Origin of the sequence: Enterobacter sp. Ap-1006 (assembly GCF_011752835.1) — a bacterium.
Taxonomy (GTDB): domain Bacteria; phylum Pseudomonadota; class Gammaproteobacteria; order Enterobacterales; family Enterobacteriaceae; genus Cedecea.
The window spans coordinates 1-57671 of the sequence record NZ_VWWU01000008.1 but is presented as its reverse complement, the minus strand read 5'-3'; the positions used below and the strand labels follow the sequence as shown (position 1 = coordinate 57671).

Annotated in this window: 53 protein-coding genes and 1 riboswitch (1 of these 54 running past the window's edge); of the genes, 29 read left to right on the top strand and 24 right to left on the bottom strand. The window is 54.3% G+C overall.

What is annotated here, in order from left to right; translation table 11 throughout:
• A protein-coding gene (gene envC, locus F3J28_RS20615) for a murein hydrolase activator EnvC (protein WP_166879322.1) crosses the window boundary here: on the bottom strand, window positions 1-296 show its 5' end (the start). Its footprint begins 967 nt before the window's first position; the window shows 296 of its 1263 coding nt (coding positions 1-296); its start codon is at window positions 294-296; the stop codon falls past the left edge of the window.
• A gap of 9 nt (window positions 297-305) precedes the next feature.
• On the bottom strand, window positions 306-1853 hold the full coding sequence (gene gpmM, locus F3J28_RS20610) for a 2,3-bisphosphoglycerate-independent phosphoglycerate mutase (protein WP_166879319.1): 1548 nt from the start codon (window positions 1851-1853) through the stop codon (window positions 306-308).
• Window positions 1854-2100: 247 nt separating this feature from the next.
• Between gpmM and F3J28_RS20605 the strand changes: the two genes are divergently transcribed.
• From F3J28_RS20605 to cysE, 5 genes are all read left to right on the top strand, one after another.
• On the top strand, window positions 2101-2532 hold the full coding sequence (locus F3J28_RS20605) for a rhodanese-like domain-containing protein (RefSeq protein WP_166879317.1): 432 nt from the start codon (window positions 2101-2103) through the stop codon (window positions 2530-2532).
• A gap of 21 nt (window positions 2533-2553) precedes the next feature.
• Window positions 2554-2805 (top strand): glutaredoxin 3, encoded by a 252-nt coding sequence (gene grxC / locus F3J28_RS20600; protein WP_166879314.1) that lies wholly within the window; start codon window positions 2554-2556, stop codon window positions 2803-2805.
• A 56-nt stretch (window positions 2806-2861) separates the two neighbouring features.
• Window positions 2862-3329, top strand: coding sequence for a protein-export chaperone SecB (secB, locus tag F3J28_RS20595; RefSeq protein ID WP_008457481.1), 468 nt, complete (start codon window positions 2862-2864; stop codon window positions 3327-3329).
• The gene (gene gpsA, locus F3J28_RS20590) at window positions 3329-4348 is read left to right on the top strand and encodes an NAD(P)H-dependent glycerol-3-phosphate dehydrogenase (protein ID WP_039289166.1); all 1020 of its coding nucleotides are present in this window, start codon (window positions 3329-3331) and stop codon (window positions 4346-4348) included. The genes secB and gpsA overlap by 1 nt, the downstream gene beginning before the upstream one ends.
• A gap of 78 nt (window positions 4349-4426) precedes the next feature.
• Window positions 4427-5242 carry a serine O-acetyltransferase gene (cysE, locus tag F3J28_RS20585; protein ID WP_008457483.1) on the top strand — a complete coding sequence of 272 codons (816 nt, stop codon included), beginning with the start codon at window positions 4427-4429 and terminating at the stop codon, window positions 5240-5242.
• On the opposite strand, the gene trmL is transcribed toward cysE, so the two are convergent.
• The 3 genes from trmL to cpxR form a co-directional block, all read right to left on the bottom strand.
• Complete coding sequence (gene trmL, locus F3J28_RS20580) at window positions 5239-5712, bottom strand: tRNA (uridine(34)/cytosine(34)/5-carboxymethylaminomethyluridine(34)-2'-O)-methyltransferase TrmL (RefSeq protein ID WP_008457484.1); 474 nt, start codon at window positions 5710-5712, stop codon at window positions 5239-5241. The genes cysE and trmL overlap by 4 nt on opposite strands.
• Window positions 5713-5814: 102 nt before the next feature.
• Window positions 5815-7185, bottom strand: coding sequence for an envelope stress sensor histidine kinase CpxA (gene cpxA, locus F3J28_RS20575; RefSeq protein WP_008457485.1), 1371 nt, complete (start codon window positions 7183-7185; stop codon window positions 5815-5817).
• On the bottom strand, window positions 7182-7880 hold the full coding sequence (gene cpxR / locus F3J28_RS20570; RefSeq protein WP_008457487.1) for an envelope stress response regulator transcription factor CpxR: 699 nt from the start codon (window positions 7878-7880) through the stop codon (window positions 7182-7184). The genes cpxA and cpxR overlap by 4 nt, the downstream gene beginning before the upstream one ends.
• Window positions 7881-8031: 151 nt before the next feature.
• Between cpxR and cpxP the strand changes: the two genes are divergently transcribed.
• The 9 genes from cpxP (at window position 8032) to F3J28_RS20525 (ending at window position 17666) form a co-directional block, all read left to right on the top strand.
• Complete coding sequence (gene cpxP / locus F3J28_RS20565; protein ID WP_166879311.1) at window positions 8032-8541, top strand: cell-envelope stress modulator CpxP; 510 nt, start codon at window positions 8032-8034, stop codon at window positions 8539-8541.
• A 123-nt stretch (window positions 8542-8664) separates the two neighbouring features.
• Window positions 8665-9567, top strand: a complete 903-nt coding sequence (gene fieF / locus F3J28_RS20560; RefSeq protein ID WP_166879307.1) for a CDF family cation-efflux transporter FieF — start codon at window positions 8665-8667, stop codon at window positions 9565-9567.
• A gap of 182 nt (window positions 9568-9749) precedes the next feature.
• On the top strand, window positions 9750-10712 hold the full coding sequence (gene pfkA, locus F3J28_RS20555) for a 6-phosphofructokinase (RefSeq protein ID WP_166879304.1): 963 nt from the start codon (window positions 9750-9752) through the stop codon (window positions 10710-10712).
• Between the two features lie 151 nt (window positions 10713-10863).
• Complete coding sequence (locus F3J28_RS20550) at window positions 10864-11853, top strand: sulfate ABC transporter substrate-binding protein (protein ID WP_166879301.1); 990 nt, start codon at window positions 10864-10866, stop codon at window positions 11851-11853.
• A gap of 364 nt (window positions 11854-12217) precedes the next feature.
• On the top strand, window positions 12218-13552 hold the full coding sequence (locus F3J28_RS20545; RefSeq protein WP_166879298.1) for an MFS transporter: 1335 nt from the start codon (window positions 12218-12220) through the stop codon (window positions 13550-13552).
• Window positions 13553-13562: 10 nt separating this feature from the next.
• Window positions 13563-14540 carry a PfkB family carbohydrate kinase gene (locus tag F3J28_RS20540; protein ID WP_166879293.1) on the top strand — a complete coding sequence of 326 codons (978 nt, stop codon included), beginning with the start codon at window positions 13563-13565 and terminating at the stop codon, window positions 14538-14540.
• Complete coding sequence (locus tag F3J28_RS20535; protein WP_166868956.1) at window positions 14530-15570, top strand: ADP-ribosylglycohydrolase family protein; 1041 nt, start codon at window positions 14530-14532, stop codon at window positions 15568-15570. Before F3J28_RS20540 ends, F3J28_RS20535 begins: the two co-directional genes overlap by 11 nt.
• A gap of 59 nt (window positions 15571-15629) precedes the next feature.
• Window positions 15630-16352 (top strand): GntR family transcriptional regulator, encoded by a 723-nt coding sequence (locus F3J28_RS20530; protein ID WP_166868958.1) that lies wholly within the window; start codon window positions 15630-15632, stop codon window positions 16350-16352.
• Between the two features lie 9 nt (window positions 16353-16361).
• Window positions 16362-17666, top strand: coding sequence for an SLC13 family permease (locus F3J28_RS20525; protein ID WP_166879291.1), 1305 nt, complete (start codon window positions 16362-16364; stop codon window positions 17664-17666).
• Between the two features lie 48 nt (window positions 17667-17714).
• Here F3J28_RS20525 and tpiA read toward each other — a convergent pair whose 3' ends face one another.
• The gene (tpiA, locus tag F3J28_RS20520; protein ID WP_008457509.1) at window positions 17715-18482 is read right to left on the bottom strand and encodes a triose-phosphate isomerase; all 768 of its coding nucleotides are present in this window, start codon (window positions 18480-18482) and stop codon (window positions 17715-17717) included.
• 108 nt (window positions 18483-18590) lie between these two features.
• Entirely contained in the window at window positions 18591-19190 is a 600-nt protein-coding gene (locus F3J28_RS20515) for a DUF1454 family protein (RefSeq protein ID WP_166879449.1), read from the bottom strand.
• A gap of 117 nt (window positions 19191-19307) precedes the next feature.
• On the opposite strand from F3J28_RS20515, the gene F3J28_RS20510 reads away from it, so the two are divergent.
• Window positions 19308-19727 (top strand): DUF805 domain-containing protein, encoded by a 420-nt coding sequence (locus tag F3J28_RS20510; RefSeq protein ID WP_008457512.1) that lies wholly within the window; start codon window positions 19308-19310, stop codon window positions 19725-19727.
• A 1-nt stretch (window position 19728) separates the two neighbouring features.
• On the opposite strand, the gene fpr is transcribed toward F3J28_RS20510, so the two are convergent.
• The 4 genes from fpr to F3J28_RS20490 form a co-directional block, all read right to left on the bottom strand.
• Window positions 19729-20475 (bottom strand): ferredoxin--NADP(+) reductase, encoded by a 747-nt coding sequence (gene fpr / locus F3J28_RS20505; RefSeq protein ID WP_166879288.1) that lies wholly within the window; start codon window positions 20473-20475, stop codon window positions 19729-19731.
• Window positions 20476-20574: 99 nt separating this feature from the next.
• Window positions 20575-21585 carry a class II fructose-bisphosphatase gene (gene glpX / locus F3J28_RS20500; protein ID WP_166879285.1) on the bottom strand — a complete coding sequence of 337 codons (1011 nt, stop codon included), beginning with the start codon at window positions 21583-21585 and terminating at the stop codon, window positions 20575-20577.
• Between the two features lie 106 nt (window positions 21586-21691).
• Window positions 21692-23206 (bottom strand): glycerol kinase GlpK, encoded by a 1515-nt coding sequence (glpK, locus tag F3J28_RS20495; protein WP_008457520.1) that lies wholly within the window; start codon window positions 23204-23206, stop codon window positions 21692-21694.
• Between the two features lie 21 nt (window positions 23207-23227).
• Window positions 23228-24082 (bottom strand): MIP/aquaporin family protein, encoded by an 855-nt coding sequence (locus tag F3J28_RS20490; RefSeq protein WP_008457530.1) that lies wholly within the window; start codon window positions 24080-24082, stop codon window positions 23228-23230.
• A 435-nt stretch (window positions 24083-24517) separates the two neighbouring features.
• Between F3J28_RS20490 and zapB the strand changes: the two genes are divergently transcribed.
• Window positions 24518-24757, top strand: coding sequence for a septal ring assembly protein ZapB (zapB, locus tag F3J28_RS20485; RefSeq protein ID WP_008457532.1), 240 nt, complete (start codon window positions 24518-24520; stop codon window positions 24755-24757).
• Between the two features lie 63 nt (window positions 24758-24820).
• Here zapB and rraA read toward each other — a convergent pair whose 3' ends face one another.
• The 7 genes from rraA to priA form a co-directional block, all read right to left on the bottom strand.
• Entirely contained in the window at window positions 24821-25306 is a 486-nt protein-coding gene (gene rraA / locus F3J28_RS20480) for a ribonuclease E activity regulator RraA (protein WP_008457535.1), read from the bottom strand.
• Between the two features lie 95 nt (window positions 25307-25401).
• Window positions 25402-26328, bottom strand: a complete 927-nt coding sequence (gene menA, locus F3J28_RS20475; protein WP_166879282.1) for a 1,4-dihydroxy-2-naphthoate polyprenyltransferase — start codon at window positions 26326-26328, stop codon at window positions 25402-25404.
• A gap of 77 nt (window positions 26329-26405) precedes the next feature.
• Window positions 26406-27740: an ATP-dependent protease ATPase subunit HslU gene (gene hslU, locus F3J28_RS20470; RefSeq protein WP_038477050.1), complete on the bottom strand. Its 1335-nt coding sequence runs from the start codon at window positions 27738-27740 to the stop codon at window positions 26406-26408.
• A gap of 9 nt (window positions 27741-27749) precedes the next feature.
• Window positions 27750-28280 carry an ATP-dependent protease subunit HslV gene (gene hslV / locus F3J28_RS20465; RefSeq protein ID WP_008457544.1) on the bottom strand — a complete coding sequence of 177 codons (531 nt, stop codon included), beginning with the start codon at window positions 28278-28280 and terminating at the stop codon, window positions 27750-27752.
• A gap of 89 nt (window positions 28281-28369) precedes the next feature.
• Window positions 28370-29413 carry a cell division protein FtsN gene (ftsN, locus tag F3J28_RS20460; RefSeq protein WP_166879279.1) on the bottom strand — a complete coding sequence of 348 codons (1044 nt, stop codon included), beginning with the start codon at window positions 29411-29413 and terminating at the stop codon, window positions 28370-28372.
• Between the two features lie 89 nt (window positions 29414-29502).
• Window positions 29503-30537 (bottom strand): DNA-binding transcriptional regulator CytR, encoded by a 1035-nt coding sequence (gene cytR, locus F3J28_RS20455; RefSeq protein ID WP_008457548.1) that lies wholly within the window; start codon window positions 30535-30537, stop codon window positions 29503-29505.
• 161 nt (window positions 30538-30698) lie between these two features.
• Window positions 30699-32897 carry a primosomal protein N' gene (gene priA / locus F3J28_RS20450; protein ID WP_166879276.1) on the bottom strand — a complete coding sequence of 733 codons (2199 nt, stop codon included), beginning with the start codon at window positions 32895-32897 and terminating at the stop codon, window positions 30699-30701.
• Window positions 32898-33103: 206 nt separating this feature from the next.
• On the opposite strand from priA, the gene rpmE reads away from it, so the two are divergent.
• On the top strand, window positions 33104-33319 hold the full coding sequence (rpmE, locus tag F3J28_RS20445) for a 50S ribosomal protein L31 (RefSeq protein ID WP_008457552.1): 216 nt from the start codon (window positions 33104-33106) through the stop codon (window positions 33317-33319).
• A 105-nt stretch (window positions 33320-33424) separates the two neighbouring features.
• On the opposite strand, the gene metJ is transcribed toward rpmE, so the two are convergent.
• Entirely contained in the window at window positions 33425-33742 is a 318-nt protein-coding gene (gene metJ / locus F3J28_RS20440; protein WP_008457553.1) for a met regulon transcriptional regulator MetJ, read from the bottom strand.
• A gap of 276 nt (window positions 33743-34018) precedes the next feature.
• Between metJ and metB the strand changes: the two genes are divergently transcribed.
• The 3 genes from metB (at window position 34019) to metF (ending at window position 38735) form a co-directional block, all read left to right on the top strand.
• The gene (gene metB, locus F3J28_RS20435; RefSeq protein WP_039289182.1) at window positions 34019-35179 is read left to right on the top strand and encodes a cystathionine gamma-synthase; all 1161 of its coding nucleotides are present in this window, start codon (window positions 34019-34021) and stop codon (window positions 35177-35179) included.
• Between the two features lie 2 nt (window positions 35180-35181).
• The gene (locus F3J28_RS20430) at window positions 35182-37614 is read left to right on the top strand and encodes a bifunctional aspartate kinase/homoserine dehydrogenase II (RefSeq protein ID WP_166879274.1); all 2433 of its coding nucleotides are present in this window, start codon (window positions 35182-35184) and stop codon (window positions 37612-37614) included.
• Between the two features lie 230 nt (window positions 37615-37844).
• The gene (metF, locus tag F3J28_RS20425) at window positions 37845-38735 is read left to right on the top strand and encodes a methylenetetrahydrofolate reductase (protein ID WP_008457556.1); all 891 of its coding nucleotides are present in this window, start codon (window positions 37845-37847) and stop codon (window positions 38733-38735) included.
• Between the two features lie 70 nt (window positions 38736-38805).
• On the opposite strand, the gene F3J28_RS20420 is transcribed toward metF, so the two are convergent.
• The 3 genes from F3J28_RS20420 to argE all read right to left on the bottom strand — a co-directional run bounded on the left by F3J28_RS20420 (window position 38806) and on the right by argE (window position 44918).
• Window positions 38806-40539 carry a phosphoethanolamine transferase CptA gene (locus F3J28_RS20420; protein WP_166879271.1) on the bottom strand — a complete coding sequence of 578 codons (1734 nt, stop codon included), beginning with the start codon at window positions 40537-40539 and terminating at the stop codon, window positions 38806-38808.
• Window positions 40540-40879: 340 nt separating this feature from the next.
• A complete protein-coding gene (gene ppc, locus F3J28_RS20415) occupies window positions 40880-43531 on the bottom strand; it encodes a phosphoenolpyruvate carboxylase (RefSeq protein ID WP_166879269.1) in 2652 nt (883 codons plus the stop codon).
• A gap of 235 nt (window positions 43532-43766) precedes the next feature.
• Complete coding sequence (gene argE, locus F3J28_RS20410) at window positions 43767-44918, bottom strand: acetylornithine deacetylase (RefSeq protein ID WP_034808745.1); 1152 nt, start codon at window positions 44916-44918, stop codon at window positions 43767-43769.
• A 186-nt stretch (window positions 44919-45104) separates the two neighbouring features.
• Here argE and argC point away from each other — a divergent pair, with 186 nt between their 5' ends.
• The 5 genes from argC (at window position 45105) to oxyR (ending at window position 50762) form a co-directional block, all read left to right on the top strand.
• The gene (argC, locus tag F3J28_RS20405) at window positions 45105-46109 is read left to right on the top strand and encodes an N-acetyl-gamma-glutamyl-phosphate reductase (protein ID WP_166879266.1); all 1005 of its coding nucleotides are present in this window, start codon (window positions 45105-45107) and stop codon (window positions 46107-46109) included.
• 16 nt (window positions 46110-46125) lie between these two features.
• Window positions 46126-46902 carry an acetylglutamate kinase gene (gene argB, locus F3J28_RS20400; RefSeq protein ID WP_156107012.1) on the top strand — a complete coding sequence of 259 codons (777 nt, stop codon included), beginning with the start codon at window positions 46126-46128 and terminating at the stop codon, window positions 46900-46902.
• A 30-nt stretch (window positions 46903-46932) separates the two neighbouring features.
• Window positions 46933-48150, top strand: coding sequence for an argininosuccinate synthase (locus tag F3J28_RS20395; RefSeq protein WP_008457567.1), 1218 nt, complete (start codon window positions 46933-46935; stop codon window positions 48148-48150).
• Window positions 48151-48228: 78 nt separating this feature from the next.
• A complete protein-coding gene (gene argH, locus F3J28_RS20390; protein WP_166879447.1) occupies window positions 48229-49602 on the top strand; it encodes an argininosuccinate lyase in 1374 nt (457 codons plus the stop codon).
• Between the two features lie 242 nt (window positions 49603-49844).
• On the top strand, window positions 49845-50762 hold the full coding sequence (gene oxyR, locus F3J28_RS20385; RefSeq protein ID WP_008457571.1) for a DNA-binding transcriptional regulator OxyR: 918 nt from the start codon (window positions 49845-49847) through the stop codon (window positions 50760-50762).
• Here the strand turns inward: oxyR and sthA are convergent.
• A complete protein-coding gene (gene sthA / locus F3J28_RS20380; protein WP_008457573.1) occupies window positions 50745-52145 on the bottom strand; it encodes a Si-specific NAD(P)(+) transhydrogenase in 1401 nt (466 codons plus the stop codon). The two genes, oxyR and sthA, sit on opposite strands and share 18 nt — an antisense overlap.
• 196 nt (window positions 52146-52341) lie before the next feature.
• On the opposite strand from sthA, the gene fabR reads away from it, so the two are divergent.
• Together fabR and F3J28_RS20370 are read left to right on the top strand one after the other, a co-directional pair.
• Window positions 52342-52983, top strand: a complete 642-nt coding sequence (gene fabR, locus F3J28_RS20375; RefSeq protein WP_039289193.1) for an HTH-type transcriptional repressor FabR — start codon at window positions 52342-52344, stop codon at window positions 52981-52983.
• 11 nt (window positions 52984-52994) lie between these two features.
• Complete coding sequence (locus tag F3J28_RS20370) at window positions 52995-53351, top strand: YijD family membrane protein (RefSeq protein ID WP_008457577.1); 357 nt, start codon at window positions 52995-52997, stop codon at window positions 53349-53351.
• A gap of 39 nt (window positions 53352-53390) precedes the next feature.
• Here F3J28_RS20370 and trmA read toward each other — a convergent pair whose 3' ends face one another.
• Window positions 53391-54491, bottom strand: coding sequence for a tRNA (uridine(54)-C5)-methyltransferase TrmA (trmA, locus tag F3J28_RS20365; RefSeq protein ID WP_166879263.1), 1101 nt, complete (start codon window positions 54489-54491; stop codon window positions 53391-53393).
• A gap of 124 nt (window positions 54492-54615) precedes the next feature.
• A riboswitch (cobalamin riboswitch) is annotated at window positions 54616-54803 on the top strand.
• A 69-nt stretch (window positions 54804-54872) separates the two neighbouring features.
• Here trmA and btuB point away from each other — a divergent pair.
• Complete coding sequence (gene btuB, locus F3J28_RS20360) at window positions 54873-56714, top strand: TonB-dependent vitamin B12 receptor BtuB (RefSeq protein ID WP_166879444.1); 1842 nt, start codon at window positions 54873-54875, stop codon at window positions 56712-56714.
• Window positions 56659-57510 (top strand): glutamate racemase, encoded by an 852-nt coding sequence (murI, locus tag F3J28_RS20355; protein ID WP_166879262.1) that lies wholly within the window; start codon window positions 56659-56661, stop codon window positions 57508-57510. Before btuB ends, murI begins: the two co-directional genes overlap by 56 nt.
• The last annotated feature ends 161 nt before the right edge of the window (window positions 57511-57671 follow it).

Here is a 57671-nt window from a genome sequence, read left to right as displayed (position 1 = left end):
GTCGCGATTTGATTGTTTAAATCGGCGAGGGTGTTCTGGGTTTCGCGCAGCTTACGGCTGGCCGCGGAAATCGCTTCTTCCTGAGCTTTGAGCTGAGCGAGTAAAACGGAGCGTTGCTGCTGCTGCTGACGCACCGCACGCTCTTTGGCAGCGATATCCTGTTGAATGGATTGCAGCTGCTGCTTGTCGTCAGCGTGGCTGGAAAAAGGCCATAACAAGACGCCAGCGCTAAACACGCTGGCGTAGATAACGGGCTTCACAGCCCATGTCTTTGAAAAAATCGCCTTTCCCCTCATGGGGAGGGATTATTCCACGATGAACAGCGGCTTGCCAGTCATCTCGTGCGGGATTTCCATTCCCATCAGGCTCAACATGGTTGGCGCGATGTCCGAAAGCTTGCCGCCAGCGACAGCTTTCAGGTTTTTTTCACCTACGTAGATCAGCGGGACCGGCAGGCTGGTGTGCGCGGTATGGGCCTGGCCGGTAGCCGGGTCGCGCATTTGCTCTGCGTTACCGTGGTCTGCAGTGATCAACAGCTGACCGCCAATGGCCTCAACGGCTTTAACCACCTGAGCGACACAGTTGTCGAGGGCTTCAACGGCGGAAATCGCAGCATCATAGACGCCGGTGTGGCCAACCATGTCACCGTTTGGGTAGTTGCAGATGATGGTATCGTACTTGCCGCTGTTGATGGCGCTCAGCAGCTTATCGGTCAGTTCAGCAGAGCTCATTTCAGGCTGCAAATCGTAGGTTGCCACTTTCGGAGAATTCACCAGGACGCGATCTTCACCCGCGAACGGCTCTTCAACGCCGCCGTTGTAGAAGAAGGTCACGTGAGCGTATTTCTCGGTTTCGGAGATGCGTAACTGAGTTTTATTGTGTTTCGCCATCCACTCACCGAAAGTATTGGTCAGTGACGCTGGTGGGTAAGCGCAGGGCGTTTTAATGTCTGCGGCATATTCGGTCAGCATCACGAAGTCGCCAAACTGCACCACTTTTTTGCGGCTGAAGCCGTCGAAATCGCCGTTAACAAAGGCGCGAGTGATCTGGCGGGCACGGTCAGCACGGAAGTTCATGAAGATTAATGCATCGCCGTCGTTCATAGCAGATTCGGCTTCACCCGCGGCGCGAATCACGGTTGGCTTAACGAATTCATCGTTTTCGTTGCGAGCGTAAGCGGCTTCCAGACCAGCAACCGCATTGTCTGCCTGGAATTCACCTTTGGCCTGAGTCATCAGGTCGTAAGCCAGCTCAACGCGATCCCAGCGGTTGTCGCGGTCCATAGCGTAGTAACGGCCAATCAGGGTGGCAACGCGGCCTTTGCCCAGCTCAGCGAACTTGTCGGCAAATTTCTTCAGGGAAGACTCTGCGCTGCGTGGCGGCGTGTCACGGCCATCAAGGAAAGCATGCAGATAAATAGCTTCAGCGCCTCGCTCGGCCGCCAGCTCGATCATCGCCAGAATATGGTCTTCATGGCTGTGAACGCCACCGGGAGAAACCAGACCCATGATATGTACCGCTTTACCGGCGGCAACGGCTTTGTCTACCGCACCGGTCAGAACCGGATTAGCAAAGAAAGCACGTTCTTTAATTTCAACGTCCAGGCGAGTCAGATCCTGGTAGACGATGCGGCCGGCACCGAGGTTGACGTGGCCCACTTCGGAGTTACCCATTTGCCCGTCTGGCAAGCCGACTTCCAGGCCTGATGCGTTGATCAGGGTATGCGGGCGCTGGGCCCATAGGCTATCCATCACCGGCGTTTTAGCATTAAGAATCGCGTTATCCTGCTGCTCTTCGCGGTGGCCATAGCCATCGAGAATGACCAGGACCATAGGTTTTTTAGTAACCGACATTGCAACAACCTCTGAGTCTAAGACAAAATTTGCGTAATTTTACTACAGCCGATCCAGGCGAATAGCCGCAGAAGATCAAAGAAAGAGGTTGGATGGCGATCGGATTTCATCAGTCTGGTTCTTTTTTTCCGTAACAGCCCGCAGAATCCACATAACATTATTCAGACTGGCTGTAATTGCCACAACGCGAAGGTATACTCCCCACCTGGTTTTCTCATCATTACTTAGTCGGGAGTTATTACCCCCCATGCAAGAAATTATGCAATTCGTTGGTCGCCACCCCATACTTAGTCTGGCGTGGGTTGGCCTGCTGGCCGCGGTACTTTTCATGACCTTTAAAGGCCTGGCTTCTAAAGTTAAAGTGATCACTCGTGGTGAAGCCACTCGCTTAATTAACAAAGAAGATGCGGTGGTGGTTGATGTGCGCCAGCGTGACGACTTCCGTAAAGGCCACATTGCAAATTCACTGAACGTGCTGCCAACTGAAATCAAAAGCGGCAACTTGGGTGAACTTGAAAAACATAAAGCGAAGCCCATTATTGTGGTATGCGCTAACGGTGTTTCTTCACAAGAATCAGCGGCTTTGTTGCACAAGGCTGGTTTTGAGCAGGTTGCGCTGCTAAAAGAAGGTATTGCCGGCTGGAGCGGGGAAAACCTGCCGCTGGTTCGCGGTAAATAATCTGGAAAACTGAGGTAAACCATGGCGACTATTGAGATCTATACCAAAGCGACTTGTCCTTTTTGCCACCGTGCAAAAGCCCTGCTGAACGAAAAAGGCGTGGCGTTTCAGGAATTACCTATTGATGGTGATGCCGCTAAGCGGGAAGAGATGATCAAACGCAGTGGTCGCACCACGGTACCGCAGATTTTTATTGACGCACAGCACATTGGCGGTTGCGATGACTTGTACGCACTGGATGCGCGTGGTGGACTCGATCCCCTGCTGAGCTAGTGCGGTTTGTCTGCCGTGTATCGCAGAGTAAGGACGTTTAAATTTAAGGGTTAACAATGTCAGAACAAAACAATACAGAAATGGGTTTCCAGATTCAGCGTGTTTACACCAAGGATGTCTCTTTCGAAGCACCTAACGCACCGCACGTTTTCCAGAAAGACTGGCAGCCGGAAGTAAAATTGGATCTGGATACTGCATCCAGCCAACTGGCTGAAAATGTTTATGAAGTTGTGCTGCGCGTAACCGTGACCGCTACGCTGGGTGAAGACACCGCTTTCCTGTGTGAAGTTCAGCAGGCGGGTATCTTCTCCGTTGACGGTATCGAAGGCACGCAGCTGGCGCATTGCCTGGGCGCGTACTGCCCGAACATTCTGTTCCCATATGCGCGTGAATGTATCACTAGCCTGGTTTCTCGCGGCACTTTCCCGCAGCTGAACCTTGCACCGGTTAACTTCGATGCGTTGTTCATGAACTATCTGCAGCAGCAAGCTGGCGAAGGTGCTGAAAACCATCAGGATGCCTGATGAACAGCCTTAATGCTTCAATGACTGTTATCGGTGCCGGTTCTTACGGCACCGCTCTCGCAATCACCCTTGCGAGAAATGGCCACCACGTTGTGTTGTGGGGTCATGATGCCAAACATATTGCCACGCTGCAGGCCGATCGCTGCAATGTGGCTTTCCTGCCCGATGTCCCTTTTCCCGATACTCTACATCTTGAGAGTGATTTAGCCGTAGCGTTGGCCGCCAGCCGTAATATTCTGGTGGTTGTACCGAGCCATGTGTTTGGGCAAGTGTTGCGCCAAATCAAGCCGCTGATGCGCCCGGATGCACGTATTGTGTGGGCGACAAAAGGGCTGGAAGCTGAAACGGGTCGTCTACTGCAGGATGTTGCCCGTGAGGCGCTGGGGGATGATGTTCCCCTGGCCGTCATTTCTGGCCCAACATTCGCGAAAGAGCTGGCAGCAGGTTTACCGACGGCGATTGCGCTTGCGGCAACTGATGACCAGTTTGCGGATGACCTCCAACATCTTCTGCATTGCGGTAAAAGCTTCCGTGTCTACAGCAATCCTGATTTCATCGGCGTTCAGCTTGGCGGTGCGGTTAAAAACGTTATCGCTATTGGCGCAGGGATGTCGGACGGCATCGGTTTTGGCGCCAATGCGCGTACCGCGCTTATCACCCGTGGTCTCGCGGAGATGACTCGCCTTGGCAGCGCGCTCGGTGCTTCGCCGGAAACCTTTATGGGCATGGCCGGCTTGGGCGATCTGGTGCTGACCTGTACCGACAACCAGTCCCGCAACCGTCGCTTTGGCATGATGCTCGGTCAGGGAATGGATGTAGACGGAGCACAGCAAAAAATTGGCCAGGTGGTTGAGGGCTATCGCAATACCAAAGAAGTTCGCGAGCTGGCGGCTCGGGTAGGCGTCGAAATGCCAATAACCGAGGAAATTTATCAGGTATTGTATTGCGGAAAAAATGCGCGCGAGGCAGCATTAACGTTGCTTGGTCGTACTCGTAAGGATGAACGAAGCGGCAAATGAAGGATCGCCTAATACACCGCAATAACTGAAACGTCCCGACCCTGGTGTCGGGCGTTGTTTTTCTGTCTGGAGAGAGCAATGTCGTCTGAAGAACTGGATTTGGTGTGGAGCAATATTAAAGCCGAAGCGCGAGCGCTTGCGGATTGTGAACCCATGTTGGCCAGTTTTTATCATGCGACACTCCTCAAGCACGATAATCTTGGAAACGCGCTCAGCTACATGTTGGCCAATAAGCTGGCTTCGCCGATTATGCCGGCCATTGCCATTCGCGAAGTGGTTGAAGAGGCCTACGCTGCCGATCCGCAGATGATTGCCTCTGCCGCTTGCGACATCCAGGCGGTACGTACGCGTGACCCTGCGGTAGACAAGTATTCAACGCCGCTGCTTTATCTTAAAGGCTTCCATGCGCTGCAGGCGTATCGCATTGGCCATTGGCTTTGGCTGCAGGGGCGACAGGCGCTGGCTATCTTCTTGCAGAACCAGGTCTCCGTCTCTTTCCAGGTTGATATTCACCCTGCGGCAAAAATTGGGTGCGGGATTATGCTTGACCATGCCACCGGGATTGTCATTGGTGAGACTGCGGTCGTCGAAAACGATGTGTCTATTCTGCAATCGGTCACGCTAGGCGGTACCGGTAAAACCAGTGGCGATCGCCATCCGAAAATCCGCGAAGGCGTAATGATTGGTGCGGGTGCCAAGATCCTCGGCAATATTGAGGTCGGAACCGGCGCAAAAATTGGCGCAGGTTCCGTCGTGCTACAGCCTGTTCCGCCGCATACAACGGCAGCTGGCGTGCCGGCGCGAATCGTAGGTACGCCGGGAAGTGACAAGCCAGCGATAGATATGGATCAGCACTTCAACGGCGCAGGCTTTGAATACGGCGACGGCATTTAGCTTCTGAGAACAGCGCCTTGATACCCTAGCTGGCGCCAGGCCTCATAGACCACCACGGACACCGAGTTAGAGAGGTTCATGCTGCGGCTGTCCGGCATCATGGGAATGCGAATCTTTTGTTCTGGCGGCATGGCGTTCAGTATCTCAGCGGGTAGCCCGCGAGTTTCCGGGCCAAACATCAAATAATCTCCAGCCTGATAGCTCACAGCACTGTGGGCGGGTGTTCCTTTGGTTGTTAATGCAAACAGGCGCTGAGGGTTTTCGGCTTCCAGAAAGGCGTTATAGTCGCGATGGCGCAGCACTGTCGTAAATTCGTGATAATCCAGCCCGGCGCGACGCAGGCGTTTATCATCCCAGGGAAAGCCCATTGGCTCGATGATGTGCAGGCGGAAACCAGTGTTGGCACACAGGCGGATAATGTTCCCGGTATTGGGCGGAATTTCAGGCTCAAACAAAACGATATTTAACATACAACCCCCATCAACTAGGGGCGAAGAATAGCAAAATAGCTACTGAGCAGAAACGAAAACAGGCTCCGTAGAGCCTGTTATAGCGAATATTTTTCCTGCTTGTCAGCGATGATAAAGCGGTAACCAGAGCGTCAGGCGAAGGCCTCCGAGCGGGCTGTCGTCAGCTTTCACCCAGCCACGATGCTGCTGCACGGCTGTTTCCACGATAGCCAGACCGAGACCTGTCCCCCCCGACTCGCGATCGCGCGCTTCATCCGTACGATAAAACGGACGGAAGATCTGCTCTCTGTCTTCCGGACTGACGCCCGGGCCGTCATCGTCAACGGTGACGGTAATGCCCTGATTATCGACGGAGAAATTCACAGCTATCTTGGTGTGCGAGTAACGCAGAGCATTGCGAACAATATTCTCCAGCGCACTTTCCAGGGCATTTGGGTTACCGTACATCAGCCACGGACCCGGCGGGTAGGTGACTTCCAACGACTTACCCATTTGCTCGGCTTCAAACGCAGCGTTATCCAGCATTTCTGCCCAGATTTGGTTCGCTTTCATTGTTTCGCTGACCAGCGCATTTTTTTGCTGATTGCGCGACATCACCAGCAGGTCATTAATCATGCCGTCCAGACGCTGGGCTTCTGTTTCTATGCGCCCCAACTCTTTGCTCTCGCCGCTGCGGCGACGCAGTAGCGCGGTTCCAAGCTGCAGGCGGGTCAGCGGCGTGCGGAGTTCATGGGAGATGTCCGACAGCAACCTCTGCTGCGCCGTCATCATTCGCTCCAACGCAGTCACCATTTGGTTGAAGCTCGCGCCCGCGGCCTGGAATTCCTGTGGCCCAGCCTCGAGTTCTGGATGCTGGCGTAGGTTGCCCTGGGCGACTTCATCTGCTGCATTCTTGAGCTTACGGGCAGGTTTCGCAAGGCTCCAGGCCAGCCAAAGTAACAGCGGAGAACTTACCAGCATGGTGACAATTAGCAGCAGTAAAGGGCGGTCGAACAGCAGGTTGATAAAGTCAGATTGAGAGCTGCTAGCCGGGCGAATCAGGTAAAGTTGGTAGTTATCTTCACCATCTCGCACCGAAAATGGGCCAACTAGCTCAACTCGACCATATTTCTTTTTCTGGGGGTGATCGGCGTTATCGGACTGGCCGATAAAGTTGCGGATGATCTGCATTTCGTTGCGTTGGGCGCCAATGACGCGCCCTTCGCTGGTGACCAGCAGTAAACGCTGGCCTGGAGGTGCCCATTTGTCGATGGCTCGGAACAGACGCCGCCACCACATCAAATCATTCGGTGGATCGGTTGCTAGCTCCGCTTCGACGTGTTGCTCAATCATGTAGCCCTGACGTTGCTCATTTTCCATCAGCTCGGTCATCTGGCGTGAATCCAGCTTCGGCAGCATCAAAACTAACATCAGTACCAGAGCCAGCGTCAGCCAGAAGATGGCAAAAATGCGCGCGGTAAGGCTACTTATCATGAAGCGGAAACCATTAGATAGCCGCGACCACGTAAGGTTTTAAACCACGGATGACCGTCTTTGCGATCCGGCAATTTACGACGCAAGTTGGAAATATGCATGTCTATGGCGCGGTCGAACGGCGTTAAGCGTTTACCCAATACTTCCTGGCTCAGGTGTTCACGAGAAACCACCTGGCCCAGATGCTGAGCGAGGAGATACAGCAGCGTAAACTCTGTGCCGGTTAAGTCCAGCGCTTGTCCGTCGAAACTCGCTTCCTGGCGGCCTGGATTGAGGCTCAGCCCATCGACTTCTACCGTCGGTGAACTGCTGTCGCTGTTTTGTTGCTGCTCGCTCCAGTGTGAACGACGCAGGATGGCGCGAATACGGGCGACCAGCTCACGATCGTTAAAGGGTTTTGGTAAGTAGTCATCGGCACCCAGCTCAAGGCCGAGTACACGGTCAAGTTCGCTACCGCGGGCGGTAAGCATAATGACTGGTGTCTGGTGTGTCTGGCGAAGTTCTTTCAACGTATCAATACCGTTTTTCTTGGGCATCATTACGTCAAGCAATAACAGGTCGATGCTGTCGTCCAGAAGCGTCAACGCTTGCTCACCATCGTGAGCAACAATCACGTCAAAACCTTCCATGTCGAGCAATTCCTTTAGCAGGGAAGTCAGCTCTCGGTCATCATCAACTAACAGGATTTTATTCATTGTGAAATTACCTCCGAGGCAGAAATTACGTCATCAAGGCGCGCTAATCCATGACTTTACGTTGTTTTACACCCCCTGACGCTAGTTTGCAGCGGGAATCGTAGACTGGCTCTCGTTGAATCGCAGCACACACAGATTTCGGGAGCAAGTGATGCGCAATGTTACCGCTGTTGTCATGGCCTCAACACTGGCGGTTATCTCTTTAGCCAGCTCGGCCGATGATTTGCCGACCGGCGTTAACTGGCCACAAAGCGATAATCTGGCAAAACGAAACAACGCTCAGAACCACATGTTTGACGGCATAAGTTTGACTGAGCAACAGCGCCAACAGATGCGAGATCTTATGCACCGGGCAAGGCATGATAGCCCACCCGTTAATGTTAGCGAAATGGAGATCATGCATCGTCTGATCACCGCCGATAAATTTGATGAAGTGGCAGTGAAAGCTCAGGCTGAAAAAATGGCACAAGAACAGGTTGCCCGCCAGGTCGAGATGGCAAAAGTACGCAACCAAATGTACCACTTACTCAGTCCGGAACAGCAAGCCGCTTTAAATGAGAAACACCAGCAGCGCATGGACAATCTCCGTGAACTGTCGGAACTGCAGCAGGGTGTTTCGCTGCAGGCCATGAGTAGTAGCAGTACCCGTAGTAACCAGTAACAAACCCTGTTTTCCTTGCCATAGACACCATCCCTGTCTTCCCCGCCTCACCAGGCGGGTTTTTTTTGCCTGACGCTGAGGCCTGATCCGCTATACTACCGGCATTCACCTGCGGGAGCCCCCATGAATCAACAATATGGGCAGCTGGTTAGCCGGGCTGCAATCGCGGCGACCGTCATGGCGTCGTTGCTACTGTTAATAAAAATTTTCGCCTGGTGGTATACCGGCTCGGTCAGTATTCTGGCGGCGCTGGTGGACTCACTGGTCGATATCGCAGCTTCATTGACGAACTTGCTTGTGGTGCGTTATTCACTCCAGCCCGCAGACGAAGAACATACATTCGGTCACGGCAAAGCGGAATCGCTGGCCGCTCTCGCACAAAGCATGTTCATCTCAGGCTCGGCCCTGTTCCTGTTTTTAACCGGTATTCAGCATCTGGCTGACCCTTCACCGATGAAAGATCCTGGCATTGGCGTGGCGGTGACGATTGTGGCACTGATAAGCACCTTAGTTTTGGTGACGTTCCAGCGCTGGGTGGTACGAAAAACACAAAGCCAGGCCGTCCGGGCCGATATGCTTCATTATCAGTCTGATGTTATGATGAATGGCGCAATTCTCATTGCGCTGGCCCTTTCCTGGTACGGCTGGCATCGTGCTGATTCGCTGTTTGCTTTGGGTATTGGCGTGTACATTTTGTATAGCGCGCTGCGAATGGGTTATGAAGCCGTGCAATCGCTGCTTGATCGGGCGTTACCAGACGAGGAACGTCAGGCTATTATTGATATCGTGAACGCGTGGCCTGGCGTCAGAGGAGCACACGATCTCCGAACGCGGCAGTCAGGGCCGACCCGCTTTATACAGCTTCATATTGAGATGGAAGATAATTTACCGCTGGTTCAGGCGCACGTTGTTGCTGAACAGGTGGAGCAGGCGATTCTGCATCGTTTTCCAGGATCGGATGTGATTATCCATCAGGATCCTTGCTCTGTTGTTCCAACGGGACGGCAAGGGCATTTCGAGCTTTAGTTTTACGTTGGAAAGTTGGCGCTGACTGGCAGTTTTTGCATAATGTACCGCCATTTGGCCTGACCTGAATCAATTCAGCTGGGAGCCGTTGTTATACTATTTGGGCAGCGTCGAAGCTTCGGATTGCCCGCAGCGTTTTCCGGCAACAGGATTAATTTTGCTTTCAAAGTTCAGAGGTAGTCATGATCAAAAAAATTGGTGTGTTGACGAGTGGCGGTGATGCGCCGGGCATGAACGCGGCTATCCGCGGTGTGGTGCGTGCAGCGCTGTCAGAAGGTTTGGAAGTCATGGGCGTCTATGATGGCTATCTGGGTCTGTACGAAGATCGCATGGTGCAGCTCGACCGCTATAGCGTGTCCGACATGATCAACCGTGGCGGTACATTCCTCGGCTCCGCTCGCTTCCCTGAGTTCCGTGATGAAAACATCCGCTCCGTGGCTATCGAAAACCTGAAAAAACGCGGCATTGATGCGCTGGTAGTTATCGGCGGCGATGGTTCTTACATGGGGGCAATGCGCCTGACCGAAATGGGCTTCCCTTGCATCGGCCTGCCGGGCACCATCGATAACGATATCAAAGGCACCGACTACACCATTGGTTACTTCACTGCGCTGGAAACCGTAGTTGAAGCGATTGACCGCCTGCGTGATACCTCCTCTTCACACCAACGTATCTCCATCGTTGAAGTGATGGGGCGTTACTGCGGTGACCTTACTCTGGCTGCGGCTATCGCCGGTGGCTGTGAGTTTGTGGTGCTGCCGGAAGTTGAATTCAGCCGTGAAGATCTGGTGGCAGAAATCAAAGCTGGTATTGCGAAAGGTAAGAAACACGCCATTGTGGCTATCACCGAGCACATTTGCGATGTTGATGAACTGGCTAAATACATCGAAACCGAAACCAAGCGCGAAACCCGCGCTACCGTTCTGGGCCACATCCAGCGCGGAGGTTCTCCGGTAGCGTATGACCGTATCCTTGCATCTCGTATGGGTGCTTATTCCATCGAACTGCTGCTGCAGGGCTTTGGCGGTCGCTGCGTAGGTATTCAGAACGAAAAACTGGTTCACCATGACATCATCGACGCGATTGAAAATATGAAGCGTCCGTTTAAAGGTGACTGGCTGGATTGCGCTAAAAAGCTGTACTAAGCCGAGGTGCTGTCAGCGAAAACCGGGCATGGCCCGGTTTTTTATTACCTGTTATATCGCCAAAAGTTATAGCCAATCTTTTTTTATTCTTTAATCATTGAAATGGTTTCTGGCAGGCTGACTGCATCAAACTTCATAAAGAGAGCGGGCGATGAACAAGTGGGGCGTGGGTTTAACATTACTTTTGGCTTCTGGTGGCGTACTGGCGAAGGATATTCAGTTACTCAACGTGTCTTACGATCCGACTCGTGAACTGTATGAAGAATACAACAAAGCGTTCAGTGCTCACTGGAAGCAGCAAACCGGTGATACGGTCACCGTGCGCCAGTCTCACGGCGGATCCGGGAAGCAGGCAACGTCGGTCATCAATGGCATTGAAGCCGACGTTGTGACCCTGGCGCTGGCCTATGACGTTGATGCCATTGCCGAGCGCGGGCGCATTGATAAGAACTGGATCAAGCGCCTGCCGGACAATTCTGCGCCATACACTTCCACCATTGTATTCCTGGTGCGTAAGGGCAACCCTAAACAAATTCATGACTGGAACGACTTGATCAAACCTGGCGTTTCCGTCATCACGCCAAACCCGAAAAGCTCCGGCGGCGCGCGCTGGAACTATTTAGCGGCGTGGGGTTATGCATTGCACCACAACAATAACGATCAGGCGAAAGCGCAGGACTTCGTTAAAGCCTTATTCAAAAACGTAGAGGTGCTGGACTCCGGTGCCCGTGGTTCGACCAACACCTTTGTTGAACGCGGCATTGGCGATGTGCTGATTGCGTGGGAAAACGAGGCGCTGCTGGCGACCAATGAATTAGGCAAAGACAAATTTGAGATTGTGACCCCGAGCGAATCTATTCTTGCGGAACCGACGGTGTCCGTAGTGGACAAGGTTGTTGAGAAGAAAGGGACTCAGGCCGTGGCGGAAGCCTATCTGAAGTATCTTTACTCGCCTGAAGGCCAGGAGATTGCGGCGAAGAATTACTATCGTCCGCGCGATCCGGAAGTCGCGAAGAAATACGAAAAAGCGTTCCCGAAACTGAAGCTCTACACCATTGATGAAGAGTTTGGTGGCTGGACGAAGGCGCAGCAGGATCACTTCTCTAACGGCGGCAGCTTCGACCAAATCAGCAAGCGTTAAACTCTACTGCACGGTCGGTTAATCACCTGCCGGAGAGTGGAAGAAAAGAACCCGGTAGCTAAGGCTGCCGGGTTTTTTTATTGTGTTCGCTCAGATCACGCGGCATCTTAAATTCATATTGGCTTTTTTTTGATCAAAATCACACTCTCATGTCTTGTCCGTGCATCTCATATTTAAATAATGTGAAATCGATCTAAAGATATAAAAGCATACCTTTATATCTTTTTAGGTTGGCGTACTCTCCTCCCTGACGCTATCCCCGCGCTGTTCGGCTACAGATACCGTTAAAAAATATTTATTTCACGCAGTTATCTCTTCTCCTGTTCGACATTCTTGCGCCTTACGGTGCCAAAGGAATACCGATATGAAACTGTCAATCGTGGAAAAAGTGGGATTTGGCGCCGGGGATATGGCGATTAACGTAGTGATCGTGGCCATGCAGCTTCTGTTGGCCTATTTCTATACCGATATCTACGGCCTTAAGGCCGCGGATGTCGGCGTATTACTGATAGTTGTGCGCATGATCGACGCTTTTATCGACCCGGCAATGGGGATGCTAACGGATAAAATATCGACACGCTGGGGGCGCTATCGCCCGTGGCTGATTTGGTTTGCTGCGCCGTTCGGCTTTGCCGTTTATCTGATGTTTATTACGCCCGACGTTGCCTATACGGCAAAACTGGCATGGGCCTACTTCACCTATATCCTGATGACCGTGGTCTATACCGCGATCACCATTCCCTATATTTCGCTGATCGGCGTGATCAGTAACGACCCGGTCGAACGGCTGAGCGCCAATGGCTACCGTTTTGTCATGACAAAGATAGCCGCGTTTCTGGTCACTATCGTTGTACCTATGCTGGCAGTGTGGCTGGGACAGGGCAGTAAAGCCCACGGCTACCAGCTTTCGATGGGGTTAATGGGCTTGATGGGAACCCTGCTCTTTGTTTTCTGTTTTTTGACCACCCGCGAGCGCAGCGAACCGGAGTTGCCGTCGCTGGGCATAAAGCAGCAGTTTGCTACTTTGCTGCGCAACGACCAGTGGCTGATTTTGGGCGTAGTCATCATGTTGCTGATGTGTGGCTATGTGATTCGTGGTTCCGTGGCGGCTTATTATGCGAAATATTATCTTGGCGGCGGCGATGCCCTGATATCTCCTTTCCTGACCACTGGCGTAGTCGCCTCTATTCTGGCCATGGTGGTTACCACCTGGGTGACGAAATTCTGGGACAAAATCAAAATGTTCCGTTACACCCAATTGATCACTTTTGCTCTGAGCTTCGCGATGTATTTCAGCGTCGGTCAGCAGAACCTGGTTCTCGCATTCATCTTCTACTTCCTGATCAACTTCTTCTGCGACATGCAAATGCCGGTGTTTTGGTCCTCGATTGCTGAGGCGGTGGATTACGGTGAGAAGAAAACCGGATTACGGGTCTCTGGTCTGGCCTTCGGCGGCATCCTGTTCTTCCAGAAATTCGGCATGGGTATCGCGGGCGGTGTACTTGGGTTCTTGCTTAGCCACTTTGGCTATCAGGCCGACGTTCAGCAGAGTGCAAGGTCGCTGGTCGGTATCGCACTGATGATGACGATGATCCCGTCGCTGTTCCACCTGGCCGTCGGGCTATTAATGAAAATGTATCTGATCAATAACCATTACTACCGTGATATTCAGGCCGATCTGGCTCACCGCCAGGCCTGAGGAGGGCTTTATGCATCAACGCAACAAGGTTTGGGTGATTGGCGATGCTTCGGTGGATCTGATGCCTGAGCAGGTTAATACCTACCTGAAATGCCCCGGTGGCGCATCGGCAAACGTGGCGGTTTGCGTTGCGCGTCTGGGGGGAAACTGCGGATTTATAGGTTGCCTTGGTGACGACGATGCCGGTCACTTTCTGCAGCATACTCTCCGCGATGATGGCGTTGATGTCACGGCATTGCGGCTTGATCCACGGCAAACCAGCGCGGTATTGATTGTGAACCTCACGCCTGAGGGAGAACGCAGCTTTACTTATCTGGTTCATCCAGGGGCTGATGCCTTTGTTTCTCCTCAGGATCTTCCCGAGTTTAGGGCCGACCAATGGTTCTATTTTAGCTCGATAGGGCTGACCGAGAGTCCCGCTCGGGAAGCCTGCCTGGAGGGCGCCCGGCGAATAAAAGAGGCCGGGGGACATGTCATGTTCGACGTTAACCTGCGCATCAACATGTGGCGAGACGCCGGTGAAATCAGGCCGCTAATGGCAAAAGCGATTGGTGAGGCGTCTATCTGCAAAGTGTCTGCGGACGAGCTTTGCTGGCTGGGTGAGGTGGAGCATTGGCAGGATGCCCGTCACCTGATTCGCCAAATGGGCTGCGAGACGACCATTATTTCCCTCGGCGAGCAGGGTGCTCTGCTGGTATCGCCGGAGGGCGAGTTTAGCTTCCCTGCGCCGCAAGTCACCGTGGTGGATACCACCGGAGCGGGAGATGCCTTTGTTGGCGGGCTACTTTACACCCTTTCTCAGTCTGCAGAATGGGATCGCAGGCTGCTTGCGGAGGCAATAGATAACGCCAACGTCTGTGGCGCTATGGCGGTGACGGCCAAAGGGGCAATGACGGCATTGCCTTATCCGGAACAGTTTGCCGCCTTTCGGGCCAGCCATCCGATAAAAAATAACCTCAATCCCTTAGGAGTTATTTATGAACGTTGAACACAACAAAATTCTCGGGTGCCTGATCGGCGCCGCCGCTGCTGATGCTATGGGGGCGGCCACAGAGGTACGAACTCAGCAACAGATTCGCGATTATTTTGGGGGCTGGGTGACCGGCTTCGAAAAGCCGCCTGCCGATACTTTTGGCCGTTGCAATGAAGCAGGGATGTGTACCGACGATTTTATCCAGGCGAAATACATCATTGATGCTTTGCTAAAGCACCAGCGTAAAGTGAGCGATGGCGTAATGCGCGAGGCGTTTCAGCGCTGGCTGGATTACCCGTTCTATGCCAATTTTACCGGCCCCACGACCCGCGCAGCCATGAAAGCTATCTTCAACGATAACCGGGCTTCTTTGCAGGGTGAACTGGAGGGCGAGAAGCAATCCGTCCAGATAGTTAATAAGGGCAATGCGGAAGCGACCAACGGCGCGGCGATGAAAATCTGGCCTGCGGCGGTGCTGCACCCGGGTGATATTGAGGCGGCGATCCAGTCCGCGCTGGACATTACGCGCTTTACCCATAATAACGTGCTGGCGATGTCCGGCGCAGCGGCAATGGCGGCGGCGACCAGCGAAGCGCTGCAAAACGTCACCAGCGCCGAAAGTATTATTGCGGCCGGTATTTATGGTGCAGACCGTGGCTATGCGCTGGCGCAGGAACAAGGGGCGATGATCGTTGCAGGGCCTTCTGTGGCAAGACGCATAGAGCTGGCAGTGTCCATTGGTAAGCGTCACCTGAGCTGGGAAACGGCGATTGTTGAGCTGGCGGATATTATTGGTTCCGGGCTGCATGTCAGCGAAGCCGTGCCCGCCGCATTTGGCCTGTTCGCTTGTTGTCCGGATTCTGCCGTTGATGCTATTATTTCCGGCGTTAACATCGGCAATGATACCGATACCGTCGCCACCATGGTTGGGGCACTTTCCGGCGCTTTCCATGGTGCTGATGCTTTTCCTGCCGATTACTTAACAACCATTAATCGCATGAACCATTTCGATTTGGCAGAACTCGCCAGGCAGATTACAGGCTAACGTTGTGCTCTGTGGGGCGGCTATGCCGTCCCCGTCTGGCAGACTTTGAGGTAAGCAGCTTGCAGGTTGATAAGACGAGTTTTACTCCGCTATACAAACAGTTGTTTTACATCATCTGCCAGCAGATCCAAAGCGGGGCGCTGCCGCTGGGGAGCCAGCTCCCAACGCAAAAGGCGTTAGCCCAGGCCTATAATGTTTCGCTGATTGTGGTCAAACAGGCATGGAGTGAACTGATTGGTGCCGGCATTATCACTTCTCAGCGCGGCAGCGGTTCGGTGGTTAGCGCCGTGCCGGAAGGCGTGAGCTACGGGCACACCTTTCGCGGCATTACCTCCGATCTGCGCGATGCCAGCGTGGCGGTTGAAAACCGTATTCTTGAGATAGCCCCGCGACGCGCCCGCGATGCTCAGGAAGATGGGCTCAGCTTGCCCGCCCATCATCATTATCTCTATATTTCTCGTATCCGCTGCCTGAACAACCGCCCGTTTAACCATGAGAAAATCTATCTCGATCTCTCTTTCTTCCCCGGCTTAACACTGACGGCAGAAGCCCTCGAAAATGTTTCGCTCTACAGCCTGTTGAAGGTGAAAAGCGATTCAGCGATTGAAAAAGTTGACGCGATTTTGCCGGGGGCCGATCTCTGCGAGAAGCTGCAAATTGAACAGAATAAGCCGCTGCTTTCCGTGTCCCGCCAGACGTTTATGGCCGGAGAAACACGACCGTTTGAGTATTGCCGCTATTACGTTCTCTCTGACTATTTTGGTGAGATTCACTACCACTAGGAGACAGGTATGTCGCTCTGGTTGTCAGACCCTCTGATCCTGCCCGGCATTATTATCCTTATCACCATTGTCCTTTGGGCCACTTCTGCCCTCCCGGAATACCTGACTGCCCTGTTATTTTTTGCCGCGGCGATGGTGGCAAAGATAGCTCCGGCCGAGGTGATTTTCAGTGGTTTTGCCTCGTCGGCCTTCTGGCTGGTATTTAGCGGTTTTGTGCTGGGGATTGCGATTCGTAAAACGGGTCTGGCCGATCGAGTTGCGCGGGCGCTGTCCGCCCGGCTGACGGACTCCTGGCTACATATGGTTGGCAGCGTCGTGCTGCTAAGCTATGCGCTGGCATTTGTTATGCCGTCAAATATGGGACGCATTGCCCTGTTGATGCCGATTGTTGCGGCGATGGCGAAAAGAGCGTCCATCGGCGAAGGTACCCGCGCCTGGTACGGCCTGGCGCTGGCCGTGGGGTTTGGCACTTTCCAGCTCTCGGCGACGATCTTACCCGCGAATGTGCCAAATCTGGTGATGAGCGGGGCGGCTGAAGGGTCTTATGGCCTGCATCTTAACTATCTGCCTTATTTGCTGTTGCACACTCCGGTGCTTGGCATCCTGAAAGGATTAGTGCTGATATGCCTGATTGCCTGGCTATTTCCCGGCAAACCGCTGCCGCCAAAGCAAATTGAGAATCCAGGGCCGATGAGCCCCGAGGAAAGACGGCTGGCGTGGCTGCTGGTCGTTGTGCTCGGGCTGTGGGTGACGGAAAGCTGGCACGGTATTGGTCCTGCATGGATAGGGCTGATTGCCGCCTGCGTGACGCTGTTGCCGCGCGTGGGGTTTATCTCCGGTGAGGAATTTGCCAGCGGTGTAAATGTGCGCACCTGTTTCTATGTCGCGGGCATTTTGGCGCTGGCCACGACCGTAACGCATATCGGCCTTGGGGCCCTTGTGGGCGAGAAGCTAATGGCGATTATGCCCCTGGATGCCAGCAGGCCGTTCACCAGCTTTGCTGCGCTAACCGGTATCACCAGCCTGCTTAACTTTATCGTCACTGCGAACGGCGTTCCCGCGCTCTATACCACTTTTGCCGAGAGTTTTTCGCAGGCGACCGGTTTCCCGCTTTTGTCGGTGATTATGATTCAGGTGCTGGGTTACTCAACGCCGCTTCTGCCGTATATGGCGTCGCCGATTGTGGTGGCGATGGGGCTGGGAAAAGTCCCGGCAAGGGAAGGGATGAAGCTTTGCCTGGTGCTGGCCGTGGTGACGTTTTCGATTTTGCTGCCGCTGGACTACGGCTGGTTCCAACTGCTGCACAAACTCTAAAAAAAACGGCTCCGCAAGCGGAGCCGTTCATCAATATTATTCGCGTAATTACGCTTTTTTCGCTTCAGCTGCTGCTTTAACGATAACCGCGAAAGCGTCAGCTTTCAGGGATGCACCGCCAACCAGCGCGCCGTCAATGTCTGGCTGAGCAAACAGCTCTGCTGCGTTTTTATCGTTAACGGAGCCGCCGTACTGGATGATCACTTGCTCAGCCACTTTCGCGTCAGCTTTAGCAATGTGGTCACGGATAAATTTGTGTACCGCCTGAGCCTGAGCTGGGGTTGCAGATTTACCGGTACCGATAGCCCAGATTGGTTCGTAAGCGATTACCGCACCTTCGAAGGCCGCTGCGCCCTGAGTTTTCAGCACGGCGTCGATCTGGCGTGCACAAACTTCTTCGGTTTTACCCGCTTCGTTTTCAGCTTCGCTTTCACCGATGCACAGAACTGGCACCAGGCCTGCGGCTTTCAGCACGGCGAATTTCTTCGCGATGAACTCATCAGACTCAGCGTGATAGGTACGGCGCTCAGAGTGACCGATGATGATGTATTTAGCACCGATATCTTTCAGCATCTCTGCAGAAACTTCACCGGTAAACGCGCCGGACAGGTTAACGTCTACGTTCTGCGCGCCAAGAATGATGTGGCTACCGGAAGCAGCGTGTTTCGCCAGGTCCAGGTACATGGTCGGTGGGGCGATAGCCACGCCGCAGCCTTCCACGCCAGACAGCTCTTTACGCAGGTTAGCAACAAGCTCGTTAACCATGTGTTTGCTGCCGTTCAGTTTCCAGTTACCCATCACCAAAGGATGTCGCATTTTAATTCTCCACGCGGTAAGCAATAAAAAGAATCACTGCCCGTCGGGCAGCTTGGTCTGTGAAACAGTATAGAGAGTCGGCGGGCGAAAGGCTTTGCTTTTTGTCATTTATTCGCCGCTGTTTAGCGTCTCAGATAGCGTTAGCTTAATCGGTTCAACGGCGAAAGTTAGCCCCTTTTCGCCGTTATCTGCCACGACATAGCGAATAGCACCGTCGTTCTGCGCGAAATAGCGTTTATTTTTGCCGTCGCTGAGTAGTTTGGTCAGTTTCTGCTGGCTTTGCGCTTTGGAAAGCGTTGGCGTGAAGCTGCGGATGATCGCAGCCATGTATTCCAGCGCTTTGCCACGGGCGGCTTTTTGCTCCGGCCCCTGAATGGGGAGCCAGGTTATCTGCATCGACTTAATTTTTAGGGTGCCGAGTTCCAGTGCCACAGAAGCATAAAGGTTTTCGTTGATCTTGGTAGCGGCGCGGGTCAGATTGGCTTTGTCGCGGCTCTTCTCCACGGCGCGAAATTCGTTCAGCGGCAGCGACGGATTATCAATATCAAATTTGCCACGAAACTGGGTAATGGTCAGATCGAAAGTGGGTGCGCCGGGCAGCAGATAAGGCGCTGCCGGAAGTTGAGAAACTGCGTCTGACGCAGGATCTGCCCGGCTCACCGCCAAAGGCAGCGCCAGCAGCACGAGGGCAGGCAGCAGGTATTTCATCGACACACTTCTCCTGATGGGTTCATCATCCCGATTAAATCGGCAATCCGTTGGCTTGTCAAAACGGGCGGTGACCAGGGTACACTACGCCGCGATAAAATAATAAGGACCTTACCCATGACCATACAGCAATGGTTGTTCTCTTTTAAAGGGCGTATTGGACGCCGCGATTTTTGGATTTGGATCGGCGCGTGGATAGTCGGGCTGATTATTCTGTTTACTCTGGCCGGGGCCGAAATCATGCCGTATTCCACGGCGGGCTTCTTCCTCACCGGCTCGCTGATTCCAACTGCGGCGGTGATTGTGAAGCGCCTGCACGACAGGGATAAAAAAGGCTGGTGGGCGTTGCTCTTTATTCCTGCCTGGCTGCTGGTGGCGGGAAACTGGGAAACCTTTGGCACCTTGTGGCAGTGGGGATTGGGCCGTTTTATCCCGACGCTGATTTTCGTCATGGTGCTGATGGACCTGGGCGCTTTTGTTGGCACCCAGGGTGAAAACCGTTTCGGGAAAGAGACCAGCGAAGTTAAATTCCGCTGATTTACCAGTAATGCTCGGCGGTCATGTGGCCAGGCCTGCGGCGCAGATGTTTGGCCATCTGCCGGGTATCTTTCAAGAGCTGTTGCGTGTCACGCACCATTTGCGGGTTACCGCATAGCATCACATGGCTGGTTTCAATATCCATCGGTAAACCAACGGCGGCCTCCAGCTCACCGCTTTCTATCAGCGCCGGAACACGCCCGGTGAGCGAACCTGCGACCGTTTCGCGGCTGACCACGGTTTGAATACGCAGTTTGCCCTGGTAGCGTTCCTGTAGTTCAAGCATCAGCGGCAGATAGCTTAAATCATTGGCATAGCGGACCGCATGGAGCAGCACGATATTCTCAAAACGCTCAAGGTCTTTGCCTTCCTGCAGGATTGAGAGATAAGGCCCCAGCGCGGTGCCGGTCGCCAGCATCCAGAGTGTTTTGCAGTCAGGAATTTCTTCCAGCACAAAGAACCCGGCGGCTTCGCTTACCAGCTGCACTTCATCGCCAGGCTTGAGCGCATGCAGACGAGGGCTGAGTTTTCCTTCGGGAACGGTGACCAGATAGAACTCGAGATCGGGATTACTGGGGGCATTCACGTAGGAGTAGGCGCGCTGTACGCGTTCGCCGTCAATTTCCAGCCCAAGCTTGGTAAATTGCCCGGCGGTAAACGCGTGCACCGGCGCATGAACCGTCAGGCTGAAGAGAGAATCCGTCCAGTTTTGAACTCTGGTAACTTTACCTGTAACCCACTCCGCCATGTTGTACTCCCGTCGTTGCTTTTTACCTATCTTCACCAGAATGTGGCAGCATTTCCAGCCCAAACGAGCCGGAAAGCTCGAACCAACAAACGAGAAACGTTACAGAATATGCTTCTGTACCTCGGTATCTTTACGATCGAGATAATGAATAGACTGAATGCGGCGGATCGTACGGGATTTACCGCGAATCAGCAGCGTCTCCGTGGTGGCCATATTGCCTTTACGGGTGATCCCTTCCAGCAGGTCGCCTTTAGTGATGCCGGTAGCAGAGAAAATAACGTTGTCGTTACGCGCCATTTCATCGAGCTTTAGCACGCGTTCAGCTTCGATGCCCATTGCTTTGCAGCGCGCCAGTTCCTGTTCGCCGATGCGACGATTCTCTTCGCTGTCGCCTTTTACGTGGTGGCGAGTCAGCAGGCGGCCCTGCATGTCACCGTCCAGCGCACGGATCACTGCCGCTGAAACCACACCTTCCGGCGCACCGCCGATGCCGTAGAGGACATCCACTTCGCTGTCCGGCATGCAGGTCAAAATAGAAGCAGCTACGTCGCCATCGGGAATAGCGAACACGCGCACGCCAAGCTTTTGCATCTCTTTGATCGTTTCGTCGTGACGTGGCTTGGCCAGAATGGTTACGGTCAATTCGCTAAGCGGTTTTTCCAGCGCAGCGGCGATGCGGCGAAGATTGTTCTCGAGGCTGAGATTAAGGTCGATGACGCCTTTGGCCCCCGGCCCAACAATCAGTTTTTCCATATACATATCGGGCGCATTGAGGAACGTGCCTTTATCTCCCACCGCGAGCACGGCCAGAGCGTTGGCCTGGCCCATCGCCGTCATGCGCGTACCTTCGATGGGGTCAACGGCAATATCTACCGCGTCGCCTTTCCCGGTCCCGACTTTTTCACCAATGTAGAGCATCGGCGCTTCGTCAATTTCACCTTCGCCAATGACGATCTCACCGTCGATATTGATTTGGTTAAGGACGATACGCATGGCGTTTACTGCTGCGCCGTCGGCGACATTTTTATCGCCGCGGCCAAGCCATTTGTAGCCAGCAAGGGCGGCGGCTTCGGTCACGCGGGAAAATTCGATGGCAAGTTCTCGTTTCATAGCAGACTCATTTAGCAAACAGAATTGCCGGGGAGTTTAGCACAGGCGAGGAAAGGGGCGGGAAAGGCAGAGACTGTAAGGCCCCTTTCCAGGGGCCTTGTAGGGATTACTTCTCTTCGTGATCTTCCCAGGCAAGGGCGCGTTTAACCGCCTTCTGCCAGCCGGCGTAGCGGTAATTACGCTCGGTGGTTTCGATACCAGGGCGGAACTCTTTCTCGATGACGGATTTCTCCTGCAGCTCATCGAGGTTCTGCCAGAAGCCCACGGCCAGACCGGCCAGGTAAGCAGCACCCAACGCAGTGACTTCGCGAACTTCAGGACGCTCAACACGGGTACCCAGAATGTCGGACTGGAACTGCATCAGGAAGTTGTTGGCTACCGCCCCGCCGTCCACGCGCAGCGCGTGCAGACGAATACCGGAGTCTGCCTGCATTGCTTCCAGCACGTCACGGGTCTGGTAGGCGATTGATTCCAGAGTGGCGCGAATGATGTGGTTAGAGTTCACGCCGCGGGTCAGGCCGAAAATAGCCCCACGTGCATACGGGTCCCAGTAAGGTGCGCCGAGGCCGGTGAACGCAGGCACAACGTAGACGCCGTTGGTATCCTTCACCTTGTTGGCGAAGTACTCGGAGTCGAACGCATCGCCAATCAGCTTCATTTCGTCACGTAGCCACTGAATGGATGCCCCCGCCATGAATACGGCGCCTTCCAGCGCGTAGTTCACTTCACCTTTCGGGCCGCAGGCGATAGTCGTCAGCAGACCATTGGTGGAGGCTACGGCTTTCTCACCGGTGTTCATCAGCATAAAGCAGCCGGTTCCGTAGGTGTTCTTCGCCATCCCTTCTTTCACGCACAGCTGGCCAAACAGCGCGGCCTGCTGGTCACCCGCGATCCCGGCAATAGGAATACGCGTGCCGCCCTTACCGCCGATGTTGGTCTGGCCATAGACTTCGGAAGACTTGCGCACTTCCGGCAGCATAGCGCGAGGAATGTCCAGCGCTTCCAGCATGCGGTCATCCCAGTCCAGCTCGTGGATGTTAAACAGCATGGTACGAGAAGCGTTGGTGTAGTCGGTGACGTGTACACGCCCCTGAGTCATCTTCCAGATGAGCCAGGTATCCACGGTACCGAACAGCAGTTCACCACGTCGAGCACGCTCGCGCGAGCCTTCGACGTGGTCGAGGATCCATTTAACTTTAGTGCCGGAGAAGTACGGGTCCACCACGAGGCCGGTGTTGTGACGCACGTATTCTTCCATGCCGTTGCGCTTCAACTCTTCACAGATATCAGCGGTACGGCGGCACTGCCAGACGATAGCGTTGTAAATTGGCTTACCGGTTTCGCGCTCCCAAACTACTGTGGTTTCACGCTGGTTGGTGATGCCGATGGCCGCGATTTCGTCGGAGTTGATGTCGGCTTTCGCCAGCACTTCTACCAGCGTGGAGCTTTGGGTGGCCCAGATTTCCATCGGGTCATGCTCTACCCAGCCTGGCTTAGGATAGATTTGCTCAAACTCACGCTGTGCAACGCTAATGATGTTGGCGTCATGATCCAGGACGACGGCACGCGAGCTGGTTGTTCCCTGGTCGAGAGCGACGATGTACTTTTTTTCTGTAGTCATAATCAAGTCCTGAAGTCAGTATTACAGTGCTTTTTGCTGAGAGGTCACCTTGCTGTCCGGCTTGTCTTCTTCGACAACGCAGACGTCGCATGGCAGGTGGCGACCAATCAATTTACGGTAGCCGAATGCGCCAAGGGAAGCGCCGAGAATAGGCGCAAACAGCGGCACCAGGAAGTAAGGAATATCTTTCCCACCGGTGAAGGCGACGTCGCCCCAGCCAGCCAGCCACGCAAAGGTCTTCGGCCCAAGGTCACGCGCTGGGTTCATCGCAAACCCGGTCAGTGGTCCCATGGACGCGCCGATCACCGCAATCAGCAGGCCAATCAGCAGCGGAGCCAGTGGGCCACGCGGCACGCCGTTGCCATCGTCGGTCAGCGCCAGAATGACGCCCATCAGAATGGCAGTGATCACCATTTCTACGGCGAATGCCTGGACGAAGTTAATGTGTGGGTTCGGATAGGTGGAGAAAATGCCCGCCAAATCCAGACTTTCTACGCTGCCGCGCACCATATGGTGCGTTTGTTCGTAGTCGAGGAACAGATTGTAATATAAGCCATAAACCAACGCGGCGGCGCAGAATGCGCCAAGGAACTGTGAAATAATAAACGGCACGACTTTGCGTCCGTCAAAACAAGCGAACAGCCAGAGTGCGATCGTTACTGCCGGGTTAAGATGTGCGCCGGAAACTCCTGCGGTCATATAGATGGCCATTGCCACCCCTAAGCCCCAGATGATGCTGATTTCCCACTGCCCGAAGGTGGCACCGGCCACTTTCAATGCAGCAACACATCCCACACCGAAGAAGATCAACAACGCGGTACCCATGAATTCGGCGATGCACTGGCCTTTTAAGGTTGTTGTAGCGGTCTGACTCATAGTGGGGTCCTGAAGGCAAATTGATGATTATTGTTGTCGAGCATCCTTGTCACCTTTATGCCATGTAGGCATGGTGTTAATTTATCGTTAACGAGCACAAACGAGAAATATCGAACTTAAAATGTGCGTGGTGCGTCAAGAAAATGAGCGTTTTCGCGCTAAAAAATGAGCGGTGCCTCATGGGAAAGAAGGGGAAATTACGCGTTTTGTTAACGTGTTTTTTAACAATTCGAATCGACCGTGAACCCTGGCTTTCAGCATAGGCTGAAAAACGTCATGTTACGCAAAGAGCGCGGTAAGCCGCTGGACACGGGCATCCGGGCTACTTACAATCGAGTTACGCTACGTGTTGTGCATACGTTCATAAAGGCGTCGCCGTAGAATCGGGACGAGGATAGCCATCCATCAACGCCTTGCCATTCAGGAGAGTTCGAAATGTCATTTGAAGTGTTTGAGAAACTGGAAGCAAAAGTTCAGCAGGCGGTTGACACGATTACGTTGTTACAGATGGAAATCGAAGAGCTGAAAGAGAAAAATAACGGTCTGGCTCAGGAAGTTCAGCAGGCGCAAAGCAACCATGAAGAGCTGGTGCGTGAAAACAGCAGCCTGAAAGAACAACAGCACGTCTGGCAGGAGCGTTTACACGCGCTGCTGGGCAAAATGGAAGAAGTGTAATTCCTGCTTCCGACAAAAAAGAACGGGCGCCTCAGGCGCCCGTTTTGCTATTCATCGACCGGATTACTCAATATCCAGCGGATCTTCGGAGAGAATGATGCCGGTGTTATCGGCATACAGATGGTCGCCTGAGAAGAAGGTCACGCCACCAAAATTGACGCGCACATCGCTTTCGCCGATGCCTTCTCCCGCGGAGCCAGCCGGGATGGCGGCAATCGCCTGGATGCCAATGTCCAGCTCTTCCAGGTCATCCACCTGGCGCACCGCGCCGTAAACCACAATGCCTTCCCACTCGTTTTGCAGCGCAAGACGAGCCAGTTCCGCATCAATCAGCGCGCGGCGTACTGAACCACCGCCGTCTACCAGCAGGACTCGCCCACGGCCATTCTCTTCGAGCAGATCGTACAGCAACCCGTTGTCCTCGAAACATTTCACCGTGATGATTTGCCCACCAAATGACGAGCGGCCACCAAAGTTGGAGAACAACGGCTCAACGACGTTGACCTCTTCCTGGTAGATGTCACAAAGCTCAGAAGTATCGTATTTCATAGGATTAAGGTTCATTTGCTGCAGGAGTTGTCAGTATATCGCGTTCTGTTAACTGTTGGCAAAATCATCAATTGTTAATTGATATTTGTCAGTCATCACACAACGGTACTGAGGACGACGCCCAGAGCAAACAGCAGATTCGTCAGCAACGCGGCTTTGACGGTGCGTTCCAGCATCGGGCGCATCGCCACGGGATCTTGCTCCCGCATGACGTAGGCAACCTGCTTGAGCAGCAGCGGCGCGGCCAGAACAAATAACCATCCCCACAGGCTCTTGAGCCAGATAAGGTTAAACAGGGCGAGACAGACCAAAGCCCCGATGAGCAGAGCGGCATGATAGCGGCGTGCAACAATTGGCCCAAGACGTACAGCAAGGGTATTTTTACCGTTCTCACGATCGCTATCGATATCACGCAGGTTATTGATATTCAGCACTGCGGTGGCGAGTAACCCACAGGCCGTGGCCGGAAGAATAACCAGCGCCGCCAGCGAATTAGCCTGCAGATACCAGGTACCCGCCACGCTAATCCAGCCGAAGAAGACCAGCACTGAGATATCTCCCAGCCCCATGTAGCCATAAGGACGGGTGCCGACGGTGTAGGTAATGGCGGCGACGATAGACAGCAGCCCAAGTAGCAAGAAGCCCATGAAATCGGAGAAGGTATGGCAGGCAAGGGCGACCAGCGACAGGCCCGACAAACAAATGAGGATGACGGTGATGACCAGCGCACGTTTCATCTGCGCCTGAGTAATCATTCCTTTTTGCATCCCGCGTAGTGGCCCGAGACGGTCTTCTTTGTCGCTGCCTTTGACCGCGTCGCCATAGTCATTGGCGAGGTTAGACAGGATCTGCAAAAGTCCGGCGGTCAGCAGCGCCAGCAGCGCCACGGCCGGATCAAAGACACCCTGCCAGTAGGTCAGGGCCGAACCGCAGACGATTGAAGCAAACGCCAGAGGTAGCGTGCGTGGGCGAAGGCTTTCCAGCCAGGCCTGGGTGACACTTGTAGGTTGCGAATCGCTCATTATTTGGTTGCCAGTTTAGATAAAAAAATGGAGGGCATAAGCCCTCCATTTCAAATGAAGAAAATGCGTTAGCCGGATTATAGGATAAAACGGCTCAGGTCTTCATCTGCAACCAGCTCATCCAGATGTTTACCGACGTATTCGGCATCGATCAGGATGGACTGACCATCTAACTCGCTGGCGTCATAGGAGATATCTTCCATCAGACGTTCAAGCACGGTGTGAAGGCGACGCGCCCCGATGTTTTCGGTAGATTCGTTTACCTGCCAGGCAGCCTGAGCAATACGACGAATACCGTCCTCGGTAAAGTCGATGTTCACGCCTTCGGTTGCCATCAGCGCTTTGTACTGTACGGTCACGGAGGCGTTAGGTTCGGTCAGGATACGCTCGAAATCGTCCACGGTCAGCGCCTGCAGCTCAACGCGGATAGGCAAACGCCCCTGCAGCTCAGGAATCAGGTCTGACGGGCTCGCAACCTGGAACGCGCCGGAAGCGATAAACAGGATGTGGTCAGTTTTTACCATGCCGTGCTTGGTGGATACGGTGCAGCCTTCTACCAGCGGCAGCAGGTCACGCTGTACGCCTTCGCGGGACACATCCGGGCCGGAGCTGTTGCCGCCGCGTTTACAAATTTTGTCGATTTCGTCGATAAACACGATCCCGTGCTGCTCAACTGCGTCGATGGCGTCCTGCTTCAGCTCTTCCGGGTTCACCAGCTTCGCCGCTTCTTCTTCCACCAGCAGCTTCATCGCATCTTTGATTTTCAGCTTGCGTGGTTTTTGCTTCTGGCCGCCCAGGTTCTGGAACATGGACTGTAGCTGGCTGGTCATCTCTTCCATGCCTGGAGGCGCCATAATTTCTACGCCCATCGGCGCAGCGGCGAGATCGATTTCAATCTCTTTATCATCCAGTTGGCCTTCGCGCAGTTTCTTGCGGAACGACTGGCGAGCAGCAGAAGGTTCCTGCTGGGCTTCCGACTGGCCCCAGTTGTTCTTCGCCGGCGGGATCAGCACGTCGAGAATACGCTCTTCGGCCATCTCTTCAGCGCGGTAGCGGTTCTTCTCGATAGACTGCATGCGTACCATTTTGACTGCGGCATCGGTCAGATCGCGGATAATGGAGTCCACTTCTTTGCCCACATAGCCGACTTCGGTGAATTTGGTCGCTTCAACTTTGATGAACGGCGCATTGGCCAGTTTTGCCAGGCGACGGGCAATTTCGGTTTTACCCACGCCGGTTGGGCCGATCATCAAAATGTTTTTAGGGGTAACTTCATGGCGCAGCTCTTCATCAAGCTGCATACGGCGCCAGCGGTTACGTAAGGCGATAGCGACGGAGCGCTTAGCGTTGTCCTGGCCGATAATGTGTTTATTCAGCTCGCTAACAATTTCGCGTGGGGTCATTTCAGACATGGGAGATCCTTACGCTTTAGACGGTAATTCTTCGATGGTATGGAAGTGGTTGGTATAAACGCAGATATCACCTGCAATATCCAACGCTTTCACAGCGATATCGCGCGCGCCCATTTCGGTATTTTCCAGAAGGGCACGGGCTGCGGCCTGGGCGTACGGGCCGCCGGAGCCGATGGCAATCAGATCGTTTTCAGGCTGGATGACATCGCCGTTACCGGTGATGATCAGCGATGCGCTTTCGTCGGCCACGGCCAGCAGCGCTTCAAGCTTGCGCAGCATGCGGTCGGTACGCCAGTCTTTCGCCAGCTCAACGGCGGCTTTCACCAGGTGACCCTGATGCATTTCCAGCTTGCGCTCAAACAGTTCGAACAGCGTGAAGGCATCCGCAGTACCGCCGGCAAAACCCGCGATCACTTTATCGTTGTACAGGCGACGTACTTTTTTGACGTTACCTTTCATGACGGTATTACCCAGCGTGGCCTGGCCATCGCCGGCAATAACCACATGGCCGTTACGACGTACACTTACTATTGTTGTCACGATCGGACCCCTTTTGCATCAGCTAAACAGGAGCCCTGCGCGGTGCGCAGGGCCTAATGCCATTATAAATGGGGGGCAATTTTGGGGTTTCAACCCCCGGCGGCAAGACGAATACAGCTGGTATGTCCAGCCATCTTCAGCCGATTGATGGTGCCATCGGCGTTGTCTTTACCTTTGATTGGCCCAATGACGACGCGGTTCCAGCCGTTATTGGTGGTAATGCGGGAGTCAAAGCCTTCAAACGCCAGCTGAGCACGAACGGTTTCCGCCTGTTCGCTGCCTTTAAATGAACCACACTGCACCATCCAGCGTTTTTCATCTTTTTTCTCCTGAGCAGCAGGAGCCTGCTTAGCCACTTCTGGCTCACGCGTAATTGGTGCAGGCTGGGCTTCACGCTGAACCGGTTTGGTTTGCTGTGGCGCTTTTTGCTGGCTGTGCGGTGGCGTTTGCAGCAGATCCTGATACGGCTGCTGATTATTTGCCGTAGAGGTTTTCGGCTGTTGCTGCGGTACAGTTTTTGGCTGCTGATAAGGCTGCGTGGTTTGTTGCGTGTTACGCGGCTGCTGGTATGGCTGTTCCGCTACACGCTGCTGAACGCGAGGCTGCTGCGTCTGCGTGTTCCACTGCTGCTGTTGCACAGGCTGAGTTTGCTGCACAATCTGTTTCTGGCGCTGCAGCGTTTGCTGGCGCTGGGCAGGGGTTTGCTCATTCCACGGGACTTCATTCAGCTGCGTAGGCTGCTGGCGCATATCCGCCTGCATTTGCTCCAGCAACTGGCGCTGTTCGTTGGTTAGCTGGCTTTGGTTCATGACTTCGCCGCCGGCTGTCGGTTCGGTAGGCGCACGTACGCCAGGCTGGCGGTTTTCCAGCTCTTTAATGTAACGCCAGCGCTCTTCCGGTTTTGGCGGCAAGCCATTGCCGGTCACTTTGTGGCCAGGAAGCGCGTCAATCTCTTCTTTCTTATGGTGAGTAATAAAGTAAAGAGCACCGACAAAGGCCACCACGACTGCGGCCGCAATGGCAACCATCGTTGGAGAGACGGAGGGCAGACTACGTTGCTTTTTGCGGGGTGTACTTTTTTTGCGCCGCGTCCCTGCCGATTGCCCGCGGCTTACATAATCTCGTTGTGCCACTATCGTTTCGCTGTCTTTATTCGTTTATCAGTCCGCCATGTTACTTAAGGGGCGGGGCTTTGACCAGTTTATGCAGTCTTAAAAACGGCTCAATTTCTGCTGCCGGGCGCGGCAGTGCTGCCTCGCTCAATAAGATCGCAGTCCAGCAGGCGTGAGCCGCTGTTAACGTTTTGGCCGTTCATGTTGTCCAGCAATAGCAGCATAGCTTCCTTACCAATATCGAAACGGGGTTGTGCGACGGTGGTGAGGGGCGGGTCACAGAACTGCGACAGGGCAATATCGTCGAAGCCCATAATCGATAAATCTTCCGGGACTTTAAGCCCGCTGCGCTTTGCCTGAGACAGCGCCCCTAGCGCCATCACATCGCTATGGCAGAAAATGGCGGTTGGGGGTTCGGGCAGGGCAATAAGCTGTGCCAGCGCTGCGGCGCCTGCTTCATAGGTAAAATCACCGCGCGCAATATAGTGAGGATCGACGACGATGCCGTTGCGGCGAAGCGCCTGAACGTATCCCTGTAAGCGATAATGGCAAAGCGGCATTTCTTCAGGCCCGGCAATACAGGCAATGCGCTGATGCCCGAGCTCTTGCAGATAGTAAACGGCGTTAAAGGCGGCGGTCAGATTGTCGATATGCACCGTGGGCAGTTCCAGCTCAGGGGCAAACTCATTGGCCATGACCATCGGCGGCAGATTGCGTTGCTCTTCTTTACTGGCGTCAAACGGCAGGCGTGAGCCCAGCAGCAGCATGCCATCAATTTGTTTGGTGATGATCAGGTCGATGAAGGTTTTTTCCTGCTGATTTTGGTGGGCGCAATCGCCAATCAGCACGAGATAGCCGTGTGAAGCTGCGGTAACTTCAATACCGCGAATGATTTCGCTGAAAAACGGATCGCAGATATCCGGCACGATGACCAGAATAGTGCGTGATTCGCTGCGTTTGATGTTACGCCCCAGGGAATGAGGCAAATACCCCACTTCAATCGCCGCCTGTTCCACGCGATTACGGGTACTTTGTGAAACTTTGTCCGGGTTCATTAAGGCGCGGGATACCGTTGCAGTAGACACTTTTGCCTGCACGGCGACATCTTTCATGGTGGCATTCACCACCGGTTTCTTCGGCTTCACTTCTTCTCCTCACATGCACGCCGCTATCGTCAACACTCCTGTGTGTCTGACAGTCATCACATTCTTAGCAGAAGTTGGCTGTAAGCGGTTACAAATTTTTCACAAGAAATGTGATGAGTATTAGATTTTTCGATCGGCTTCGCATAACCAGCCCGATTGTGCTACCCGTCGATAGGGTCAACATCCAGCATCCATTTCACTTTCCGGGCTTCGGGGAGCGTGTTGATCAGCGTGAGTGAATGGCTGACCAGTTTTTGCAGGCGCCCGCGCGATGGATGCTGCAACAAGATTTGCCAGCGAAAACGCCCGCCGCGTTTGGGCTGCAGCGAGGGAACTGGCCCCATGATCCAGAGCTGCTCATCGCGCAGCGGGCTGGCCTCCAGCAGATTACGCAACTGCTGCAAAAATAGCGGGGCCTGGTGGTTGTTCTGATCTTCGGCCCGAATCAATACATGGCTGGTGTACGGCGGCAAAAATACCGTTTGGCGTTCGCTCAATGCCTGGCTGGAAAACGCATCGTAGCCTTTGGTCAGCAGAGTTTGCAGCAAAGGGTGTTCAGGATGGTGCGTTTGCAGCAGGACTTCACCTTGCTTACCGGCTCGTCCCGCTCGACCAGAAACCTGGACGTAGAGCTGGGCAAAGCGTTCGGCGGCACGAAAATCTGCGGAGAAAAGCGCGCCGTCTACGTCGAGTAAGGCGACCAGTGTGACATCAGGGAAGTGGTGCCCTTTAGCCAGCATTTGTGTGCCGATAAGAATTCGCGCGCCGCCCCGGTGCACTTCGGCCAGCTGTTGTTCCAGGGCGCCTTTGCGGCTGGTGGTATCGCGGTCGATGCGGGAAATCGGTACGTTCGGGAACAGCGGCTCAAGGCTGTGTTCAAGCTGTTCGGTCCCCATTCCCACCGGAACCAGATGCGTGGAGCCGCACTGCGGGCACTGCTGCGGGATCGCGCGCTGGCTGTCGCAATGGTGGCAACGCAGATGGCGCTGGCCCTGGTGCAGCGTGTAGTAATGATCGCACCGTGCGCATTCCGCAATCCAGCCGCATTCGTGGCAGAGCAGGGCAGGTGCGAAGCCGCGGCGGTTGAGGAAAAGGATCACCTGATTATCTGCGGCAAGATGCTCGCCTATCTTTTTGAGCAGTGCAGGGGCTAAGCCGGCTTTGAGCTGCTGCCCTTTCAGGTCGACAACCTGCTGGTGAGCCGGGCGTGCGTTTCCGGCACGTTTAGTCAGGCGTAGCTGGCGATATTTTCCCACCTGAACATTGTGCAGAGTTTCTAACGCTGGCGTTGCCGAGCCGAGAATGATCGGAATGTTTTCAGCATGCGCCCGGTAAACGGCTAAATCGCGAGCGTGATAGCGCCAGCCTTCTTGCTGTTTATAGGAGCTGTCATGTTCCTCATCGATGACGATGACGCCGAGACGACAGAACGGCGTGAACAGAGAAGAACGGGTACCAATGACGATGGCCGCCTCACCGCTGCGTGCTTTTAGCCACACGCTGAGCCTTTCACTGTCATTCAGCCCGGAGTGCAGGACTTCAACCGGCGCGTTAAAACGCTCCCGGAAGCGGGCGATAGTTTGCGGAGTCAGGCCAATTTCGGGCACCAGCACTAAAGCCTGCTTGCCCTGTGCCAGCACATTTTCAAGCACACTGAGGTAAACCTCAGTTTTGCCGGAGCCGGTGATGCCGGCGAGCAGCCAGGCGGAGAAATGGTCAGATTCGCTGTGGATAGCTCCCACGGCGGTGGCCTGTTCCGTATTCAGTCTCAGCCGCTCACCGGCAACGGCATAGCTTGCCCGCCAGTCTTCTTCCGCAGGCGCCGCGCTTTTTAAATCACACAGCCCTTTTGTTCTCAGCGCCTGTAACCCCGGCTCACTGATTTCCAGCTCGCCGATTTGATGCCGCCAGACGATATTGTGCCGCAGCGCCGCCAGTGCCTGCTGCTGTTTAGGCGCGCGTTTGAGACTGTTCAGATCAACGGCTTTTCCTTCTTCCGTAGCAAACCAGTACCAGAGCGGAGCATGGTGCGCAGGTTTCCCCTGGCGAAGAAGAATTGGCAGAGCGTGAAAGAGCACTTCGCCTATCGGGTGATGATAATACTCCGCAGCCCACAGCAGCACGCGCCAGAGTGACGGCGTGAACAGCGAGCGCCCATCGAGAACTTCGCCAACGGGCTTGAGTTTTTCCAGCGGCAGATCGCTCGCCTGGCTGACCGACATGACGATACCGACAGCTTCGCGTTGCTTGCCAAACGGCACCTGTACGCGGCAGCCTGCGCTAACCTGCACGCCTTCTGGCAGCAGATAGTCGAAGGTACGGGCCAGCGGAACCGGCAGTGCAACGTGGGCTACGGGCATGAAAGCATCCAGGCTGAAAAAAATGACGTATTAGTGTACACTGTGCGCTTGCAAAATTGCGGATCAGTTTGCACCGGGTGAGCAATTTCTGTATGATTCGCCGCCTTTGATGCGCAGTTTTGGTATCAAAAAACCTAATTTATTAACATCGCGTGGTGTCTGGCGTTAGGGCTGGAAGAGCGACGCGGCCTTTACCGAGGTTTACCATGAAAAAAGATATCCATCCTAAATACGAAGAAATTACTGCAAACTGCTCTTGCGGTAATGTTATCAAGATCCGCTCCACCGTAGGTCACGATCTGAACCTGGACGTATGTGGTCAGTGCCACCCGTTCTACACTGGTAAACAGCGTGATGTTGCTACCGGCGGCCGTGTTGATCGCTTCAACAAGCGCTTCAGCGTACCAGGCGCGAAAAAATAAGTTTCGCACTCTGGAAAGAGAAAGGCGCCTGAAGGCGCCTTTTTTGTGTCTGTTATCCGGTAACGCAATAAGAAAAGGCGCCCGCAGACGCCTTAACACCAGATCTTAATATTCCCACGTATCCGGATCGATCCCCAGTTCACGCATAATGACCTTCGCATCTTCCGGGATTTCATCGCTGCGCTCTTTACGCAGGTCAGCATCGTTCGGCAGCGGCTGGCCGGTGAAGGCGTGCAAAAAAGCTTCACACAGCAATTCACTGTTGGTCGCATGACGCAGGTTATTCACCTGGCGACGCGTGCGTTCGTCGGTGAGGATCTTCAACACTTTCAGAGGAATGGAAACCGTAATTTTCTTTACTTGTTCACTCTTCTTACCGTGCTCAGCGTAGGGGCTGATATATTCGCCGCTCCATTCAGCCATGAGATACCTTAATCCTCTTAATCTATGAAAACGTGCCAAAGCCGGGTAAATCCGCGGCGCTGACGATTATCTCTTTTAGTGTACAACACAGGATAACCCTTTCCTGAGCGCGAAACTCAGACATATACACTCTAAAACGCATAATTTTAACGGCTATTTGCCTTTTGCTCAATCTATACGCAAAGAGGTTTAGATGTCCAGATGTATTGACGTCTATACTGCGGTTGTTTACTCTGAGGCCTGACTTTTATTCGACCAGCAAGGATCGGGCACACCATGACGCGTAAACAGGCAACCATCGCAGTTCGTAGCGGTTTGAATGATGACGAGCAATACGGCTGCGTCGTTCCACCTATTCACCTGTCCAGCACCTATAACTTTACCGGCTTTAATGAACCGCGTGCCCATGATTATTCACGCCGGGGAAACCCAACGCGCGACGTAGTACAGCGGGCGCTAGCGGAGCTGGAAGGCGGGGCTGGGGCAGTAATGACCAATACCGGCATGTCGGCCATTCATCTGGTCACCACCGTATTCCTGAAACCTGGCGACCTGCTGGTGGCGCCTCACGACTGCTATGGGGGCAGCTACCGCCTGTTCGATAGTCTGGCAAAACGTGGGGCTTACCGCGTTTTATTCGTCGATCAGAATGATGAAGAGGCTTTAAACTCTGCGCTGGCGGAAAAACCAAAGCTGGTACTGGTAGAAAGTCCAAGTAATCCATTGTTGCGCGTCGTGGATATTGCGAAAATCTGTGCCGCAGCGCGTGAAGCGGGTGCGATTAGCGTGGTGGATAACACCTTCCTGAGCCCGGCACTGCAAAACCCGCTGGCGTTGGGGGCCGATCTGGTTCTGCACTCTTGCACCAAGTACCTCAACGGCCATTCGGATGTGGTTGCGGGCGTTGTTATTGCAAAAGATCCGGCCACGGTCACCGAACTGGCATGGTGGGCGAATAACATTGGCGTCACCGGCAGCGCATTTGACAGCTACCTGCTGTTGCGTGGCCTGCGCACTCTGTCGCCACGTATGGAAGTGGCTCAACGTAATGCTCAGGCCATTGTTGAGTTTCTCAAGCAGCAACCGTTGGTGAAAAAGCTGTATCATCCTTCACTGCCGGAAAACCAGGGCCACGAGATTGCGGCCCGTCAGCAAAAAGGGTTTGGCGCGATGCTGAGCTTTGAGCTCGACGGTGACGAGCAAACGCTGCGTCGTTTCCTGGGGGCGCTGTCGCTGTTTACCCTGGCGGAATCGCTGGGGGGCGTGGAAAGCTTGATTTCTCACGCCGCAACCATGACCCATGCGGGCATGGCGCCGGAGGCACGAGCTGCCGCCGGCATTTCTGAGACGCTGCTACGCGTTTCAACAGGTATAGAAGATAGTGAAGATTTAATTGCCGATCTGGAAAATGCCTTCCGGGTCGCTGCCGAGGGGTAAGCATGAGTGTTTCAGCACCAGCAGGGACGCCGGTTCGTCAACTGCACAAGTTTGGGGGCAGCAGTCTTGCCGATGTGAAATGTTACCTGCGCGTGGCGGGTATCATGACCGAATATTCCAGACCGGGTGACATGATGGTGGTTTCGGCCGCCGGCAGTACCACTAACCAGTTGATTAACTGGCTCAAGCTGAGCCAGAGCGACAGGCTTTCCGCACATCAGGTGCAGCAAACGCTGCGCCGCTATCAGAGCGACCTTATTAGTGGTTTACTGCCGCCGGAAGTGGCGGATGGCCTGATTGCCGGGTTTATCCAGGACCTTGAGCGCCTTGCTGTTCTGCTGGACGGTAAAATGACCGATGCCGTTTATGCAGAGGTTGTTGGTCACGGGGAAGTCTGGTCGGCGCGTTTGATGGCTGCGGTGCTGAATCAGCAGGGCGTTGAAGCCGCCTGGCTGGACGCCCGCGATTTTATGCGTGCTGAACGTGCGGCCCAGCCACAGGTTGACGAAGGCCGTTCCTGGCCGCTGCTGCAAAACCTGCTTGCCCAACACCCGAATAAACGCCTGGTTGTGACCGGTTTTATCTGCAGCAATGAAGCGGGTGAAACTGTTCTGCTGGGGCGTAACGGTTCTGACTATTCAGCGACGCAGATTGGCGCGCTGGCTGGCGTTTCTCGCGTAACTATCTGGAGCGACGTGGCCGGGGTTTACAGCGCGGATCCGCGTAAAGTAAAAGATGCCTGCCTGTTGCCTCTGCTGCGTCTGGATGAAGCCAGCGAGCTGGCTCGTCTTGCCGCGCCGGTGCTGCACGCTCGTACATTACAGCCCGTATCCGGCAGCGATATCGACCTGCAACTGCGCTGCAGCTATTCGCCAGAGCAAGGTTCGACCCGTATTGAGCGCGTTCTGGCGTCCGGCACGGGTGCCCGGATTGTCACCAGTCACGACGATGTTTGCCTGATCGAATATCAGGTGCCGTCGCATCAGGATTTCAAGCTGGCGCAAAAAGAGCTGGATCTGATCCTCAAGCGCGGTCAGGTGCGTCCGCTGTCGATTGGTGTGCACCCCGACCGCAATTTGCTGCAGCTTTGCTACACCTCGGAAGTCGCCAACAGCGTGCTGCAGCTTCTCCAGAATGCCAGCCTGCAGGGCGAGCTTCGTCTGCGTGAAGGCCTGGCGCTGGTAGCAATGGTCGGGGCCGGCGTTTGCCGCAACCCGCTGCATAGTCACCGTTTCTGGCAGCAGTTGAAAGATCATCCCGTGGAGTTTATCTGGCAGTCGGAAGACGGCATTAGCCTGGTGGCCGTGCTGCGCGTAGGCCCAACGGAAAGCCTGATTCAGGGGCTACACAAGTCGCTGTTTCGTGCTGAGAAGCGTATCGGTCTGATGCTGTTCGGCAAAGGCAACATCGGTTCCCGCTGGCTTGAGCTGTTTGCCCGCGAACAGGAAATTCTCTCCGCCCGTACCGGGTTTGAATTTGTGCTGGCTGGCGTGGTGGACAGCAGCCGTAGCTTGCTGAATTACGACGGTCTGGATGCCAGTCGCGCGTTGGCCTTCTTCAATGATGAGGCAGTTCAGCAGGACGAAGAGTCGCTGTTCCTGTGGATGCGGGCTCATCCGTATGATGATTTAGTTGTACTGGACGTGACCGCCAGCGAGCAGCTCGCCGATCAATACCTGGACTTCGCCAGCCATGGCTTCCATGTGATCAGCGCTAACAAGCTTGCCGGTGCGGGGAACGGCCAGAAGTATCGCCAGATTCGTGATGCGTTTGAGAAAACGGGCCGGCACTGGCTGTATAACGCCACGGTGGGCGCAGGGCTGCCGGTTAACCATACGGTTCGCGACCTGCGCGACAGCGGCGATGCTATTCTGGCTATCAGCGGTATTTTCTCGGGGACCCTTTCATGGCTGTTCCTGCAGTTTGACGGCACAGTGCCGTTTACAGAACTGGTTGATCAGGCCTGGCAGCAGGGGCTAACCGAGCCAGATCCGCGCGTGGACCTGTCCGGTAAAGACGTCATGCGTAAGCTGGTGATCCTGGCCCGTGAGGCGGGTTATGACATCGAGCCGGATCAGGTTCGTGTGGAATCTCTGGTGCCCGCAGGTTGTGAAGGCGGCTCCATTGACCATTTCTTTGAAAACGGTGATGAGCTGAACGAGCAAATGCTGCAGCGGCTCGAGGCTGCCCAGGAGATGGGGCTGGTGCTGCGTTATGTGGCCCGGTTTGATGCGAACGGCAAGGCTCGCGTGGGGGTTGAAGCCGTGCGGGCAGAGCATCCGCTTGCCGCTCTGCTGCCGTGTGACAACGTCTTCGCGATTGAAAGCCGCTGGTACCGTGACAACCCGCTGGTGATCCGCGGGCCTGGCGCCGGGCGCGATGTTACCGCCGGGGCCATTCAGTCCGATCTGAACCGCCTGGCACAACTGCTGTAGTTTCTTTCCCGCACTCTCTTTCTTTGGAAGAGAGTGCGTTTTCCTGCATGTCCCTTTCTCCGTTTCTCCTGAAAAAAATTCATCTTATGTGAGAATTCCTCCACATTTTGTGGTGACATTTTCATTGACGACTTTCGCCTTTTCGGTCATCTTTCTATCTGGACGTCTAAACGTCTGGATAGCAATAAAACGCCACCACACGATAACGATGCGATTGACGAGGTAAGGGTATGAGCTTTTTTCACGCGAATCAGCGGGAAGCGCTGAACCAGAGTCTGGCCGAAGTGGCCGGGCATATTCATGTTTCCTTTGAGTTTTTCCCGCCGCGCAGCAGTGAAATGGAACAAACCCTGTGGAAGTCTATCGACAGGCTAAGCATCCTGAAGCCAACGTTTGTTTCCGTGACCTACGGGGCGAACTCCGGCGAGCGTGACCGTACCCACAGCATCATCAAAGGCATCAAAGAGCGTACCGGCCTTGAAGCAGCCCCGCATCTGACCTGTGTCGATGCAACGCGAGATGAACTGCAGGCGATTGCGCAGGACTACTGGAACAACGGCATCCGCCATATCGTTGCATTGCGTGGTGATCTACCGCCTGGCAGCGGTAAGCCGGATATGTATGCTTCTGACCTGGTGGGGCTGCTCAAGGAAGTCGGCGACTTTGATATTTCCGTTGCGGCCTATCCGGAAGTCCATCCCGAAGCCAAAAGCGCCCAGGCGGATTTACTCAGCCTGCGCCGTAAAATTGAAGCCGGTGCTAACCGCGCGATTACTCAATTCTTCTTTGATGTTGAAAGCTATCTTCGCTTCCGCGATCGCTGTGCGGCCACAGGCATTGATGTCGAGATAATCCCGGGTATTCTGCCTGTCTCAAACTTCCGGCAGGCGAAGAAATTTGCCGATATGACTAACGTGCGTATTCCGTCGTGGATGGCGCAAATGTTTGAAGGCCTGGATAACGATGCCGAAACCCGTCAGTTGGTGGGCGCGAACATTGCCATGGATATGGTGAAAATCCTGAGCCGGGAGGGCGTGAAGGATTTCCACTTCTACACGCTTAACCGGGCGGAAATGAGCTATGCGATCTGCCACACTTTAGGCGTTCGACCCAAGCTGTAGACATTGATTTCACATAAAAAAAGCCCCGTTCAACTGTGAGCGGGGCTTTTTACTTTACGGGTTAAAAGCGTTACTGATTACTGCCGCTATCGCCGTAAGGCAGCGCATCGTAATCCCGCAGCGCATTTTTATCATACGGGTTACCAATCCAGCGGGTCGCTTCGACAAACTGCGGGCTGGTGATGGCCCGTGTTGCGTCGTAGCCGTCATAGCTTAAACCGGCTAAATCAGACCAGGTATGAATCAGTTCTGAGCTGCTGTATTTGCGGTTTATATCTCCCGAGAAGTCACGCGGGTGGGCCTGCTGCCAGGTCGGTGACGTCCAGACGATGAACGGGATGGTGTACATATGACGCGTAGGTTTGTTTTCGTTACGCCCCTGGGTCTGATGCGGCGGTGTGTCGTAAACTTCTTCCCCGTGGTCAGAGAAATAGAGCAGGAAGCCGTTAGGATCGCTGGCCTTGTAGTCTTTGATCAGCGTGGAAACCACGTGGTCGTTAAACAGGTTGGCGTTATCGTAACTGTTGTAGGATTCTTGCTGATCTTTGGTTAATCCAGCCGGTAAATCGTCCGTTTTACCATCAAACTTGTTCCAGTTTTCCGGGTAGCGGAAGTCATACCGAATATGCGTGCCGAGCAGGTGCACAATAATGAATTTTTTCGGTGCAGGGTCGGCCAGCACCTCTTTAAACGGCGCGAGGACGTTCGTGTCGTATTCGCGCGCGCTCTGGGTACGCTGCTGGTTCATATAATATTGTTTGTCGGTCTGCTTCGAGAATACGGCCAGCATGGTGTTGCGTTCGGTCATTGTCTGCTGGTTAGTGATCCAGAAGGTTTTGTACCCGGCCTGCTTCATCAGGTTCATCAGCGAAGGCTTAGTCAGGTAGAGGTCCGGATCTTTCTCGTCTGCAAACGTCAGCGCCTGCTGCAGAATTTCAATGGTGTAAGGACGTGAAGTGACGACGTCATTAAACACCGTCATTTGCGGGTCAGTTTTATGCAGCTCATCCAGCTCTGGCGTTGTCTGGCGGTGGTAGCCGTACAGGCTCATGCGGCCACGCTGCGTTGATTCACCAATAACCAGTACCAAAGTGCGCGGCGCATTACCGGAGGCGTCTTTCAGGTTAGCCAACGGCGGCAGCGCATTGTTGGACGTTAGCAGGTTATTCAGGCTGTCCAACTGCTGGCGATATTCGGTATAGGCGACGATAAACTGCCAGGGGGCCGCAGGCTCAAGGCGATAAGAAATACTGGAGAAGGATTCGCCAAGGCTGCGTTTGTTGATAAGCCACTCTTTACCCACCGGATTGAGCACCAGGCCGAACAGGATGGCGAAGGAAACCAACCAGCGCCACGGGTTTGGAATATAAACCGGGCGCAGACGGGTCCAAAGAAAGATGGCACCCAGCGTATAGGCAACCGCAATGAGCAGCAGCTTCAGGCTGAAATACTGACTCAGGTATTCGCTGGCCTCGTTGGCGTTTGTTTCGAACATCACAAACAGAACGCTTTGCGAGAACTCCTGCCCGTAGACGACGTAGTAACCCAGGGCGGCGATTGAGGCTGCCCAAAGGATAACGCCAATAAAGGCGGCAATAATGCGCGTACGCTGTGGAAACAGAAATACAGGAATAAACCACAGAGAGCTAAACAGTAAGGAGTCACGCAGCCCCGTTGTACCGCTGTAGCCTGTTGTTAAGATGGCAATCTGCAAAACCGAGGAAAAATACCAAAAGTAGAGTAAAACCCATCCAAGGGCTTTAATGCTGAACTTACGTTCAGACTGTTTCAATGTGAAGTGCATACTCTTGCCTGTGCTATTAAATTATCATTAACCGTAATGAGAAAACCTTAAGTAAGCCTTAGTTATGAACGCTACGGTGGCTTGTACTCACGAAAAAAGTCACCCATTGCTGGGTGACTTTTGCGCACAATATAGAAAATGTGTCGGAATAATGACAGCGTAATTTCGGGCTTGTTCCGGGGATATTTATACGGCCAATACTTTTGGTTTTTTGTTGTTTATTTGTTGAAGATGGCGGGGGCAATAAACGTGTTAAGCACGTTGAGTGGCGATGAGCGTTTTCACTAGTTAGAAATAAAAACCCCCGCGTTTGCGGGGGAAATGACGAAGCTAAAAAATCTTAGCCGGTATTACGCATCCCGGCCGCAACCCCGGCGATGGTGACCATCAGGGCTTGCTCTACGCGGGCATCAGGCGCTTCGCCTTTCTCTTCCGACTGGCGCGAGCGGTGCAGCAGTTCGGCCTGCAGGACGTTCAGCGGATCGGTATAGATATTACGCAGGGTAATCGACTCGGCAATCCACGGTAAATCTTCCATCAGGTGTGAGTCGTTGGCGATATCCAGCACGACTTTGATGTCGGCTTCCAGCTGGTCACGTAACTGTTTGCCCAGTTTCCACAGCTCTGGCTTCACCAGGCGCTGATCGTAGTATTCCGCCAGCCAAAGGTCGGCTTTGGCAAACACCATCTCCAGCATGCCAAGGCGAGTGGAGAAGAACGGCCAGTCGCGGCACATTGTTTCCAGCTCGCTTTGCTTGCCTTCTTCCACGACCTTTTGCAGCGCCGCGCCTGCGCCCAGCCAGGCCGGCAGCATCAGGCGGTTTTGGGTCCAGGCGAAGATCCACGGGATTGCACGCAAAGATTCTACCCCGCCGTTTGGACGACGTTTAGCTGGGCGAGAGCCCAACGGCAGTTTGCCCAATTCCAGCTCCGGCGTGGCGGAACGGAAATACGGCACGAAGTCTGTGTTCTCGCGAATATAGCCGCGATACATCTCGCAGGACGTCGCAGAAAGTGAGTTCATGATCTGAATCCACTCTTTCTTCGGCTCTGGCGGCGGCAGCAGGTTAGCTTCAAGGATCGCGCTGGTGTAGAGCGACAGGCTGCTGATGGTGATTTCTGGCAGGCCGTATTTAAAGCGAATCATCTCACCTTGCTCGGTGACGCGCAGGCCACCTTTCAGGCTGCCTGGTGGCTGAGAAAGCAGAGCTGCGTGCGCTGGCGCACCGCCACGGCCAATGGAGCCGCCGCGCCCGTGGAATAACGTCAGGGCGATACCGGCTTTCTCACAGGTTTTGATCAGCGCATCTTGCGCTTCATATTGCGCCCAGGATGCGGCCATTACGCCAGCATCTTTCGCCGAGTCGGAATAGCCAATCATCACCATCTGTTTGCCCTGGATAAAGCCACGGTACCAGTCGATATTCAGCAACTGGGTCATGACGTCGTCGGCGTTATTCAGGTCGTCGAGGGTTTCAAACAGCGGCGCAACCGGCAGGGCGAAGGTACAGCCCGCTTCTTTCAGCAGCAGGTGAACGGCCAGCACGTCTGACGGCGTCTTGGCCATCGAAATAACGTAGGCAGCAATGGAACCGCGTGGCGCTTCGGCTACCACTTTGCAGGTTTCCAGCACTTCCTGAGTGTCAGCGCTTGGCTCCCACTGGCGAGGCAGCAGAGGGCGCTTGGAGTTCAGTTCGCGGATCAGGAAGGCTTGTTTATCAGCCTCTGACCAGCTTTCGTAGTCGCCGATGCCAAGATAGCGGGTCATTTCGCCCAGCGCTTCGCTGTGGCGGGTGCTTTCCTGGCGAATATCAATGCGTACCAGCGGCACGCCGAAGCATTTCACGCGGCGCAGGGTGTCCAGCAACTGCCCGTTAGCGATGATGCCCATGCCGCAGGCCTGCAGGGATTGATAACAGGCGTAGAGCGGATCCCAAAGCTGCTCGTTTTGAATGAGCAGACCTTCCGGCTTCGGCAGACGCTGGCCTTTCAGGCGGGCTTCAAGCCAGGCCTGGGTGGAGAGCAGCTGCTGGCGCAGGCCTTTCATGATGTGGCGGTAAGGTTCCTGGCCCGCATCCGGCCCTGCCAGTTCGCTAAGCTCCGCCGTGCATTCCACCATCGACAGCTCGGAAACCAGGACCGCGATATCGCGCAGGAACAGGTCGGTGGCTTTCCAGCGGCTGAGAAGCAGGACGTGACGGGTGATTTCGGACGTTACGTTCGGGTTGCCGTCGCGGTCGCCGCCCATCCAGGAGGTAAAGCGTACCGGGACGAAGTCCACCGGCAGTTTGTAATTCAGATTCTCTTCGAGCTGTTCGTTAAGCTCACGCAGGTAGTTTGGCACCCCTTCCCACAGACTGTTTTCTACAACCGCGAAGCCCCATTTGGCTTCGTCGACCGGGGAAGGGCGATGCTTACGAATTTCGTCGGTATGCCATGCCTGAGCAACCAGCTGACGCAGGCGGCGCATGATTTGGTTGCGCTCGTAGTCGGCGAGATCGCTGTGGTCGAGTTGCTTCAGACAGCTGTTCACTTCGACCAGTTTATGAATCAGGGTACGACGAGTGATCTCGGTAGGGTGAGCGGTGAGCACCAGCTCCAGAGAGAGAGACTCAACGGCTGCCCGAATGTCTGCTTCGCTGATGCCCGGCTGACTTTTCAGTTTTTGCAGCGTTTTAGCGATGACTTCCGGGTTGCTGGCCGCTTCGCCCGTCGCGGAGATGCTGTGGTACTGCTCTGCGGTGTTGGCAAGATTAAGAAACTGGCTAAAGGCGCGGGCGACGGGGAGCAGTTCATCATTTGAGAGGTTCTGCAGCGTGCTCAGCAGCTCCTGACGATTGGCTTCATTACCTGCGCGGGAGGACTTGGATAACTTACGGATAGTTTCTACGCGGTCGAGGATATTTTCTCCCAGCGCATCTTTGATGGTATCTCCGAGCAGTTTTCCGAGCATGCTGACATTACTTCGCAAAGCAGAATAGCGTTCGTTCATATGACTCCAGCCCAATCTATTATGTAACTTAATTTCACCCGTGAAGGTTCAACACCGCCTTTTATAAAGCCACGTCATAAACCATTCGTCAATTGCTACGAAATCGTTTCAGCAAACGAGGAAATGACGCGAATTTATGAAATTTAATTACCAACTTCGCACATAAGCATTTCTTATAGGAATAGTGATTATTCCAGATTAAAAAGGGGGTAAAACCCCCTTTTGCCGCGATTAATTAATGCCAACAAAAATGATGCACTACCTGAGTGATTAACTCCCGGGTTGGCTTGATGAAGCGGGTATCGATGTATTCATCCGGCTGGTGAGCCTGGTTGATGGAGCCAGGACCAAGCACCAGCGTTGGGCATACGGTCTGGATAAACGGTGCTTCGGTACAGTAGTTCACCACTTCCGTTTGCGCGCCGAGCAGTTTCTCAACGACCTGCACGAGCTGGTGGTCCGGCGGGCATTCGTAGCCTGGGATCGGCGGATGAAGTTCAGAGACCGTCAGGCGGCCAGGCCAGCGCTGGCTTACCGGTTCTAATGCTTCAGTCAGTAAACCGTTCAGATCGTTTAATGTCATACCCGGCAGCGGGCGAATGTCCATGTGAAGTTCGCAACATGCACAAATGCGGTTTGCCGCGTCGCCGCCGTTAATGTGTCCTAAGTTGAGGGTTGGATACGGCACGGTGAAGGCGTCATGGTGATAGCGATCTTTCAGCGTATTGCGCAGCGTGAGAATGTGGCCGATGGCATCATGCATCAGTTCAATGGCGTTAACGCCGCGTGCCGGATCGCTCGAGTGGCCGGACTGCCCCAGAATACGAATGGCGTTAGACAAGTGTCCTTTGTGCGCACGTACCGGCTGTAGCGATGTCGGTTCACCGATGATTGCACAGTCCGGGCGAAGCGAGGTTGTTTCAGCGAAATAGCGTGCACCTGCCATGGTGGTCTCTTCATCGGCGGTGGCCAATATGTAGAGCGGCTTTTTCAGGGTTGTCACATCCACGTCGCGCAGCGCATCCAGAATGAACGCGAAGAACCCTTTCATGTCGGCGGTACCCAGGCCGTAAAGCTTGTTGTCGTGCTCGGTCAGGGTAAACGGGTCCCGCGTCCAGCGGCCATCGTCGAACGGCACAGTATCGGTGTGCCCTGCCAGTAACAGGCCGCCAGCGCCCTGGCCGCTGCTCGCCAGCATATTGAATTTATTGCGAGTGCCTGGCACAGGCTGAATTTCGACGTTAAAACCGAGGTCGCGGAACCAGCCCGCCAGTAAATTGATTAAAGACTCATTGCTTTGATCCAGCGCGCTGTCGGTGGCGCTGATGGAAGGTGTCGCGATCAGGGCGCGGTAGATCTCGATAAAAGGCGGTAATTTCATCTTCACTGTTGACAGGCCTTAGGTTAGGATAGTATCAATATTCATGCATTAATTGTGAATAAAAATACAATAACGTTGAGCGTAAAGGAACAGTTAAGCGTTCCGGTGAATAAAAAACCACGCTAACGGACGTGGGTGAAAGCGTCAGGCTGGCACTCTGAGCAGACCGAAAAGACAAGGTGAACGACCCAGATGTTGAATACGCTGATTGTGGGTGCAAGCGGTTATGCAGGCGCAGAGCTTGTAAGCTATTTGAATCGCCATCCTGATATGAACATAACCGCTTTGACGGTTTCAGCGCAAAGCTCAGATGCAGGAAAATTGATATCTGATTTGCATCCGCAGTTAAAGGGCATTGTTGATCTGCCGCTGCAGGCGATGTCCGACATCAGTGAGTTTAGCGAGGGTGTGGATGTGGTGTTCCTCGCCACCGCCCACGAAGTCAGCCACGATCTGGCTCCGCAGTTCCTGGCGGCAGGCTGCGTGGTGATCGATCTCTCAGGCGCGTTCCGCGTCAACGACCCGGCGTTCTATGAACGTTATTACGGTTTTACCCATCAGCATCCTGAGCTGCTGGAAAAAGCGGTTTATGGCCTGGCCGAATGGCAGGGCGCTGCGCTCAAAGAGAGCAATTTAATTGCCGTGCCGGGCTGCTATCCGACGGCGTCTCAGCTGGCGCTGAAGCCGCTGATCGATGCCGATCTGCTGGATTTGAACCAGTGGCCGGTGATCAACGCCACCAGCGGCGTCAGCGGTGCCGGGCGCAAGGCCGCGATTTCCAACAGCTTCTGCGAAGTTAGCCTGCAGCCTTACGGCGTGTTTAATCATCGTCATCAACCAGAAATCGCGACCCATCTTGGCGCGTCGGTGATTTTCACCCCGCACCTCGGCAATTTCCCGCGTGGCATTTTGGCGACGATTACCTGTCGCCTGAAAGCTGGCGTTACGCAGCAGCAGATCGCGGAGACGTTTACCCAGGCTTACGGCGACAAGCCGCTGGTTCGCCTGTACGAAAAAGGCGTTCCGGCGCTGAAAAATGTGGTTGGCCTGCCGTTCTGCGACATCGGCTTTGCCGTGCAGGATGAGCACCTGATTGTTGTTGCCACCGAGGATAACCTGCTGAAAGGTGCCGCGGCGCAGGCAGTACAGTGTCTTAATATTCGTTTTGGCTTCACCGAAACGCAGTCCCTTATTTAACCGTCGGTCGGGTGAAATGATGAATCCTTTAATTATCAAATTGGGCGGCGTGCTGCTGGATAGCGAAGAGGCGTTGGAGCGCCTGTTTACCGCGCTGGTGAACTATCGCCAGTCCCATCAGCGTCCGCTGGTGATTGTTCACGGCGGCGGTTGCCTGGTGGATGAGCTGATGAAGAAGCTGGCGTTGCCGGTACAAAAGAAAAACGGCCTGCGTGTGACGCCTGCCGACCAGATTGACATTATTACCGGTGCGCTGGCGGGCACGGCCAACAAGACGCTGCTGGCCTGGGCGAAGAAGCATGGCATTAACGGCGTTGGCTTGAGCCTCGGTGACGGGGATAGCGTTACGGTGACTCAGCTTGACGAAGCGCTTGGTCACGTCGGCCTGGCTAAACCGGGTTCGCCAAAACTGATTAATACGCTGCTGGAAAACGGCTTCCTGCCGATTGTTAGCTCCATCGGTGTGACCACTGAAGGCGAGCTGATGAACGTCAATGCGGATCAGGCGGCAACGGCGCTGGCCGCAACGCTCGGCGCGGATTTGATTCTGTTGTCCGACGTGAGCGGTATCCTGGACGGTAAAGGTCAGCGCATCGCTGAGATGACGGCGGCCAAAGCCGAACAGCTGATTGAGCAAGGCATTATTACCGACGGCATGATTGTGAAAGTGAACGCGGCGCTGGATGCGGCCCGTACCCTGGGACGCCCGGTGGATATTGCCTCATGGCGCCACGCGGATCAGCTACCCTCTTTATTCAACGGTGTGGCTATCGGCACCCGGATTCTGGCATAGACAAAGAATAGTTTTAACAAGGACAAGACAATGCAAAATCACGGCATCAAAAAAATCGTTCTCGCATACTCTGGTGGCCTCGACACTTCAGCCATCATTCCATGGCTGAAAGAGAACTACGGCGGCTGCGAAGTGGTCGCCTGCGTGGTGGATATCGGTCAGGATCGTGAAGATCTGAAAGGCGTTGAGCAGAAAGCGCTGCGCTCCGGGGCGTCTGAGTGCTACGTGGTCGATGCGCGTGAAGAGTTTATCAGCGACTATGTTTACCCTGTGCTGCAGACCGGGGCGCTGTATGAAGGCAGCTATCTGCTCGGCACTTCTATGGCGCGTCCGCTGATCGCTAAAGCGCTGGTGGATGTGGCGAATAAAGTGGGCGCAGATGCGCTGTGCCACGGCGCAACCGGTAAAGGTAACGACCAGGTGCGTTTTGAATCTACCTGGGCCGCGCTGGCTCCGCATCTGAAGGTTGTTGCCCCGTGGCGTGAGTGGAACCTGCGTTCCCGTGAAGCGCTGCTCGATTACCTGAAAGAGCGTGATATCCCGACGACGGCCTCACTGGAAAAAATCTACAGCCGTGACGAAAACGCCTGGCACATTTCTACCGAAGGTGGCGTGCTGGAAAGCCCGTGGAATGCCCCGAACAAAGACTGTTGGGTGTGGACCGTTGACCCGCAGGAAGCGCCGGATCAGGCTGAACAGGTCACTGTGACCGTTAAGCAGGGCAAGGTTGTGGCCGTGAACGGGGAAGCGATGAGCCCATTCAAGTGTCTGGAAACCCTGAACGCTATCGGGGCCAGGCACGGTATTGGCCGTATCGATATCGTTGAAAACCGTCTGGTGGGTATTAAGTCTCGTGGTTGCTATGAAACCCCAGGGGGCACCATTATGATGGCTGCGCTGCGTGGCGTTGAGCAGCTGGTGCTGGATCGTGACTCTTTCAAATGGCGTGAGCAGTTGGGTCTCGAAATGTCCTACGTTGTGTACGATGGCCGCTGGTTTGCACCTCTGCGTAAATCTCTGCAGGCATCTGCCGAGTCGCTGGCGGAAGAAGTGAACGGCGAAGTTGTGCTGCAGCTGTATAAAGGCCAGGTGACGGCGATTCAGAAAAAATCCCCGAACAGCCTCTACAGCGAAGAGTTTGCGACCTTTGGCGAAGATGAAGTTTACGATCACAGCCACGCGGGCGGCTTTATCCGTCTGTTCTCGCTCTCTTCCCGTATCCGTGCGCTGAACGAACTTAAGAAGTAATTTTTTACCCTCACGTGTTCCCAGGCCGGGAATGTGTGAGGGGCAAACGAATATCAATATGATGAATGGAGCATGACTATGGCACTTTGGGGTGGGCGTTTTACTCAGGCAGCCGATCGGCGGTTTAAGCAATTCAATGACTCTTTACGCTTTGACTATCGCCTGGCTGAGCAAGACATCGTAGGTTCTGTCGCCTGGTCCAAAGCGTTGGTCACCGTGGGCGTGCTGACTGAAGCTGAGCAACAGCAGCTTGAGCAGGCCCTGAAAGTCTTGCTGGAAGAAGTGCAGGTTAACCCGCAGGCTATTCTGGAAAGCAACGCGGAAGATATTCACAGCTGGGTGGAAGGCAAGCTGATCGATAAAGTCGGTGCGCTGGGTAAAAAACTCCACACTGGCCGTAGCCGCAACGATCAGGTCGCCACCGACCTGAAGCTGTGGTGCAAAATGCAAATCAGCGAGCTGCTGGCTGCCACCCGCCAGGTACAGCAAGCATTAATTGAAACAGCCGAAGCCAATCAGGATGCGGTGATGCCGGGTTATACACACCTGCAGCGCGCGCAGCCGGTCACTTTTGCTCACTGGTGCCTGGCGTACGTTGAGATGCTGGCGCGCGATGAAAGCCGTTTGCAAAGCACTCTGCAGCGCCTGGACGTCAGCCCGCTGGGCAGCGGCGCGCTGGCAGGCACCGCCTATGAAATTGACCGCGAACAGCTTGCCGGCTGGTTAGGTTTTGCTTCCGCGACCCGCAATAGCCTCGACAGTGTTTCTGACCGCGATCATGTGCTGGAACTGCTGTCCAACGCTTCTATCGGCATGGTTCACCTGTCCCGTTTTGCAGAAGATCTGATCTTCTTCAACACCGGGGAAGCCGGTTTTGTTGAGCTGTCCGATCGCGTGACTTCTGGTTCCTCCCTGATGCCGCAGAAGAAAAACCCGGATGCGCTGGAGCTGATCCGCGGCAAGTGCGGCCGAGTGCAGGGCGCCCTGACCGGTATGATGATGACCCTCAAAGGCCTGCCGCTGGCGTATAACAAAGATATGCAGGAAGACAAAGAAGGCCTGTTCGACGCCCTCGATACCTGGCTTGATTGTCTGCATATGTCCGTGCTGGTGCTGGACGGCATTCAGGTTAAACGTCCTCGCTGCCAGGAAGCAGCTGAGCAAGGCTATGCCAACGCCACCGAGCTGGCGGATTACCTTGTTGCTAAAGGCGTGCCGTTCCGTGAAGCTCACCACATTGTCGGCGAGGCTGTCGTCGAAGCGATTAAACAAGGTAAAGCGCTGGAAGCCTTAACCCTGGCCGACCTGCAGAAGTTCAGCGAGGTTATTGGCGACGATGTGTATCCGATCCTGTCGCTGCAGTCCTGCCTCGACAAGCGCGCCGCGAAAGGCGGTGTTTCACCTAAGCAGGTTGCTCAGGCTATCGCTGACGCGAAACAGCGCCTGGTCTAATCCCCTCGAAATTTGAACAAAAAAAAGCGGACATACTGTCCGCTAAAAGTTCACGTTGGCTTTAATAATTCGTCAGGTTCAGAGAACAGAGAGTCTCTGCAGCCGCGCGTCGTTCTGGGGTAAGTCAGAGCGATGCGCCTTGCTGTTGCTGGCTATTATTCACCAACATTGCTTGATAGGGATAATCGTTCGTTGCTATGCTATCTATCGCCATGAACTATCGTGGCGCAGGAGGATAGAGAATGAATATTCGAGATCTTGAATACCTGGTGGCGCTGGCCGAGCACCGCCATTTTCGTCGGGCAGCGGATGCCTGTCACGTTAGCCAGCCGACCCTGAGCGGCCAGATTCGCAAGCTGGAAGATGAACTGGGCGTTATGCTGCTGGAGCGTACCAGCCGTAAAGTGCTGTTCACCCAGGCGGGGTTGCTGCTGGTGGATCAGGCGCGGACGGTGCTGCGTGAAGTCAAAGTACTGAAAGAGATGGCAAGCCAGCAGGGCGAAGCCATGTCCGGCCCGCTGCATATTGGCCTGATCCCAACTGTGGGGCCTTACCTGCTCCCGCAAATTATTCCTATGCTGCATCAGACTTTCCCTAAGCTGGAAATGTATCTGCATGAAGCCCAGACCCATCAGCTGCTGGCGCAGCTCGACAGCGGCAAGCTGGACTGTGCCATTCTGGCGCTGGTAAAAGAGAGCGAAGCGTTTATCGAGGTGCCGCTGTTTGATGAGCCGATGGTGCTGGCGGTTTACCAGGATCACCCGTGGGCGAACCGTGACCGCGTGCCGATGTCCGATCTGGCTGGTGAAAAGCTGCTGATGCTGGAAGATGGGCACTGCCTGCGCGATCAGGCTATGGGCTTTTGCTTTGAAGCGGGTGCGGATGAAGATACCCATTTCCGGGCAACAAGCTTAGAGACGCTGCGTAACATGGTGGCTGCAGGAAGTGGCATCACGCTTTTGCCAGCCCTGGCTGTGCCGCATGAACGCCAGCGAGACGGCGTAGTTTATCTGCCGTGTTATAAACCAGAACCGCGTCGTACCGTCGGCCTGGTTTATCGTCCGGGATCACCGCTGCGCAGCCGCTATGAGCAGCTGGCAGAGGCCATCCGCACGCAGATGGATGGCCATTTCGACTCAGCGCTAAAACAGGCGATTTAAGCCGTTAAGCGCCGCTACCCGATAGGCTTCCGCCATTGTTGGGTAGTTAAAGGTGGTGTTAACGAAGTACTCAATGGTGTTACCGCCACCTTTCTGCTCCATAATCGCCTGGCCGATGTGAATGATTTCGGCCGCGCGCTCGCCAAAGCAGTGGATCCCCAGAATTTCTTTCGTCTCACGGTGGAACAGAATTTTCAGCGTCCCAACGTTCATACCCACGATTTGCGCCCGCGCGAGATGTTTAAACTGCGCCCGGCCCACTTCGTAAGGCACTTTCATCGAGGTTAGCTGTTGTTCCGTTTTGCCCACGGAGCTGATTTCTGGAATGGTGTAGATGCCGGTCGGAATATCTTCGATCAGATGCCCTGTGGCTTCCCCTTTCACCAGCGCCTGAGCGGCGATACGGCCTTGATCGTAGGCTGCTGAAGCCAGGCTTGGATAACCGATCACGTCACCCACCGCGTAAATATGCGGCAGCGCGGTCTGGTACATGCTGTTGACCTTGATGAGTCCACGGCTGTCGGCTTCGAGCCCGATATTTTCCAGCGCCAGTGAATCCGTATTCCCGGTACGTCCGTTGGCGTAAAGCAGGCAATCCGCCTTCACTTTTTTGCCGGACTTCAGAGAAACAATCACGCCGTCGTCCACGCCTTCAATCTTCTCAAACTCTTCGTTGTGGCGAATAACCACGCCGCTGTTCCAGAAGTGATAGGAAAGTGAATCCGACATTTCCTGATCGAGGAAAGCCAGCAGGCGATCGCGAGTGTTGATCAGATCAACTTTGACGTTCATCCCGCGGAAGATCGATGCGTACTCACAGCCGATCACCCCGGCACCATAGATGATCACGTGGCGCGGTTCGTGATGCAGGCTGAGAATTGAGTCGCTGTCGTAGATACGTGGGTGGGTAAAATCAACTTCTGGCGGGCGGTAAGGGCGAGAACCGCAGGCAATGACAAACTTCTCGGCGGTGTAGGTTTCGACCGACCCATCGTGGCACAGAAGCTCGACAGTGTGCTCATCCACAAAGTGCGCATCGCCCTGCAGCATTTCGCAGCGGTTACGCTCGTAAAAGCCCTGGCGCATGCGAGTTTGCTGGTTAATCACGCTGTCGGCGTGGTTCAGGATGTCGGCAAAAGAGGAGCGAAGAAGGTGAGTGTGGTCGCTGTATAACGGGTTTTGATTGAATTCAATAATGCGGCTGACGGCGTGGCGGAGGGCTTTCGAAGGGATGGTGCCCCAATGGGTGCAACCGCCGCCGACATTGTGGTAGCGCTCAATCACCGCTACCCTGGCTCCTTGTTTCACCAGCCCCATGGCGGCACCTTCGCCTCCGGGACCGGAACCAATCACTATTGCGTCATAATCGTAGGTTTGTGGCATGGTAAGGCTTACCTGTTTTTATACATAAAGGCAACACGATGGTAACATCAACCAGGAATTTCCCCAATTCTCGTTGTGCTTTTTCCCGCCTGGGCAGGTCAATGTTCCGTAAACAATCATTCACAATACACTATAAAAGCGGTAGCTTGATTCTCTGATATAGTTCCAGCTCTGTTTGAAGGATTCAGGCAATATGATGGGTGTAAGAGCGCAACAAAAAGAGAGAACCAGGCGTTCTTTAGTCGAGGCAGCATTTAGCCAGCTAAGCGCCGAAAGAAGCTTTGCCAGCCTGAGCCTGCGTGAAGTTGCCCGCGAAGCCGGTATTGCGCCAACGTCATTTTATCGCCATTTCCGCGATGTTGATGAACTTGGTCTTACAATGGTAGACGAAAGTGGCCTGATGCTGCGGCAGTTAATGCGGCAGGCGCGGCAGCGCATCGCCAAAGGCGGCAGCGTGATCCGTACCTCAGTGTCAACGTTCATGGAGTTTATCGGCAATAACCCTAACGCTTTCCGCCTGTTGTTGCGTGAACGTTCAGGCACGTCTGCGGCGTTTCGTGCCGCGGTTGCCCGTGAAATTCAGCACTTTATTGCGGAACTTGCCGACTATTTAGAACTCGAAAATCGCATGCCTCGCAGCTTCACCGAAGCGCAGGCGGAAGCGATGGTCACGATTGTTTTTAGTGCAGGTGCCGAAGCGCTGGACGTTGATATTGAACAGCGTCGTCAGCTCGAAGAGCGACTGGTGTTGCAGCTACGTATGATCTCGAAAGGGGCTTACTACTGGTATCGCCGGGAACAAGAAAAAATGGCACTGGCTCATTTATCCGAAGAGTGAAGGAACGAGCAATGAAACAGTTACAAGATAGAGGTACGCTGGCGCTGGCGTTAATCGCTGGTCTGTCGATTAACGGATCTTTTGCCGCGCTGTTCAGCTCGGTTGTTCCGTTCTCGATATTTCCTATTATTGCTCTGGTGCTGGCGGTTTGTTGCCTGCATCAGCGCTATCAGAACCGTACGATGCCGGTTGGGTTACCGAGCCTTGCTGCAGCCTGTTTTGTGTTAGGCGTGCTGCTTTATAGTTCAGTGGTTCGCGTTGAATACCCGGCGATTGGCTCTAACTTTATCCCTTCGATTCTGTCGGTGGTTGTGCTGTTCTGGATTTTGTTTAAAGTTCGCTCCCGCAAATCAGAAGCGGCTGAGTAAGCCCGATAAATAGAAAAAGGACGCCGAGGCGTCCTTTTTCTATTTGCGCGTGAGCAGTACGCCGCATTCCATGTGATGCGTGTACGGGAACTGGTCAAACAGTGCCAGACGGGTGATGTTGTGAGTCTGGGATAATGTTTCCAGGTTCTCGCACAGCGTCTGTGGATTGCATGAGATATAAAGGATATGCGGGTAGGCCTGCACCATTTTTACCGTGTCAGCATCCAGGCCGCTGCGCGGTGGATCGACAAAAATGGTTTCGCAGTGATAGCTTTTGAGATCGATTCCCTGCAGGCGGTTAAACTCCCTTACGCCGTTCATCGCCTGGGTAAACTCTTCCGCCGCCATGCGGATAATCTGCACGTTATCAATATTGTTGGCTGCGATGTTGTACTGCGCCGCAGCCACGGACGGTTTAGCGATTTCGGTCGCCAGCACACGGTCGAAGTTGCGGGCCAGAGCCAGCGAGAAGTTGCCGTTCCCGCAGTAGAGCTCCAGCAGGTCGCCGCTTGAATTTTCTGTCGCGCTCAGCGCCCATTCCAGCATCTGAATATTCATGGCCGCGTTTGGCTGAGTGAAGCTGTTCTCAACCTGGCGGTAAATCATCTCTTTACCGGCAACCGGCAGGCGTTCGTCGATAAAATCTTGGTCCAGCTCAATCTTGGTTTTTGTTGCACGGCCAATCAAATGCACGTTAAAGCCACGGGCGCGCAGGCTGTCGCGCAGCGCCTCGGCATGCTGCTGCCATTCATCATCCAGCTTGCGGTGGTAGAGCAAAGACACCACGGCCTGATTGCTCAGGGTAGTCAGGTAGTCAATCTGGAACAGCTTGTGGCGCAGGGCTGGAATATCGCGGACGCCATCCAGCATAGCTGGCATCAGGGCGTTAATAAGCTCACTGGCTGCCGGGAAGCTGTTGACCCGAATACGGCTTTTAGTCTGCTGATCGAACATGATGTGATACAGGTCATCACCTTCATGCCAGATGCGGAACTCAGCTCGCATGCGGTAGTGACTTACCGGTGAGCGGAATACCTCCGGGGCCGGTGCGGCAAAAGGCGCCATCATGCCTTCGAGGCGAGTGACTTTTTCCGCCAGTTGCGCGTCGTACTGATCTGTCGGGAGGTGTTCAGGGGTCATGGCTAGCCATCCAGTCGGTCAATGAATACAAACTACGCGGCGATTGTAGGGATTCGACCCGGGATGTCCAGCCCGATCGCGTTAAGAAGTTCAGCCGGAAGTCTGGACATCCGTATAAGCCTAACGGTAGCATGGCTTTTCCGGCCTCCTGAGAGTTAAAAGGGAACCCAGTGTGATTCTGGGGCTGACGCGCAGCGGTAAGGAACGGCAAGATGAACGCATTATGCAGACACTGCTTTCTTATATAAGCGGGAAGTCCTCATCTTAATTAAGCCTCCAAGCCCGAAGACCTGCCGGAACGACGTCGCAAGTGATATGGCTATCGCGTGCTATTTGCCATATCTGCGGCATCCTGGTCGAAAGCGGATGCTTATATAAATGATGATAAAGAAGGTTTCGCTGTTGACGGCTCTGTCCGCAACGGCTTTTTCAGTTTGGGCGCAGGACAGCAATACCGACAACACTCTGGTGGTCACTGCGAACCGTTTTCAGCAACCGGTAAGTAGTGTTCTGGCGCCGACTTCGGTGGTCACGCGTGAAGATATCGATCGCTGGCAGTCAAAATCGCTGACTGACGTGATGCGCCGCCTGCCGGGGGTAGATATTGCGCAAAATGGTGGCCTTGGTCAGCTCTCCTCAGTGTTCATTCGCGGGACTAATTCCAGCCATGTGCTGGTGCTGATTGACGGCATCCGCCTTAATCAGGCCGGTGTGACCGGCTCTTCCGACCTCAGCCAGATTCCAGTCTCTCTTGTTCAGCGCGTAGAGTACATCCGTGGGCCTCGTTCAGCTGTCTATGGCTCTGATGCTATCGGCGGGGTCATCAACATTATCACCACCCGTGATAAAGACGGCACAACGCTGACGGCGGGAGTGGGCTCAAACGGCTACCAGAACTATGACGCCAGCACACAGCAAAAGCTGGGGGATAGCACTCGCGTGACTCTGGCCGGCAACTATGAGTACACCAAAGGCTTTGACGTTGTAGCCGATGGCAACACCGGCGGCCTGCGTCAGCCCGATCGCGACGGCTTCATGAGTAAATCTCTTTACGGAGCGCTTGAGCATAGCTTTTCTGAGCAATGGAGCGGCTTTGTGCGTGGCTACGGGTACGATAACCGTACGGCCTATGACAACAGCAGCTATGTCCCAGGTGTGCTGGTAGATACCCGCCAGCTCTACAGTCAGACATGGGATGCGGGCCTGCGATTTAATAACGATATCTTCCACTCACAGCTGATTTCCAGCTACGGCCACAGCAAAGATTACAACTTCGATCCGCGCCTCGGTCGCTACGACTCAAGCGCTACCCTCGATGAAATCAAGCAGTACAACCTGCAGTGGACTAACTCTGTTGATCTCGGCGCAGGGAATGTCGGGGCGGGCGTTGACTGGCAGAAGCAAAGCACTGAACCGGGTACTAACTATGTAACTGACGGCTACGACCAGCGTAATACCGGCGTCTATCTGACAGCGCTGCAAAAGCTGGGTGATTTCACCTTTGAAGGCGCCGCGCGTAACGATAACAACTCAGAGTTCGGTAATCACGGCACCTGGCAAAGCAGCGCAGCCTGGGAATTCGTTGAGGGGTATCGCTTCATTGCCTCCTACGGTACGGCGTTTAAGGCGCCAAACCAGGGACAGCTGTTTGGCTTCTACGGGAACAGAGATCTGAATCCAGAAGAAAGCCGTCAGTGGGAAGGCGCATTTGAAGGGTTAACTTCCGGCGTGAACTGGCGCGTTTCGGGCTACCGTAACCTGATTGATAACCTGATCGACTTCAACATGGGGACGAATAGCTATTACAACGTCGGCAAGGCCAACATTAAAGGTATTGAAGGTACAGCATCCTTTGACACCGGCCCTGTGCAGCACAGCGTTAGCTATGACTATGTTGACGCTCGCAATGGCCTGACGGATGCACCGTTGGTGCGTCGTGCCAAACAGCAGGTGAAGTACCAGCTTGACTGGGCGCTCTACGACCTGGACTGGAGCGTCACTTATCATTATCTGGGCTCACGCTACGATACCGATTTCAATACCGGGCAAACCGTGAAAATGGGCGGTGTCAGCCTGTGGGATGTTGCCTTGTCGTATCCAGTCACGTCACAACTGACCGTTCGTGGTAGAATAGCTAACCTGTTCGATAAAGATTACGAGACGGTTTATGGCTACCATACTGCAGGACGGGAATACTACTTGTCTGGCAGCTACACCTTCTGATGCACATCCCACCGTGCTGGTTTTTGACTCCGGCGTTGGTGGGCTGTCCGTCTACAATGAGATTCGGCAGCTTCTGCCGGATCTTCATTACATCTACGCCTTCGATAACGTGGCGTTTCCATACGGCGAAAAGAGCGAAGAGTTTATCGTCGACCGGGTGGTCTCAATAGTGACTGCTGTCCAGCAGCATTATCCTTTAGCCCTCGCTGTTATTGCCTGTAATACCGCAAGCACTGTTTCCCTCCCTGCTTTACGCGAAAAGTTCGACTTCCCTGTTGTTGGCGTTGTGCCTGCGATTAAACCGGCTGCGCGTTTGACGACAAATGGGGTTGTGGGTCTGTTGGCAACGCGCGGCACGGTCAAGCGTCCTTATACCCACGAGCTTATCTCCCGATTTGCTACCGAATGCAAAATTGAGATGCTGGGGTCTGCCGAACTGGTGGAGCTGGCGGAGGCGAAGCTTCATGGTGAGCCTGTACCGCTGGACGAGCTGCGTAAAATCCTGCGGCCGTGGTTACGGATGTCGGAGCCGCCGGATACCGTTGTATTAGGCTGCACGCATTTCCCTTTATTACAGGAAGAACTGTTGGAAGTGTTACCTGAGGGGACGAGGCTGATTGATTCCGGTGCCGCTATTGCAAGGCGTACCGTTTGGTTACTGGAACATGAAGCGCCTGAAGCGGCGTCTGCAGATCCGAATATTGCCTATTGTATGGCGTTCACGCCTGAAACTGCGCAATTAATGCCCGTTTTACAACGTTACGGCTTTGAAAGGCTCGAAAAACTGGCACTTTAGTGCCGTTTTGAGTAAAAAAACGACGCTTGAAAGTTTTTTTCAAATTAGGGGTTGTCAGACTCTGAGAACTCCCTATAATGCGCCTCCACTGACACGGCGAAGCGGCTTCGAAAGCGGCTTCACAACCCGGTAGTCAGTCAGACGAAAGCGAAAATAAACGC

Bases quoted from the DNA above. Each gene is read 5' to 3' on its own strand.
- F3J28_RS20395 (WP_008457567.1), top strand. From the start codon at position 46,933: ATGCAAAATCACGGCATCAAAAAAATCGTTCTCGCATACTCTGGTGGC.
- grxC (WP_166879314.1), top strand. From the start codon at position 2,554: ATGGCGACTATTGAGATCTATACCAAAGCGACTTGTCCTTTTTGCCAC.
- F3J28_RS20540 (WP_166879293.1), top strand. From the start codon at position 13,563: ATGCATCAACGCAACAAGGTTTGGGTGATTGGCGATGCTTCGGTGGAT.
- btuB (WP_166879444.1), top strand. From the start codon at position 54,873: ATGATAAAGAAGGTTTCGCTGTTGACGGCTCTGTCCGCAACGGCTTTT.
- glpK (WP_008457520.1), bottom strand. From the start codon at position 23,206: ATGACTACAGAAAAAAAGTACATCGTCGCTCTCGACCAGGGAACAACC.
- F3J28_RS20545 (WP_166879298.1), top strand. From the start codon at position 12,218: ATGAAACTGTCAATCGTGGAAAAAGTGGGATTTGGCGCCGGGGATATG.
- gpmM (WP_166879319.1), bottom strand. From the start codon at position 1,853: ATGTCGGTTACTAAAAAACCTATGGTCCTGGTCATTCTCGATGGCTAT.
- fabR (WP_039289193.1), top strand. From the start codon at position 52,342: ATGGGTGTAAGAGCGCAACAAAAAGAGAGAACCAGGCGTTCTTTAGTC.
- F3J28_RS20370 (WP_008457577.1), top strand. From the start codon at position 52,995: ATGAAACAGTTACAAGATAGAGGTACGCTGGCGCTGGCGTTAATCGCT.
- F3J28_RS20535 (WP_166868956.1), top strand. From the start codon at position 14,530: ATGAACGTTGAACACAACAAAATTCTCGGGTGCCTGATCGGCGCCGCC.
- gpsA (WP_039289166.1), top strand. From the start codon at position 3,329: ATGAACAGCCTTAATGCTTCAATGACTGTTATCGGTGCCGGTTCTTAC.
- argB (WP_156107012.1), top strand. From the start codon at position 46,126: ATGATGAATCCTTTAATTATCAAATTGGGCGGCGTGCTGCTGGATAGC.
- cpxP (WP_166879311.1), top strand. From the start codon at position 8,032: ATGCGCAATGTTACCGCTGTTGTCATGGCCTCAACACTGGCGGTTATC.
- secB (WP_008457481.1), top strand. From the start codon at position 2,862: ATGTCAGAACAAAACAATACAGAAATGGGTTTCCAGATTCAGCGTGTT.
- fpr (WP_166879288.1), bottom strand. From the start codon at position 20,475: ATGGCGGAGTGGGTTACAGGTAAAGTTACCAGAGTTCAAAACTGGACG.
- F3J28_RS20430 (WP_166879274.1), top strand. From the start codon at position 35,182: ATGAGTGTTTCAGCACCAGCAGGGACGCCGGTTCGTCAACTGCACAAG.
- glpX (WP_166879285.1), bottom strand. From the start codon at position 21,585: ATGAAACGAGAACTTGCCATCGAATTTTCCCGCGTGACCGAAGCCGCC.
- cpxA (WP_008457485.1), bottom strand. From the start codon at position 7,185: ATGATAAGTAGCCTTACCGCGCGCATTTTTGCCATCTTCTGGCTGACG.
- menA (WP_166879282.1), bottom strand. From the start codon at position 26,328: ATGAGCGATTCGCAACCTACAAGTGTCACCCAGGCCTGGCTGGAAAGC.
- cysE (WP_008457483.1), top strand. From the start codon at position 4,427: ATGTCGTCTGAAGAACTGGATTTGGTGTGGAGCAATATTAAAGCCGAA.
- F3J28_RS20490 (WP_008457530.1), bottom strand. From the start codon at position 24,082: ATGAGTCAGACCGCTACAACAACCTTAAAAGGCCAGTGCATCGCCGAA.
- argC (WP_166879266.1), top strand. From the start codon at position 45,105: ATGTTGAATACGCTGATTGTGGGTGCAAGCGGTTATGCAGGCGCAGAG.
- tpiA (WP_008457509.1), bottom strand. From the start codon at position 18,482: ATGCGACATCCTTTGGTGATGGGTAACTGGAAACTGAACGGCAGCAAA.
- rpmE (WP_008457552.1), top strand. From the start codon at position 33,104: ATGAAAAAAGATATCCATCCTAAATACGAAGAAATTACTGCAAACTGC.
- metJ (WP_008457553.1), bottom strand. From the start codon at position 33,742: ATGGCTGAATGGAGCGGCGAATATATCAGCCCCTACGCTGAGCACGGT.
- murI (WP_166879262.1), top strand. From the start codon at position 56,659: ATGGCTACCATACTGCAGGACGGGAATACTACTTGTCTGGCAGCTACA.
- F3J28_RS20515 (WP_166879449.1), bottom strand. From the start codon at position 19,190: ATGAAATACCTGCTGCCTGCCCTCGTGCTGCTGGCGCTGCCTTTGGCG.
- F3J28_RS20420 (WP_166879271.1), bottom strand. From the start codon at position 40,539: ATGCACTTCACATTGAAACAGTCTGAACGTAAGTTCAGCATTAAAGCC.
- pfkA (WP_166879304.1), top strand. From the start codon at position 9,750: ATGATCAAAAAAATTGGTGTGTTGACGAGTGGCGGTGATGCGCCGGGC.
- F3J28_RS20605 (WP_166879317.1), top strand. From the start codon at position 2,101: ATGCAAGAAATTATGCAATTCGTTGGTCGCCACCCCATACTTAGTCTG.
- sthA (WP_008457573.1), bottom strand. From the start codon at position 52,145: ATGCCACAAACCTACGATTATGACGCAATAGTGATTGGTTCCGGTCCC.
- fieF (WP_166879307.1), top strand. From the start codon at position 8,665: ATGAATCAACAATATGGGCAGCTGGTTAGCCGGGCTGCAATCGCGGCG.
- F3J28_RS20550 (WP_166879301.1), top strand. From the start codon at position 10,864: ATGAACAAGTGGGGCGTGGGTTTAACATTACTTTTGGCTTCTGGTGGC.
- argH (WP_166879447.1), top strand. From the start codon at position 48,229: ATGGCACTTTGGGGTGGGCGTTTTACTCAGGCAGCCGATCGGCGGTTT.
- zapB (WP_008457532.1), top strand. From the start codon at position 24,518: ATGTCATTTGAAGTGTTTGAGAAACTGGAAGCAAAAGTTCAGCAGGCG.
- trmA (WP_166879263.1), bottom strand. From the start codon at position 54,491: ATGACCCCTGAACACCTCCCGACAGATCAGTACGACGCGCAACTGGCG.
- hslU (WP_038477050.1), bottom strand. From the start codon at position 27,740: ATGTCTGAAATGACCCCACGCGAAATTGTTAGCGAGCTGAATAAACAC.
- rraA (WP_008457535.1), bottom strand. From the start codon at position 25,306: ATGAAATACGATACTTCTGAGCTTTGTGACATCTACCAGGAAGAGGTC.
- cpxR (WP_008457487.1), bottom strand. From the start codon at position 7,880: ATGAATAAAATCCTGTTAGTTGATGATGACCGAGAGCTGACTTCCCTG.
- metB (WP_039289182.1), top strand. From the start codon at position 34,019: ATGACGCGTAAACAGGCAACCATCGCAGTTCGTAGCGGTTTGAATGAT.
- ppc (WP_166879269.1), bottom strand. From the start codon at position 43,531: ATGAACGAACGCTATTCTGCTTTGCGAAGTAATGTCAGCATGCTCGGA.
- priA (WP_166879276.1), bottom strand. From the start codon at position 32,897: ATGCCCGTAGCCCACGTTGCACTGCCGGTTCCGCTGGCCCGTACCTTC.
- trmL (WP_008457484.1), bottom strand. From the start codon at position 5,712: ATGTTAAATATCGTTTTGTTTGAGCCTGAAATTCCGCCCAATACCGGG.
- F3J28_RS20510 (WP_008457512.1), top strand. From the start codon at position 19,308: ATGACCATACAGCAATGGTTGTTCTCTTTTAAAGGGCGTATTGGACGC.
- oxyR (WP_008457571.1), top strand. From the start codon at position 49,845: ATGAATATTCGAGATCTTGAATACCTGGTGGCGCTGGCCGAGCACCGC.
- metF (WP_008457556.1), top strand. From the start codon at position 37,845: ATGAGCTTTTTTCACGCGAATCAGCGGGAAGCGCTGAACCAGAGTCTG.
- F3J28_RS20525 (WP_166879291.1), top strand. From the start codon at position 16,362: ATGTCGCTCTGGTTGTCAGACCCTCTGATCCTGCCCGGCATTATTATC.